This window comes from Ferrimonas kyonanensis DSM 18153 (assembly GCF_000425405.1).
GTDB classification, from domain to species: Bacteria; Pseudomonadota; Gammaproteobacteria; order Enterobacterales; family Shewanellaceae; genus Ferrimonas; species Ferrimonas kyonanensis.
Map to the genome: position 1 here is coordinate 56,787 of NZ_AUDJ01000024.1, position 55,759 is coordinate 112,545.

At 59.8% G+C, this 55,759-nt stretch carries 56 protein-coding genes and 1 pseudogene (2 of these 57 only partly in view); 32 read left to right on the forward strand and 25 right to left on the reverse strand.

Annotated elements, in window-relative coordinates; genetic code table 11:
- The 3 genes in view from H598_RS0109575 to H598_RS0109585 are tightly spaced (each overlapping or abutting the next) and all read right to left on the reverse strand, a layout consistent with a single transcriptional unit that may run on beyond the window.
- Positions 1-227, reverse strand: partial view of a COG3014 family protein gene (locus tag H598_RS0109575; protein ID WP_028112831.1) — the 5' end (the start) only. 1,120 nt of this gene lie to the left of the window's left edge; only the first 227 of its 1,347 coding nucleotides appear in the window; its start codon is at positions 225-227; its stop codon lies beyond the left edge, outside the window.
- Positions 227-772 carry a peptide deformylase gene (gene def, locus H598_RS0109580; protein ID WP_245595582.1) on the reverse strand — a complete coding sequence of 182 codons (546 nt, stop codon included), beginning with the start codon at positions 770-772 and terminating at the stop codon, positions 227-229. Before def ends, H598_RS0109575 begins: the two co-directional genes overlap by 1 nt.
- A complete protein-coding gene (locus H598_RS0109585; RefSeq protein ID WP_028112833.1) occupies positions 772-984 on the reverse strand; it encodes a SlyX family protein in 213 nt (70 codons plus the stop codon). The genes def and H598_RS0109585 overlap by 1 nt, the downstream gene beginning before the upstream one ends.
- Before the next feature lie 141 nt (positions 985-1,125).
- Here H598_RS0109585 and H598_RS0109590 point away from each other — a divergent pair, with 141 nt between their 5' ends.
- The gene (locus H598_RS0109590) at positions 1,126-1,506 is read left to right on the forward strand and encodes a YacL family protein (RefSeq protein ID WP_028112834.1); all 381 of its coding nucleotides are present in this window, start codon (positions 1,126-1,128) and stop codon (positions 1,504-1,506) included.
- Here H598_RS0109590 and H598_RS0109595 read toward each other — a convergent pair.
- Complete coding sequence (locus tag H598_RS0109595) at positions 1,497-2,120, reverse strand: response regulator (protein ID WP_028112835.1); 624 nt, start codon at positions 2,118-2,120, stop codon at positions 1,497-1,499. The genes H598_RS0109590 and H598_RS0109595 overlap by 10 nt on opposite strands.
- The gene (gene narQ, locus H598_RS0109600; RefSeq protein WP_028112836.1) at positions 2,113-3,813 is read right to left on the reverse strand and encodes a nitrate/nitrite two-component system sensor histidine kinase NarQ; all 1,701 of its coding nucleotides are present in this window, start codon (positions 3,811-3,813) and stop codon (positions 2,113-2,115) included. The genes H598_RS0109595 and narQ overlap by 8 nt, the downstream gene beginning before the upstream one ends.
- A 203-nt stretch (positions 3,814-4,016) precedes the next feature.
- Between narQ and nrfA the strand changes: the two genes are divergently transcribed.
- From nrfA to H598_RS0109620, 4 genes are all read left to right on the forward strand, one after another.
- Positions 4,017-5,324 (forward strand): ammonia-forming cytochrome c nitrite reductase, encoded by a 1,308-nt coding sequence (gene nrfA / locus H598_RS0109605; RefSeq protein ID WP_245595585.1) that lies wholly within the window; start codon positions 4,017-4,019, stop codon positions 5,322-5,324.
- A 217-nt stretch (positions 5,325-5,541) separates the two neighbouring features.
- Complete coding sequence (gene glnK, locus H598_RS0109610) at positions 5,542-5,880, forward strand: P-II family nitrogen regulator (protein WP_028112838.1); 339 nt, start codon at positions 5,542-5,544, stop codon at positions 5,878-5,880.
- Positions 5,881-5,894: 14 nt separating this feature from the next.
- Positions 5,895-7,145: an ammonium transporter gene (locus tag H598_RS0109615; protein ID WP_028112839.1), complete on the forward strand. Its 1,251-nt coding sequence runs from the start codon at positions 5,895-5,897 to the stop codon at positions 7,143-7,145.
- 266 nt (positions 7,146-7,411) lie between these two features.
- Complete coding sequence (locus H598_RS0109620) at positions 7,412-8,356, forward strand: Dyp-type peroxidase (protein WP_035415770.1); 945 nt, start codon at positions 7,412-7,414, stop codon at positions 8,354-8,356.
- 65 nt (positions 8,357-8,421) lie between these two features.
- On the opposite strand, the gene argR is transcribed toward H598_RS0109620, so the two are convergent.
- Complete coding sequence (argR, locus tag H598_RS0109625) at positions 8,422-8,892, reverse strand: transcriptional regulator ArgR (protein ID WP_028112841.1); 471 nt, start codon at positions 8,890-8,892, stop codon at positions 8,422-8,424.
- A gap of 209 nt (positions 8,893-9,101) precedes the next feature.
- Here argR and mdh point away from each other — a divergent pair, with 209 nt between their 5' ends.
- Positions 9,102-10,040, forward strand: a complete 939-nt coding sequence (mdh, locus tag H598_RS0109630; protein ID WP_028112842.1) for a malate dehydrogenase — start codon at positions 9,102-9,104, stop codon at positions 10,038-10,040.
- Positions 10,041-10,104: 64 nt separating this feature from the next.
- On the opposite strand, the gene ispB is transcribed toward mdh, so the two are convergent.
- Entirely contained in the window at positions 10,105-11,073 is a 969-nt protein-coding gene (ispB, locus tag H598_RS0109635) for an octaprenyl diphosphate synthase (RefSeq protein WP_028112843.1), read from the reverse strand.
- A gap of 274 nt (positions 11,074-11,347) precedes the next feature.
- Here ispB and rplU point away from each other — a divergent pair, with 274 nt between their 5' ends.
- The 7 genes from rplU (at position 11,348) to H598_RS0109670 (ending at position 15,565) form a co-directional block, all read left to right on the forward strand.
- Positions 11,348-11,659, forward strand: a complete 312-nt coding sequence (rplU, locus tag H598_RS0109640) for a 50S ribosomal protein L21 (RefSeq protein WP_028112844.1) — start codon at positions 11,348-11,350, stop codon at positions 11,657-11,659.
- Positions 11,660-11,675: 16 nt separating this feature from the next.
- Positions 11,676-11,933 (forward strand): 50S ribosomal protein L27, encoded by a 258-nt coding sequence (rpmA, locus tag H598_RS0109645; RefSeq protein ID WP_028112845.1) that lies wholly within the window; start codon positions 11,676-11,678, stop codon positions 11,931-11,933.
- A gap of 148 nt (positions 11,934-12,081) precedes the next feature.
- Positions 12,082-13,245, forward strand: coding sequence for an Obg family GTPase CgtA (cgtA, locus tag H598_RS0109650; protein ID WP_028112846.1), 1,164 nt, complete (start codon positions 12,082-12,084; stop codon positions 13,243-13,245).
- A 135-nt stretch (positions 13,246-13,380) separates the two neighbouring features.
- The gene (locus H598_RS0109655; RefSeq protein ID WP_051252633.1) at positions 13,381-14,088 is read left to right on the forward strand and encodes a threonine/serine exporter family protein; all 708 of its coding nucleotides are present in this window, start codon (positions 13,381-13,383) and stop codon (positions 14,086-14,088) included.
- Positions 14,085-14,546 carry a threonine/serine exporter family protein gene (locus tag H598_RS0109660; RefSeq protein ID WP_028112848.1) on the forward strand — a complete coding sequence of 154 codons (462 nt, stop codon included), beginning with the start codon at positions 14,085-14,087 and terminating at the stop codon, positions 14,544-14,546. The genes H598_RS0109655 and H598_RS0109660 overlap by 4 nt, the downstream gene beginning before the upstream one ends.
- A 9-nt stretch (positions 14,547-14,555) precedes the next feature.
- Positions 14,556-15,053 (forward strand): type 3 dihydrofolate reductase, encoded by a 498-nt coding sequence (gene folA / locus H598_RS0109665; RefSeq protein ID WP_028112849.1) that lies wholly within the window; start codon positions 14,556-14,558, stop codon positions 15,051-15,053.
- 122 nt (positions 15,054-15,175) lie between these two features.
- On the forward strand, positions 15,176-15,565 hold the full coding sequence (locus H598_RS0109670; protein ID WP_028112850.1) for a DUF3718 domain-containing protein: 390 nt from the start codon (positions 15,176-15,178) through the stop codon (positions 15,563-15,565).
- A gap of 108 nt (positions 15,566-15,673) precedes the next feature.
- Here the strand turns inward: H598_RS0109670 and H598_RS0109675 are convergent, their stop codons facing one another.
- The 7 genes from H598_RS0109675 to lptD form a co-directional block, all read right to left on the reverse strand.
- Positions 15,674-17,698 (reverse strand): methyl-accepting chemotaxis protein, encoded by a 2,025-nt coding sequence (locus tag H598_RS0109675; RefSeq protein WP_028112851.1) that lies wholly within the window; start codon positions 17,696-17,698, stop codon positions 15,674-15,676.
- Between the two features lie 143 nt (positions 17,699-17,841).
- Entirely contained in the window at positions 17,842-18,663 is an 822-nt protein-coding gene (locus H598_RS0109680) for a symmetrical bis(5'-nucleosyl)-tetraphosphatase (RefSeq protein ID WP_028112852.1), read from the reverse strand.
- Positions 18,664-18,665: 2 nt separating this feature from the next.
- Entirely contained in the window at positions 18,666-19,046 is a 381-nt protein-coding gene (apaG, locus tag H598_RS0109685; RefSeq protein ID WP_028112853.1) for a Co2+/Mg2+ efflux protein ApaG, read from the reverse strand.
- A 4-nt stretch (positions 19,047-19,050) separates the two neighbouring features.
- Entirely contained in the window at positions 19,051-19,851 is an 801-nt protein-coding gene (gene rsmA / locus H598_RS0109690) for a 16S rRNA (adenine(1518)-N(6)/adenine(1519)-N(6))-dimethyltransferase RsmA (RefSeq protein WP_028112854.1), read from the reverse strand.
- Positions 19,848-20,834, reverse strand: coding sequence for a 4-hydroxythreonine-4-phosphate dehydrogenase PdxA (gene pdxA, locus H598_RS0109695; RefSeq protein WP_028112855.1), 987 nt, complete (start codon positions 20,832-20,834; stop codon positions 19,848-19,850). Before pdxA ends, rsmA begins: the two co-directional genes overlap by 4 nt.
- The gene (surA, locus tag H598_RS0109700) at positions 20,831-22,120 is read right to left on the reverse strand and encodes a peptidylprolyl isomerase SurA (protein WP_028112856.1); all 1,290 of its coding nucleotides are present in this window, start codon (positions 22,118-22,120) and stop codon (positions 20,831-20,833) included. Before surA ends, pdxA begins: the two co-directional genes overlap by 4 nt.
- 83 nt (positions 22,121-22,203) lie before the next feature.
- Complete coding sequence (lptD, locus tag H598_RS0109705) at positions 22,204-24,531, reverse strand: LPS assembly protein LptD (RefSeq protein ID WP_028112857.1); 2,328 nt, start codon at positions 24,529-24,531, stop codon at positions 22,204-22,206.
- A gap of 281 nt (positions 24,532-24,812) precedes the next feature.
- Between lptD and H598_RS0109710 the strand changes: the two genes are divergently transcribed.
- The 8 genes from H598_RS0109710 to H598_RS0109745 all read left to right on the forward strand — a co-directional run bounded on the left by H598_RS0109710 (position 24,813) and on the right by H598_RS0109745 (position 32,465).
- Complete coding sequence (locus tag H598_RS0109710) at positions 24,813-25,808, forward strand: aminoglycoside phosphotransferase family protein (protein WP_051252634.1); 996 nt, start codon at positions 24,813-24,815, stop codon at positions 25,806-25,808.
- Entirely contained in the window at positions 25,805-26,476 is a 672-nt protein-coding gene (murU, locus tag H598_RS0109715; RefSeq protein ID WP_028112859.1) for an N-acetylmuramate alpha-1-phosphate uridylyltransferase MurU, read from the forward strand. Before H598_RS0109710 ends, murU begins: the two co-directional genes overlap by 4 nt.
- Complete coding sequence (djlA, locus tag H598_RS0109720; protein ID WP_028112860.1) at positions 26,460-27,221, forward strand: co-chaperone DjlA; 762 nt, start codon at positions 26,460-26,462, stop codon at positions 27,219-27,221. Before murU ends, djlA begins: the two co-directional genes overlap by 17 nt.
- Positions 27,222-27,242: 21 nt before the next feature.
- A complete protein-coding gene (locus H598_RS23905) occupies positions 27,243-28,295 on the forward strand; it encodes a hypothetical protein (RefSeq protein ID WP_051252635.1) in 1,053 nt (350 codons plus the stop codon).
- A 51-nt stretch (positions 28,296-28,346) separates the two neighbouring features.
- The gene (locus H598_RS0109730) at positions 28,347-28,673 is read left to right on the forward strand and encodes a hypothetical protein (protein WP_028112861.1); all 327 of its coding nucleotides are present in this window, start codon (positions 28,347-28,349) and stop codon (positions 28,671-28,673) included.
- A gap of 355 nt (positions 28,674-29,028) precedes the next feature.
- Positions 29,029-29,409 (forward strand): hypothetical protein, encoded by a 381-nt coding sequence (locus H598_RS0109735; protein ID WP_028112862.1) that lies wholly within the window; start codon positions 29,029-29,031, stop codon positions 29,407-29,409.
- Positions 29,410-29,449: 40 nt separating this feature from the next.
- Positions 29,450-30,403, forward strand: coding sequence for a D-2-hydroxyacid dehydrogenase (locus H598_RS0109740; protein ID WP_028112863.1), 954 nt, complete (start codon positions 29,450-29,452; stop codon positions 30,401-30,403).
- Positions 30,404-30,515: 112 nt separating this feature from the next.
- Positions 30,516-32,465, forward strand: a complete 1,950-nt coding sequence (locus H598_RS0109745) for an exoribonuclease II (RefSeq protein ID WP_028112864.1) — start codon at positions 30,516-30,518, stop codon at positions 32,463-32,465.
- A gap of 56 nt (positions 32,466-32,521) precedes the next feature.
- On the opposite strand, the gene H598_RS0109750 is transcribed toward H598_RS0109745, so the two are convergent.
- Positions 32,522-34,852: a zinc-dependent metalloprotease gene (locus H598_RS0109750; RefSeq protein ID WP_028112865.1), complete on the reverse strand. Its 2,331-nt coding sequence runs from the start codon at positions 34,850-34,852 to the stop codon at positions 32,522-32,524.
- Between the two features lie 47 nt (positions 34,853-34,899).
- On the reverse strand, positions 34,900-35,373 hold the full coding sequence (locus H598_RS0109755) for a YbaN family protein (protein WP_051252636.1): 474 nt from the start codon (positions 35,371-35,373) through the stop codon (positions 34,900-34,902).
- A gap of 92 nt (positions 35,374-35,465) precedes the next feature.
- Between H598_RS0109755 and H598_RS25960 the strand changes: the two genes are divergently transcribed.
- Positions 35,466-35,600, forward strand: a complete 135-nt coding sequence (locus H598_RS25960; protein WP_084144406.1) for a DUF3149 domain-containing protein — start codon at positions 35,466-35,468, stop codon at positions 35,598-35,600.
- Positions 35,601-35,687: 87 nt separating this feature from the next.
- On the opposite strand, the gene H598_RS0109765 is transcribed toward H598_RS25960, so the two are convergent.
- The 3 genes from H598_RS0109765 to H598_RS0109775 form a co-directional block, all read right to left on the reverse strand.
- On the reverse strand, positions 35,688-36,107 hold the full coding sequence (locus H598_RS0109765; protein ID WP_084144407.1) for a YbaN family protein: 420 nt from the start codon (positions 36,105-36,107) through the stop codon (positions 35,688-35,690).
- Positions 36,104-39,775, reverse strand: coding sequence for a response regulator (locus H598_RS0109770; protein ID WP_245595583.1), 3,672 nt, complete (start codon positions 39,773-39,775; stop codon positions 36,104-36,106). Before H598_RS0109770 ends, H598_RS0109765 begins: the two co-directional genes overlap by 4 nt.
- Positions 39,776-39,890: 115 nt before the next feature.
- Positions 39,891-41,282, reverse strand: coding sequence for a PhoH family protein (locus H598_RS0109775; RefSeq protein ID WP_028112869.1), 1,392 nt, complete (start codon positions 41,280-41,282; stop codon positions 39,891-39,893).
- A gap of 191 nt (positions 41,283-41,473) precedes the next feature.
- Between H598_RS0109775 and rapA the strand changes: the two genes are divergently transcribed.
- Positions 41,474-44,383, forward strand: coding sequence for an RNA polymerase-associated protein RapA (gene rapA / locus H598_RS0109780; RefSeq protein WP_028112870.1), 2,910 nt, complete (start codon positions 41,474-41,476; stop codon positions 44,381-44,383).
- Between the two features lie 62 nt (positions 44,384-44,445).
- Here rapA and H598_RS0109785 read toward each other — a convergent pair whose 3' ends face one another.
- Complete coding sequence (locus H598_RS0109785; protein WP_028112871.1) at positions 44,446-44,718, reverse strand: hypothetical protein; 273 nt, start codon at positions 44,716-44,718, stop codon at positions 44,446-44,448.
- A gap of 254 nt (positions 44,719-44,972) precedes the next feature.
- Here H598_RS0109785 and H598_RS0109790 point away from each other — a divergent pair, with 254 nt between their 5' ends.
- On the forward strand, positions 44,973-45,569 hold the full coding sequence (locus H598_RS0109790) for a DUF3530 family protein (RefSeq protein ID WP_028112872.1): 597 nt from the start codon (positions 44,973-44,975) through the stop codon (positions 45,567-45,569).
- Positions 45,570-45,785: 216 nt separating this feature from the next.
- Positions 45,786-47,129: a magnesium transporter gene (gene mgtE / locus H598_RS0109795; RefSeq protein WP_028112873.1), complete on the forward strand. Its 1,344-nt coding sequence runs from the start codon at positions 45,786-45,788 to the stop codon at positions 47,127-47,129.
- Positions 47,130-47,174: 45 nt separating this feature from the next.
- Here mgtE and H598_RS0109800 read toward each other — a convergent pair whose 3' ends face one another.
- Positions 47,175-49,007: a serine/threonine protein kinase gene (locus tag H598_RS0109800; RefSeq protein WP_028112874.1), complete on the reverse strand. Its 1,833-nt coding sequence runs from the start codon at positions 49,005-49,007 to the stop codon at positions 47,175-47,177.
- Between the two features lie 175 nt (positions 49,008-49,182).
- On the opposite strand from H598_RS0109800, the gene H598_RS0109805 reads away from it, so the two are divergent.
- Both H598_RS0109805 and H598_RS0109810 read left to right on the forward strand, forming a co-directional pair.
- On the forward strand, positions 49,183-49,542 hold the full coding sequence (locus H598_RS0109805) for a hypothetical protein (RefSeq protein WP_028112875.1): 360 nt from the start codon (positions 49,183-49,185) through the stop codon (positions 49,540-49,542).
- Between the two features lie 62 nt (positions 49,543-49,604).
- Positions 49,605-50,258: a thiopurine S-methyltransferase gene (locus H598_RS0109810; RefSeq protein WP_028112876.1), complete on the forward strand. Its 654-nt coding sequence runs from the start codon at positions 49,605-49,607 to the stop codon at positions 50,256-50,258.
- A 23-nt stretch (positions 50,259-50,281) separates the two neighbouring features.
- On the opposite strand, the gene H598_RS0109815 is transcribed toward H598_RS0109810, so the two are convergent.
- Entirely contained in the window at positions 50,282-51,184 is a 903-nt protein-coding gene (locus H598_RS0109815; RefSeq protein ID WP_028112877.1) for a LysO family transporter, read from the reverse strand.
- A 218-nt stretch (positions 51,185-51,402) separates the two neighbouring features.
- On the opposite strand from H598_RS0109815, the gene H598_RS0109820 reads away from it, so the two are divergent.
- Complete coding sequence (locus H598_RS0109820) at positions 51,403-52,725, forward strand: DEAD/DEAH box helicase (protein ID WP_028112878.1); 1,323 nt, start codon at positions 51,403-51,405, stop codon at positions 52,723-52,725.
- Positions 52,726-52,783: 58 nt separating this feature from the next.
- Here the strand turns inward: H598_RS0109820 and H598_RS0109825 are convergent, their stop codons facing one another.
- The 3 genes and pseudogenes from H598_RS0109825 to H598_RS27100 all read right to left on the reverse strand — a co-directional run bounded on the left by H598_RS0109825 (position 52,784) and on the right by H598_RS27100 (position 53,700).
- Entirely contained in the window at positions 52,784-53,140 is a 357-nt protein-coding gene (locus tag H598_RS0109825; RefSeq protein ID WP_028112879.1) for a ribonuclease E inhibitor RraB, read from the reverse strand.
- A gap of 95 nt (positions 53,141-53,235) precedes the next feature.
- A pseudogene (locus H598_RS23910) lies at positions 53,236-53,454 on the reverse strand (RNA-binding S4 domain-containing protein); the annotation flags it as partial.
- A gap of 111 nt (positions 53,455-53,565) precedes the next feature.
- A complete protein-coding gene (locus tag H598_RS27100) occupies positions 53,566-53,700 on the reverse strand; it encodes a hypothetical protein (protein ID WP_281171307.1) in 135 nt (44 codons plus the stop codon).
- A 338-nt stretch (positions 53,701-54,038) separates the two neighbouring features.
- On the opposite strand from H598_RS27100, the gene H598_RS0109840 reads away from it, so the two are divergent.
- The 4 genes from H598_RS0109840 to H598_RS23925 form a co-directional block, all read left to right on the forward strand.
- A complete protein-coding gene (locus H598_RS0109840) occupies positions 54,039-54,647 on the forward strand; it encodes a hypothetical protein (protein ID WP_028112880.1) in 609 nt (202 codons plus the stop codon).
- A complete protein-coding gene (locus tag H598_RS25520; RefSeq protein WP_051252637.1) occupies positions 54,647-55,030 on the forward strand; it encodes a hypothetical protein in 384 nt (127 codons plus the stop codon). Before H598_RS0109840 ends, H598_RS25520 begins: the two co-directional genes overlap by 1 nt.
- Positions 55,023-55,682: a hypothetical protein gene (locus H598_RS23920; protein ID WP_051252638.1), complete on the forward strand. Its 660-nt coding sequence runs from the start codon at positions 55,023-55,025 to the stop codon at positions 55,680-55,682. The genes H598_RS25520 and H598_RS23920 overlap by 8 nt, the downstream gene beginning before the upstream one ends.
- A 74-nt stretch (positions 55,683-55,756) precedes the next feature.
- Positions 55,757-55,759: the start of a viperin family antiviral radical SAM protein gene (locus H598_RS23925; protein ID WP_035415771.1), read on the forward strand. The gene runs 903 nt beyond the window's last position; 3 of the gene's 906 nt are visible here — the first part of the coding sequence; its start codon is at positions 55,757-55,759; its stop codon lies off the right edge, out of view.

The window sequence follows — 55,759 nt, forward strand, 5'->3', positions numbered from 1 at the left end:
TGGTCAAAATCGCCCTGCAGCAGGGCCACCCGTCCCGCCTCTTGGGCGTACAGCAGCCCATCCTGGCTGTCGAGGCCGTTTTGCAGGGGCACCAGTGGCTGACCGTTGTCACGGCTGAGCTGGGTTTTGACCTCATCCAGTTGATGAGGGTAGGACTCCAGCAGGCCGCGAGAGGCGCAACCGGCCAGCAGCAGTGGGGTCATCAGCAGCAAAATAAGGGATCGCATTAAGGCTGCTCCATCTGTCTGGCCAGCACCTCGGTGGCCATCAGGTTGCGGTTGTTGTCGACCCGATCCAGGAAAGTCAGTCCCTGCAGGTGGTCGTACTCATGGCAGAAGATGCGCGCCACGAACCCTTCCAGTCGGCGTTGATGCAGGCCGCCGTCGAGATCCTGGTAGGCCACCTCAACCCAATCGGGACGACTGACCAGGCCGCGGATGCCGGGCACCGACAGGCACCCCTCCCAATCCTGGTTGCAGGCCTGGGCCTGGTTCAGCAACCTGGGATTGACCATCACCAGTGGCGCCATCACTGGAGCCTGGGGATAACGGACATTGGGTCGGGAGGCGATGATCATCAGGGCCAGGCTGTGGTGTACCTGGGGGGCGGCGATGCCGACGCCGCTGCGGCTCAGCATCAGTTGCAGCATACGCTCACTGAGGGATCTGGCCTCGTCGCTGGGGAGACTCAGCTGACGAACCGGCTGGCGCAGCACCGCCTCGCCCAGCAGGGCGATGGTCAGAGGGGGTGGCGTGGTGGCGTCTGTCATCATCAATAATGGGGTGGTGGGGTCTCTTCCGACGCCGACGCAATCTGGCTATGGCCGGCGTTCAGCAGTTTTTCCGCCAGCTGTTTGAGCTGTCGCTGCTGCCGTTCCAGTTGCTGGCTGAGATCAACCACGGTCTGGTTCAAGCTGTCGATGGTCATCTCCTGGAAGGCCAGTTTGGACTCCAGCTCGCTAATGCGGTGTTCTAAATCGGACATGGGATACTGCTCAATTCAATTTGGCTAACTATGATAGTGGAATGTGGTGTCGGTTTCATGTCCAAGCGTTCAGCCAGTGGACAGCCTTATGGGCCACTGTAGGTTACACTTTCGAATTCAATCTATTTTTAAGACCCTGATATGGAATACGAGTTCAAATCCGGATTGACCGGTGAGCGTCTTGCTCAGATGTCCATGGGACACGAAGCCTTCGGCCGGCTGTTGACCGAGGAACTGAATCGGCCCGAAGCGGTGGAGCAGTTACTGCAACAACTGCAGGCGCCGCTCAGCGACCCGTTTGAAGTGCGACAGCTGTTGCTGGGGGAGTGGGCACTGGTGCTGGAGCAGGGGGAGGTGGATCTGAAGGCCACCGCCCTGGGCATGGAGCAGGATCACGACCTGGAGCCGGACATCGAGTATTACGATGCCGAAAGCGCGGCCTGCTGTGGCCTGGAAGACCTGTGCCAACTGCTGAGCAGCTGGCACACCTTTCTCGGCACCGGCCGCCGTCGTCAGCCCTGAAGGACTTTAACCGCCAGTTCCACCCGTGAACGGCAATCGGTTTTGCGCAGCAGGTTTTTGACGTGCACCTTGACGGTGCCTTCACTGATGAACAGCTTCTCGGCCAGAATCTTGTTGCTCATCCCTTCGGCGATCAGGCGGGCGATCTCCTGTTCCCTTGGGGTCAACTCCTGCCACCAGCCGTCGCTCTCTTCGTTGCTGGACAACAGGTAGGCCTGCAGTCGTTCGGTAATCACCTGTTGGCCGTTCAGCACCAGCTCCACCTGGTCCAGGATCTGTTCCGGCTCGCTGTCCTTGAGCAGGTAGCCGTCGGCGCCGGACTGAATCAGGGTGCGTACGTCTTCGGCGGCGTCGGAGACGGTCAGAATGACGATGTGACTGGTGACCTGCTCCTGGCGCAGGGCCTTGAGGGTGTCGAGGCCGGACATGCCTTTCATGTTCAGATCCAACAGAATCAGGTCGGGCTCGTCGTCGCTGACGGCCGCCAACGCGTCGACCCCGGACCCCACTTCGGCAAACAGGGTAAAGCGGTCATCCAGAGTCAATAATTGGCAGATGCCTCGGCGCAACAGCGGGTGGTCATCGACGACCATGACGCTCCTGGTCTCACTCATGGGTGGTTTCCTCTTGTGGTCGGAAGGTCACTTTTACACACAGGCCTCCGCCTGTGTTGGGGATAAACTGTAAGTCGCCTCCCAGTTTGCGGGCGCGCTCATGCATGATACCAATTCCGAAGTGATTTTCCCTCTCCTTCAGATTCTCAATGCCGACGCCGGTGTCGCACACGCTCAGTTCAATCTGCTGATCCAGGGCGGCGCAGGCGCGCAGGGTAATGGTATCGGCACCGGAGTGCTTGATGGCGTTCAGCACCGCCTCACGGCTTAACTGCAGAATATGGACATGCTGCTGGGCCGACAGCGACGGTGAGTTGAGCTCGTAGTTGAGGGTCAGCTTAGACTCGGTGCGAGACTCCAGTTGCGCCAGCATCTGTTCCAGGCTGGCTTGCAGATCGTGTTCGGAGATGGTCAGGCGGAAGGTACTGAGCAGCTCTCGCAGTTGCTGGTAGGCCTGATTGGTGCTGGAGGTAATCTCGCTTAAGGTTTGCTCCATCAGCTCATCATTGCCGCTGGAGATGGCGCGTTTCAGCAACGAGGTCTGAATTTTCATGTAGGCCAGCACCTGGCCCATGGAATCGTGCAGCTCCCGGGCAATGGTGCCGCGCTCCTCCATCAGGTACAGGCGCTCGCGCTGCTGTGAGGCCCGGTCCAGCAATACGGCCCGGGCAACGATGATGGTGAAGTTGTGCAGCAGCTGCGGCGGCAGTGGCTGGTGGCCGAACAGCGACAGGGTGCCCAGGCGCTCCTGCTCGAAAATCAGTGGTTCGCGGGTGGAGATGGGGCCGTTCTGGCCGGTGTCACCCAGGGCCACGTCCAGATCCGGGCGTTCGTCGATCATCAGTTGAATGCCGTGGGCGCCGCTGTGCTTGCGTAACCGGTCCAGGGCCTGGGTCAGGGTGTCGCTGCCGAGGCGGTCACGGTGGAACCACAGTGAGGTCTGGTACAGGAACAGCAGACCGGCGTTGGCCTGTTCCAGCTCCTGGGTTTTTTCCTCCACCTGCTGTTCCAGGTTGCTGTACAGGCTTTCCAGTTCCCGGGCTGTCTGTTCAAAGGTGTCACTGAGGGTCTGCAGCTCATGGAAATCACTGCTGGGCAGGTCCAGATTGAACTTGCGCCGGCTGATGGACAGGGCGGCATTTTCCAGCTGTTGCAGCGGGTGCAACACCCGCCGGCTGATGCCCCGCATCAACCAGAACCCCATGCCCATTACCGTAAACAGTCCCATCAGCTGGCTGGCCAGCAGCAGCATGATCTTGTTTTCCGCCTGTTGCTCCAGCATCGCCACCAAGCCATCGATCTGGTCAACAAACTGGCGCACCTCGTTGACGTAGGAGCGGGAATTGCCGTTGACCGCATAGCGCTTCATCTGTTGCCAGCTGGCCATCACCTGATCGTATTGCTGATGCAGTCTTTGCGGGTTGTACCAGCTGCGGGCCTTGCCCAGTTCGTCGGAGTAGAGGATCTGTTCAAACTCCTGAATCTTCTTATCCAGGGTGCCACTTTCGCTGTTGGCCAGAAAGATCAGCTGGTAGGAGCGCATGCGCAGGGAGCCGGAGGCGTTGATCGCCTTGGCGTCATCGACGCTGTACATCAGGGTGATCAGGGAAAACGCCGCCAGACCACCAAAGATAAAGATGACGGTGACGATCAGCGACAGCACGGTGGCCGACAGGCTTTTGGTTCGGGTCATGGAGCGGCAACAATTAGAGACTGTGCGCCAAGCCTATCGCCTTCGTCGCTGGAATTACAAGCCACCGCCGTCCGGGGAGGCGAAATAATTCAGGTTATCTATTCTTAGTGGGCAGTAATTGGATTCAAACAAACAACCAATAGTGGAGCGCAATCGTGAACAGGATGAAACGAATGGCCATTTTGGTCGGCTTGTGTGTCCCGATGGGGGCGTGGGCGGTCACTGAGGCGGACAGCAGCAAGTTTGCCAAGTTTAAGAATCAGTATGCCAGTTGGCAGCAGACGGAGCAGAGCAAAGAGATCGTGGATGTGCTGGGTGAAGACCCCAGGCTGGTGGTGTTGTGGGCCGGCTATGGCTTCGCCAAGGACTACAACAAGGCCCGGGGCCATCACTACACCATTACCGACCTGCGCAATACCCTGCGTACCGGGGCACCCAAGACCAAAGAGGATGGGCCGATGCCCATGGCTTGTTGGTCCTGCAAGAGTCCGGATGTGCCACGCTTGATTGAAACCGAGGGGGAAAAGGAATACTTCCACGGTAAGTGGGCCAAGGGCGGCGATCAGATCACCAATGCCATCGGCTGTGGCAACTGCCACGACAACAAGATTAAGTTGAGGCTGTCGGTGCCCTTTGCCGAACGGGCCCTGAAGACCGCCGGACTGGAGTGGAAGACCGCCTCCAAGTCAGACAAGCAGACCATGGTCTGCAGCCAATGCCATGTGGAGTACTACTTTACCAAGCCCGACGTGATGGTGAAGTTCCCTTGGGATAACGGCACCTCGGTGGAGCAGATGGAGGCCTATTACGACGCCATTCAGTTTAAGGACTGGACCCACAAACTGTCTAAGGCGCCCATGCTCAAGGCTCAGCACCCCGGCTTCGAGACTTCACGCAACGGGCCTCACGGCCGCAATGACGTTTCCTGTACCGATTGCCACATGCCCAAGGTCACCAATGCCGACGGGCGCAAATTTACCGATCACAACGTCGGCAACCCGTTCGATCAGTTCGAGTTCACCTGTAAGCGTTGTCATGACCAGGATAAAGAGACCCTGGAGAAGGTGATCGCCGGTTACAAGAAGCAGGTCAATGATCTGAAGCTGCAGGCGGAAGACCAGTTGGTCAAGGCCCATTTCGAGGCCAAAGCGGCCTGGGATGCCGGTGCGACCGAGGCGCAGATGAAGGACGCGCTGACCGCCATCCGCCATGCCCAGTGGCGTTGGGATTACGCCATTGCGTCACACGGGGTGCATGCCCACAACCCGGCGGAAGCGATGCGGGTACTGGGTACCTCGTTGGAGCGCAGTGCCGAGGCCCGGGCGATGCTGGCGCGGGTGCTGGCAATGAACGGCGTCATGGCCGAGGTACAGGTGCCGGACATCTCCACCAAGGCCAAGGCCCAGGCGGTGGTCGGGCTGGACATGGAGAAACTGCGGGCCGAAAAGGCCGAGTTTAAGAAAACCGTGCTGCCCCAGTGGGACGCCAATTACCCGGGCAAAACCGACTGAGTTTGTGGTGTGACTGCCAGCCCCGCTTCGGCGGGGCTTTTTTGTGGCTGTGGCTGCACTAATTTGGGGCACTTACTGAATGACCATGCTTATTTTGGTGCATAACCATGCTGCTCGTTTTTGTCGTTTAATCCATATCGTTGAAATATAAAGAAATAAATTTTTGGCACGGGAGTTGTAAAGGATTGGTTAACTGATTTTGGTTGAGGGATTGGACATGAAACTGGTTAGCGTAATCATCAAACCGTTCAAGCTGGACGACGTTCGGGAAGCCATCGCCGGCATCGGCGTCGAAGGGCTGACGGTCACCGAAGTAAAAGGCTTTGGGCGTCAGAAGGGCCATACCGAGCTGTATCGCGGTGCGGAATATCAGGTGGATTTTCTGCCAAAGGTGAAGCTGGAGATCGCCACCTCTGCCGACAACGTGGATCACCTGATCGAGGTGATCAGCGAGGCCGCTCACACCGGCAAAATCGGTGACGGCAAGATCTTTGTGTATGACCTGGAGCGGGCGGTGCGGATTCGTACCGGCGAGCACGACGCAGAAGCGATTTAACGGAGGGGGAAACCATGGAAGAGTTATCAAAACTGGGTACCACGGTAACCGAATTACGATTTGCACTGGATACGTTTTACTTCCTGATGTCCGGCGCCCTGGTGATGTGGATGGCGGCGGGGTTCGCCATGTTGGAAGCGGGCCTGGTCCGCTCCAAGAACACCACCGAAATTCTGACTAAGAACATCTGTCTGTATGCCATTGCCTGCGTTATGTATCTGCTGGTGGGGTACAACATCATGTACGTCGATAACGCCGAAGCGGGCTGGTTGCCGAGTCTGGGCAGCCTGATTGGCACTCAGGCCGAGGGGGCGGATCATGCCCTGGAGTCGGACTTCTTCTTCCAGGTGGTGTTTGTGGCCACCGCCATGTCCATCGTGTCCGGGGCCGTGGCAGAGCGTATGAAATTGTGGGCATTCCTGGTGTTTGCTGTTGTCCTTACCGGTTTTATCTATCCAGTTGAGGGATATTGGACCTGGGGGGGTGGCTTTGTTTCTGAATTGGGCTTCGTGGATTTCGCCGGTTCCGGCATTGTTCACATGGCCGGTGCGGCAGCGGCAATCGCAGGAGTGCTCCTCTTAGGCGCCCGTAAGGGCAAATACGGTGCCGATGGCAGCGTGCACCCCATCCCCGGTTCCAACATGCCGATGGCAACCCTGGGAACCTTCATTCTGTGGTTGGGGTGGTTTGGCTTCAACGGTGGCTCCCAGCTGCTGGTGTCCGATGCGGAAAATGCCTCGGCGGTAGCCAAGATCTTCGTCAACACCAACTCGGCAGCGGCCTTTGGCGCGGTAGCGGCATTGATTGTGTGTAAGCTGATGTGGGGCAAGGCGGATTTGACCATGATTCTCAACGGTGCCCTGGCCGGGCTGGTGGCCATCACCGCCGACCCGCTGTCGCCGTCGCTGATGCTGGCAGGGGTCATTGGCTTGTCGGCCGGTGGTCTGGTGGTGTTCTCCATCGTCGCCATGGACAAAGTCAAGCTGGATGACCCGGTGGGCGCCATCTCGGTACACGGTGTCTGCGGCCTGTTTGGCCTGATGGCGGTGCCGCTGTCCAACGCCGATGCCGGTTTTGGCACTCAGGCCCTGGGGGCATTGATCATCTTTGCCTGGGTGTTCGGCGCCAGCCTGCTGGTGTGGCTGGCTCTGAAGCTGACCATGGGCATTCGAGTCACCGAAGAGGAGGAATATCGGGGCATGGACATCGCCGACTGTGGCATCGATGCCTATCCGGAGTTCGTGACGGTCAAAGGCAGCAACTAAGCCCGAACCCTGTCGATACCCTGACAACGCCTTCTTCGGAAGGCGTTTTTGTGTTTCGGCCGCCAGTGGCGGCGGCGGGGACGGAAAAAGGGACGGTTTTTCATTTTGTTCACCCCAGTTCATGCGTTGGAGCAAAGTCAGGGCGCGATCCATCAGGCACACTGGGTGGATGCCGGCGGGATAAAGTACTGGCTTCCTAACAGGATGACGATTATATCTTTATGTTGTTCGGTATTATTTTGTATTCTAGGTAATCAGGAGCAACGATGACCACAAACACAGGGAGCGATATGCCTCGCGAACAGGGAGGGGTGTGTGCAGAGGGCAACCTTCATGGGTTGTATCTGCTGTTTAATGCGGAAGATCAGGCCGAGCCGACCCTGCGTAAGGTGTTGGCCGAGATTGCTGTGTGGCTGCAGGCCTCGGTGGATCAAAATGCCGATTCCGCCTTTAATGGATTTGTGGCCATTGGGGCCAACTATTGGGATACCCTCTACCCCGAGGCGCGTCCACAGCAGCTGCGGCCGTTTCCCTCTTTCGAGCAAGACGACCGCAAAGCCCCGGTGCAACCGGTAGACATCTTCGTTCATATCCGTTCCGATCGTCTCGATATCAACCACATCGCCGCCATGGAGGTGTGTCACCGTCTCAAGGGACTGGTGCAGTTGGTGGAGGAGGTGCGCAGTTTCCGCTACCTGGATAACCGCGACCTGACTGGCTTCGTCGATGGCACCGAGAACCCTCAGGGTAGCCATCGCCGCACTGTGGCGTTGGTGGGCGACGAAGACGCCGGTTTTGTCGGCGGCAGCTACATCCATACCCAGAGGTATCAGCACCAGATGGCGCGCTGGAACAGCATCAGCCAGAAACAGCAGGAAGACACCATTGGCCGTACCAAGGTGGAGAATGAGGAATACGCCAGTCAGGATAAGCCGCTGACCTGTCACATCAAGCGTACTAACCTCAAAGACGCCGATGGCAACTCCATGGAGATTCTGCGCCAGAGCATGCCTTACGGCGACATGATGGAGCAGGGGCTGTTCTTCATCAGCTGCTGCCGCACGCCGGCTCACTTCGAAGCTCAGCTGAAGTCGATGATCCACGGCGATGGCCACGGCCATTACGATCACCTGCTTAACTTTACCCAGGCGGTCACCGGATCGGCGTTTTTCGCACCGTCGCTGGACTTTATGGAGCAGGCGGCTGGCTAAGCTTCCGCACTAACAGCAAAAGGCCCGCATTGAGCGGGCCTTTTTTAATTCTTGGGTTGTTTGGCTTAGCCCTTGTAGTTGAACAGGTCTTTGACCGTTTCCAGGGCGTGGTTGATGTTGTCGGCATTGGTGGGGGCGATAAAGATGGTGTCGTCGCCGGCGATGGTGCCAAGAATGCCTTCCGGCTTGCCGATGGAGTCCAGCAGGCGAGCAATCAGTTGCGCGGCACCGGGGCTGGCCTTCACCACGATCATGGCACCGTTGTGATCCACGTCCAGCACCAGGTTCTTCAGCGGGCTGGTGGCGGTGGGCACGCCCAGCTCGGCCGGCAGGCAGTACACCATCTCCTGTTTGGCATTGCGGGTGCGTACCGCTCCAAACTTGCTCAACATCCGAGAGACTTTGGACTGATTGATGGTGCTGAAACCGGCGGCTTGCAGCGCGGTCACAATTTCGCCCTGGGAGCCAAATCGTTCCTCTTTCAGCAGAGATTTAAACACGCGGATGAGCTCATCCTGGTTTCGGGTAGACTTCATGTGTCAGCTCGTTGTTTCTTGGTTGTTATTCACATTTTGCCTAACTGCCTGAAGATAGGCAACCGGCGGCGGATGTTTGACCTCACCACGTCGGCGGGACCGGGTCAATAAGAGATTGGTAAAATTGCCTTTAAACGCCTGTTTGGGTATGGTGGGCGCAGAAATAGAAACGCGATCCATGTCACATCAAAGGATAGATGGAGAACACCATGAAAGTAGCAGTACTCGGTGCGGCCGGGGGAATCGGACAGGCCCTGGCATTATTGTTGAAATTGAACCTGCCAAAGGGCACAGACCTGGCCCTGTACGACATCGCTCCCGTCACTCCAGGGGTTGCCGTTGATATCAGCCACATCCCTACCGCCGTCAATGCTCAGGGCTTTGCCGGAGAAGACCCGACCCCGGCCCTGCAAGGCGCCGATGTGGTGCTGATCTCCGCCGGTGTTGCCCGTAAGCCCGGCATGGATCGTTCCGATCTGTTTAACATCAACGCCGGCATCATTCGCAACCTGGTGGGCAAGTGTGCCGAGGTTTGTCCCGGTGCCTGCATCGGGGTGATCACCAACCCGGTGAACACCACTGTGGCCATCGCCGCCGAAGTGCTGAAAAACGCCGGTGTGTATGACAAGCGCCGCCTGTTCGGGGTCACCACTCTGGACGTGATTCGCTCCGAAACTTTCATTGCCGAGGCCAAAGGGCTGCAGCCGGATGAGGTCAAGATCAACGTCATTGGCGGCCACAGTGGCGTCACCATTTTGCCACTGCTGTCCCAGGTTGAGGGCGTCAGCTTCAGTGACGATGAAATCGCCAGCCTGACCGACCGCATTCAGAATGCCGGCACCGAGGTGGTGGAAGCCAAGGCCGGTGGCGGCAGCGCCACCCTGTCCATGGCCCAGGCAGCCTGTCGTTTCGGTACCGCCCTGGTGCGTGCCTTGCAGGGTGAGCAAGGGGTGGTCGAGTGTGCCTATGTCGAAGGCAATGGCGAGCACAGCCGCTTCTTCGCTCAACCGGTGCTGCTGGGCAGTAACGGCGTTGAAGAGGTGCAGGCTTACGGTGAGCTGAGTGCGTTTGAGCAGCAGGCCGTGGCCGAGATGATGGATACCCTGATTGGGGACATCAGCAAGGGCGAGGCCTTTGTGAACGGCTAAAGCCGGCGTTGAATCCGCAATAAAAAAGGCCTCCCATCGGAGGCCTTTTTTGATTGACGATCTCTTAGCTGCGGCGGTCCACGGCGATGCGGGCCAGGGATTCCAGTGCGGTTTTGGCCGGGCTGTCCTTGAGGGCCGCCAGGGCGGCAATGGCCTTGTCGGCTTCCTCGTTGGCGCGCTGCATGGTGTACTCCAGGGCACCACAGTGGTGCAGGGCCTTGAGAATCGGATCGATCTCTTCGGTGCCGCCGTTCTCGATGGCGGCGCGGATCATCTGCTTCTCGGTGTCGTTGCCCTTCTCCATGGTGTAGATCAGCGGCAGCGTCGGTTTGCCTTCGGCCAGATCGTCACCGATGTTCTTACCCAGCTCGTCGGCTTCGGCGGTGTAATCCAGCACGTCGTCCACCAACTGGAAGGCGGTGCCCAGATAGCGGCCATAATCGGCCAGGGCGTCGCAGATGGCCGGATCCTGCTCCGCCACCACGGCGGCAAGGCCGGTGGCGGCCTCAAACAGCTTGGCGGTTTTGCAGTAGATCACCTGCATGTAATTTTCTTCGGTGGTGTCGGGATCGTTGCAGTTCATCAACTGCATCACTTCCCCTTCTGCCAGTACGTTGGTGGCCTCGGCCAGCCCTTCCAGCACCTTCTGGCTCTTCATCTCGGTCATCATCTGGAATGAACGGGTGTAGAGGAAGTCACCTACCAGCACACTGGCCTGGTTGCCGAACAGGGCGTTGGCGGTTTCACGGCCGCGGCGCATGGTGGACTCGTCCACCACGTCATCGTGCAGCAGCGTCGAAGTGTGGATAAATTCGATGATGGCCGCCAGGCGAATGTGGTTGTCGCCTTGGTAATCTACCGATTGGGCTGCCAGCAGGGTCAACAGTGGCCGCATGCGTTTGCCGCCCCCGTTGATGATGTAGAAGGACAACTGGTTAATCAGTACTACGTCAGAGTGCAACTGGTCGTAGATCATCTGGTTGACCAACTTCATGTCGTTGTCGGCCAATTGGCGGATGGCGTTCAGGTCCATAATTTATCCGGCTTTGGGCTGCCAAAATCGGCAGCTGTAAGTATAATGTGCTCAGTATGGAAGCGAATTCTACCCAAATTCCGCAATCATAACAGCAGCATTTAGCGATTCATTGCGGTGATCCTCAAAATGGTCGGATCCTTTTGCGATCTTTTTCATCGTAGTGCTTGCCTGTTTTGTGTCCTTGGCGTAGAATGCCCGCCCATTGTCAACAAGTTTTAAGCCACACCCTGACCCCATAAGGCGCGGTCGGCGTGTGAAGCGGAGTTTTACTATGTACGCGGTTTTCCAAAGTGGTGGTAAGCAACACCGTGTTAGCGAAGGCCAGACTCTTCGTCTGGAGAAGCTAGACGTTGAAACCGGCAGCACCATTGAATTTGATAAAGTTCTTCTGGTTGCTAACGGTGAAGACGTAAAGGTTGGTGTTCCTTATGTTGATGGCAGCAAGATTGTTGCTGAAGTTGTGACTCACGGTCGTGGCGATAAAGTTAAGATCGTTAAGTTCCGTCGTCGTAAGCATCATCGTAAGCAGATGGGCCACCGTCAGTGGTTCACTGAAGTTAAGATCACTGGCATCAACGCTTAATCGGAGTTACTGAGAAATGGCACACAAAAAAGCTGGCGGTTCTACTCGTAACGGCCGCGATTCAGAAAGCAAACGCCTTGGTGTAAAGCGTTTCGGTGGTGAGTCTGTACTGGCTGGTAACATCATCGTTCGTCAACGTGGTACTAAATTCCACGCGGGTACCAACGTAGGCATCGGTAAAGATCACACTCTGTTTGCAACTGCAGACGGTAAAGTGAAATTCGAAGTGAAAGGCAAGCAGAACCGCAAGTTCGTAAGCATCGAAGCCGAGTAAGTCGAAAACCGACCGAATACGAAGCCCCGCCAATGGCGGGGCTTTTTGCGTAATACAGATACCTTCTGAGCCACCGCAGGGCTGTTGCCTTCGCGGGCTGGGCGATCCCAAGGTATACTAGAAACAGATTTTCTAACGGGTTAAAGCGATGAAATTTGTAGATGAGGTGCTGATCCGGGTTGAAGCCGGAGACGGCGGTAGCGGCATTGTGAGTTTTCGCCGTGAAAAGTACATCCCTAAAGGCGGCCCTGATGGTGGTGACGGTGGCGATGGCGGTGACGTCTTTCTGATCGCCGATGAGAACCTGAACACCCTCATCGACTATCGCTTTGAACGTTGTCACCGGGCGCTGCGCGGCACCAACGGCAAGAGTGCCGATTGCACCGGCAAGCGCGGTGAAGACAAGATTCTGCCTGTGCCTGTGGGCACTCGGGCGCTGGATTCAGAAACCGGCGAACTGGTGGGGGATCTGACCACCCACGGCCAGAAACTGCTGGTGGCCAAAGGCGGTTATCACGGCCTGGGGAACACGCGCTTCAAGAGCTCGGTTAACCGCACGCCGCGGCAGAAGACCCTGGGCACCCCGGGTGAGCACCGTGAACTGAAGCTGGAGCTGTTGCTGCTGGCGGACGTGGGCATGCTGGGGCTGCCAAACGCCGGTAAGTCCACCTTCATTCGGGCGGTGTCTGCCGCCAAGCCGAAAGTGGCCGACTACCCCTTCACCACCTTGATCCCGAACCTGGGTGTGGTGCGGGCCAACATGTCCGAAAGTTTCGTGATTGCCGACATTCCCGGTCTGATCGAAGGCGCCTCCGATGGCGCCGGCCTTGGGGTGCGCTTCCTTAAGCACCTGGAACGCTGCCGGGTGCTGGTGCACCTGATCGACGTTGCCCCTATTGATGAAAGCGATCCTGTGGAGGGCGCCAAGGCGATCATCAACGAGCTGCAAAGCTACTCACCGAAACTGGCGGATAAGCCGCGGGTGCTGGTGCTGAACAAGCTTGACCTGGTGTTGGAAGAGGAGCGTGACGCCCTGGTGGCCAGCATCGTTGACGGCCTCGGCTGGGAAGGCGAGGTACGCACCATCAGTGCCATCTCCCGCACCGGCACCGATTCTCTGGTAAAAGAGTTGATGGAGATCATTAACGCGTTGCCGAAAGAGGAAGAGAATCAGGTGGACGACGCCGAAGTGGAATTCAAGTGGGAACAACACCACAAGGATCAGATGCAGCAGCCGGTCGTGGAAGACGACGACTGGGACGATGACTGGGACGACGACGATTACGATGTCGAAGTGGTATACCAGCGCTGATCGTTGATGATTCACAATTAAGGGGCCCCGTTGCCCCTTTTTGCTGCCTGTAACAGACGTTTTTGGGGAGAAACGAGTTTGGAGATAGCACAGCAAAATGAGGTCACCCGCCTGGCGGTGCGGGCGGCTCAGTTAATGCTGGCCTGGGGGGCGGAGAGTGAGCTGGTGGAAGACATCGGCCAGCGACTGGGGATTGCCCTGGGGGCGGAGAGCGTGGAGCTGTCCATCTCCTCCAATTCGCTGGTGATGACCACCCTGTTTCGTCAGCGTTGTGTCACCACCACCCGGCGGCTGCGGGATCATGGCCTCAACATGGCCATGGTGTGCGAGGTGCAGCGCATCTGCGTCATGGCCGAGAAGGGACTGCTGGACATCGAGCAGGTGGGCAGCAAGCTGCGTAACCTGACTCCCTGGAGCTGGAACCCCTGGTTGGTGGTGGCCATCATCGGCCCCTCCTGCGGCAGTTTTGCCCATCTGTTTGGTGCCGACGATACCGCGGTGCTGTTGACCGTGCTGGCCTCTTGCATCGGCATGGTGGTGCGCCAGCAACTGGCCAAACGCCATTTCAACCTGTTGATCAACTGGGCGTCGACCGCCTTTGTTACCACCCTGGTGGCCAGGCTGGCGGCCATGGTGTGGCCAACCCCGGACGCCGAAGTGGCGATGGCGGCGGCGGTGTTGATGCTGGTGCCCGGCTTTCCGCTGCTCAATGCCATCAGTGACATGGTCAAGGGCCATTACAACGTCGGCCTGGCGCGCTGGGGCCAGGCGACGTTGATGACCGCCTCGGCGGCCATCGGCATTACCCTGGCGATGCAACTCACCGGGATGGGCTGGCTATGAATCTGATCCAGTTACTGATTAACGGTGCCTACGCCGCCGTTCCCGCCGTAGGCTTTGCCATGGTGTTTAATGTCCCCGGTCGTTTCCTGTGGCGCTGCGCCCTGGCCGGTGCGGTCGGCCATATGTTGCGGGCGGTGTGCATGCACTGGGGGGCGCCCATTGAGTGGGCCACGTTTGCGGCGGCCGTTGCGGTCGGCGGCCTGTCTACCTTATGGTCGCGACAGACATTGGCGCCGATGCAGCTGTTCGGCGTGGCGGCGATCATTCCGATGATTCCCGGCACCTTTGCCTTTAACACCGTCATCGGCCTGGTGGAGATGAGTGCCATCGGCGTGACCGATGCGACTCTGATGCCGGTGGTGTACAACGCCTTGAAAACCATCTTTATACTGGGGGCGCTGAGCGTTGGCCTGGCGATGCCGAGCCTGTTGCTGTTTCGCACCAAATCAATCATTTAGGGACTCATGATGCGTATCTCAATGATCGCCTGTATGGCGGCCGATCGGGTGATCGGCAAGGACAACCAGATGCCCTGGCACCTGCCGGCGGATCTGAAGCATTTCAAAGCGGTGACCATGGGTAAGCCGGTAGTGATGGGACGGCGCACCTATGAGTCCATTGGCCGGCCATTGCCCGGCCGCCACAACGTGGTGATCAGTCGTCGCCCGGACTATCGACCCGAGGGCGTCAGCGTGGTGACCAGCATCGAGGCGGCGCTGGCCCTGCTTGAGTCTGAGGAGGAGCTGATGATCATCGGCGGCGGCCAGCTGTATTCGAGCCTGATGGCGCGGGCGGATCGCTTGTACCTGACTCTGGCGCAGATGCAGGTAGAGGGCGACACTCGTTTTCCCGATTATAATTCAGAGGCCTGGCGGGAGGTTGAGCGACAGATCCACCCCGCCGATGAGCGCAATTGCTGTGATCTGCATTTCGTTACCTTAGAGCGAATTGTGAGCGACGTTTAATCCATCGATTTTTGTTATGACATCTCCCTTGTTCAATTTGAATCGTTCAGGTCTTACGGTATCCTGTCGCTGTTAGCTAAAGGTAACCGGATATAACGATAAGTAACAAGGAGTGGCAAAAAATGAAAACAAGATTGAGTCTGGTGGCAACAGGTGCCCTGGCGTTGAGCCTGGCATGGGTAGCCCCGGTTCAAGCTAACGACCAGCTGATTGCCAATATTTGTCAGTACGTTCAAGCCGACAATAAAAGCCGTTTGCGCAAGAAACTGAAAGAGTCCCGCATCAAGGTGCGCACCATCTACGACGGCATTAAGTGCAATGGCGAAAGCATGATTCGCAGTGCCATGACCAACAATGCCGATGGCGTAGGGGTGTTTCTGGTGAAGAAACTGTCGGCGGCCCAATTGAAGGCCAAAGAGCAGGATGGCCAGAGCGTGTTGGAGTGGGCCAGTGCCCACGGCCATGGTGACAGCACCATCGTCAGCGCCATCAACGATCGCATCGGCGGCTGATCCTTTCCCTCTGTACTTTGAAAGGGCGACTTCGGTCGCTCTTTTTTGATCCGGAACCGCGAACAAAAAAGGCGGCCAGTGGCCGCCTGATTGTGTGTTGAGCGTGGATCAGGACACCTTGAACTCCCGTACCTGCTGCTGCAACTCTTCCGCCAACTGGGCCACCTGCTGGCTTGAGGAGGCGGTTTGTACCGCCCCGGACGAGGTCTGTTCGGAGATGGTGGCGATCTGTTCCAGTTTCTCGGAGATGGTTTGCGACACCGTGTTCTGCTCACTGGCCGCCTGGGAGATCTGATTGCCGGCGTTGACCACTCGACCCATGGAGTCGCTGATGGCTTCCAGGGCGGCGTTGGCCTCTTCGGTGGTGGTCACACTGCGCTGAGCCTGCTCCTGGCTCTGTTGCATCACTCGCTCCGCTTCCTTGGCGCCAGCCTGAACCACCTCGATCATCTGTTGAATCTCGGTGGTGGACTCCTGAGTCCGTGAAGCCAGCGAGCGCACCTCGTCGGCCACCACGGCAAAGCCACGGCCCTGTTCGCCGGCCCGGGCTGCCTCGATGGCGGCATTCAATGCCAGCAGGTTAGTCTGCTCGGCGATGCCGCGAATCACGTCCAGGATGCTGCCGATGGCGGCGGTGTCGCTGTTGAGTTTGTTGATGACGCCGGCGGCCTGCTCTACCTCATTGGCCAGGGTCTGAATCAGCTGGCCGTTGGTTTCCGACAGTGTCCGGGCCTGACGGGTTTCGTCGTCGGCTTGCTGGGTTTCACCCAGGGCGTCGTTGGCGTTGGTGGCCACCTGATTGGCGGAGCTGGACAGTTCATTGGTGGCACTGGCCACCTGATCGATCTGACTGGATTGCTCCTGAATGCCCGAGGTGGTCTGGGCGGTTACTGCGGAGGTTTCCTCGGCGGCGGCGGCCAGTTGGTCGGCCCGCTCCAGAATCGAGCGAATCAGTTCTCTGAGGCTGTCGGACAGGGCATTGATGTTGCGGGCCAGGCGGCCAAACTCATCCTGGCTGTCGATCTCGATCCGCTTGGTCAGGTCGCCACCGGCCAATACCGCCAACGCCTCGTTGACGTGGGCCAGAGGCCGGGTGATGGAGCGGACGGTAACCACGCTGATGAAGGTGGCGACCACGATGGACAGCAGCATCACCGCCAGGGTCTCGGTGCGGGTAGATTGCAGCGAATCGATGGCCAAGTCACCGGTTTCGGTGTTGATGGTCGCCAGCCGCTGTTGCAGGTCCTGGCTGATGGCCATCAGTGCCTGATAGTGACGCTGGCTGCTGGCCAGTTGGGCATCGATGGACTGAATCAGGCGCAGGTTTTCCGCCTGCAGCTGGATCAGGCTTTGTTCGGAGGTGAGCTGGTCGGTCATCAGCGTCAGGTAGTCGGTCAGTTCGGTCACCAGTTCCTGCTGACCGACCTCGGCGGCGTCTTTCTTGAGGGATTCGATGCGGTAGTCGACACTGCGCAGCAGGAATTCGGTTTCTTGCCTCAGGGTGTCGAGATCGGCACTGGTGCTGATCTTGTCCATCTCCAGGGCGATGGACACCATGCTGGCCACGGCGGTATCCAGGTTGTTGGCTTCGCCGGCCATCTGCTGTTCGATGCGATTGTCAGAGGCTTCCAGATCCATGATGTCCAGCAGAATCGAGCTGGCATCATCGCCGGCGGTTTCCATCTCTTCCACCAGTTCGGCCAGGTTGGCCCGTTGGGTGACCAGGCTGCGCTTGTCGGTCAGCATCTGCTGCCAGCTGCGCTGGAACTGCTGGTACTGCTGCTCACTGTCGCCGGTGTTGAGGGCGAAGCTTTGGCGACTGCTCAGCAGAGTCACCAGCTCCTGGTAACGGCGCTGAAACTCGGAGTCCAGGGTGTTGAGGCCAGATTCTGCCTGAGTCAGGCGGCTGGTGTCGGTGGTGTTGTAGGCCGACTGGATGTCGATGTACTGGTTATTGAGGTTCTGAGTAATTTCGTTGACCTTATCCTTGGCCGGTACCGAGAAGCTCTGGAACACACGGGTGTGTTCTTCGACGTTGTTGATGCTGGCCAGAGACAGGCCGCCCAGTATCAGCAACAGCAGGGTGACGAACGTGAAGCCGCCAATAACGCGCAGCGAGACCGTTAGTTTCATTGTTAGTATTGTCCTTAGCTTAATTTTCCCCCATTCGAAATCATGGTATCAAGCTGAAGGCGGGTTTGCAGTAAATAGTTACGGTTCTGAGGTCGGGAAAACCGAACCGATATTCGATTGACCTTTGACCAAATTTTGACGATTTAACCCCAGCTGCGATGGGCGTGTTCGATGTAACGGGTGTCGTTTTCCAGGCACCAGAATGTCAGCCAGTGGCCCCAACAGGCGCCGGTATCCAGGCTGATGGCGTTGGCATGGCGGGTGCGTCCCATCAGGGCGGCCCAGTGGCCGAACACGATGCGATAGCGATCCAGCAGCGGGTGGGGGTGGCTGAACCAGGGCAGCAGCTCGCCTTCACCGTCGGGGCCGCTGGCCTTGCTGTAGAAATCCAGTCGGCCATCGGGGTGGAGCAGCCGCATCCGGGTCAGGCAGTTGATGGTGTAGGTCAGGCGCTGATAGTCATCGCCGTTGGGATCCCAGTGGTCCGGCTTATCGCCGTACATCTGGGCGATGAAGTCCAGGTAGTTGTCCGACTGCAGGGTACGGCTGACCTCGGCGGACTGGTGCAGCACGGTGTCCAGATCCCACTGAGGCGGCACCCCGGCGTGGGTCATCAACAGTCGGTGCTCCGGCAGGTGGCAGTGCAGCGGTTGCTGGCGCAGCCATTGAATCAACTGGTCGCACTCGGCGGAGTCCAGCAACTCCTGTTGGCGATCCTTGGGTTTGGGTCGTTTGAGGCCGGCGTGGACCGCAAACAGGTGCAGATCGTGGTTGCCCAGCACGGTGCGACCGGCATCGCCGAGTTGGCGAAACAACTGCAGCACCTGCAGCGACCCCGGCCCGCGGGCCACCAGGTCACCGGTAGACCAGAGCACGTCGTGGTCCGGGTCAAAGCTGACCTTGTCCATTAGCCGACGCAACTCGTCGTAGCAACCCTGAATGTCACCGACAAAGTAGTTGGCCATGCTTAATGCAGACTCCGGGGTTTACGCAGTGGAAAGCGGTCGATGGGGCTCTGCAGCACTTCGCCGTTATCACTGAGCAGGGTGTAGAAGCCGGTCATGCTGCCTACCGGTGTCGCCAGGGCCACCGAACTGCTGTACTCAAAGCGCTCCCCCGGCGCCAGGGTCGGTGTCTGTCCCACCACCCCTTCGCCGCTGACCTTATTCAGACTGCCGTTGCCGTCGGTGATCTGCCAATGGCGGTGGGTCAGGGTCAGCGCCTGTTCGTGGCGATTTTCCAGGGTCACTGTGTATTGAAACAGGTAGTGCTGCTGGTCCGGATCGGATTGAGATTCAATGTACTGACACTGAACCTCAACCTTGAGGGGGGCGAGTCGGCTGGGCATCAGCTTATTTGCGGCACAGGTAGTTGGCGATGGCCACGAATCCGGAAACCGGCAACTGTTCAGGCCGCAGGGTCGGGTCGATGCCAATGGCGGCAAAGGCGTCGTCGTCCAGCTGGCCCTTGAAGCTGTTTCTCAAGGTCTTGCGGCGTTGGTTGAAGGCGGTCAGGCACACCTTGCTGAGCACCTCGACCTTGTCCACCGGGTAGGGCTTGACGGTGTGTGGTACCAGGCGCACCACGGCGGAATCCACCTTCGGCGGCGGGGTAAAGGCGCCAGGGCCCACTTCCAGTACCGGGACAGCCTTGCAGTAGTATTGGGCCATGACCGTCAGGCGGCCATAGTTCTTGTGACCCGGGCCGGCACACAGTCGCTGCACCACCTCTTTCTGCAACATGAAGTGCATGTTTTCCAGATGCTCGGCGTACTCGAACAGGTGGAACATCAGCGGCGTCGAGATGTTGTACGGCAGGTTGCCGAAGATCTTCATCTTCTTGCCCGGTTCAATCAGGCTGGAGAAATCGAACTTCAGGGCATCGCCCTGGTTGATCTTCAGCTTCTTGCCCCAGCCGGGTTGCTCGGTCAGGCGGGCAGCCAGATCCCGGTCCAGTTCGACCACGTTCAGGCAGTCCACCTGTTCGGCGACCGGTTGGGTGAGGGCGCCCAGACCCGGACCAATCTCGACCAGAGTGTGGTCGTTGGTGGGGTGAATGGCAGCGACGATGCGGTCGATGACCGTCATGTCGTGGAGGAAGTTTTGGCCGAAGCGCTTACGGGCGCGGTGGCCCATATGAACATTGTTGCTCATCGATTGTGGTTACTTGTCAGTTCAATTGCTTTATTCAGGGCGACGACGAAACTGCCGGAATCGGCCTGGCCAGTGCCAGCCAGATCCAGGGCGGTGCCGTGGTCGACGGAGGTGCGGATAAAGGGCAATCCCAAGGTAATGTTGAGGGATTTTCCAAATCCTTTGTATTTTAGCACTGGCAGGCCCTGATCGTGATACATCGACAGCACCACATCGCAGTTTTCCAGGTATTTGGGTTGGAACAGGGTGTCTGCGGGCAGGGGACCGATCAGGTTCATGCCTTCGGCTCGGAGTAGATTCAGAGTCGGTTCAATGACTTCGATCTCCTCTTTGCCCAGATGGCCGCCTTCGCCGGCATGGGGGTTGAGGCCACACACCAGGATGCGCGGATCCGCCAGGCCGAACTTGTCCTGCAGATCCCGGTGCAGAATCCGGGTGACCTGCTCCAGTCGCTGCGGGGTGATCGCCTTGGACACGTACGCCAGCGGAATGTGGGTGGTCACCAGCGCCACCTGCAGGCCTTCGGTGGCCAGCACCATGACCACGTCCTGACAGTTGGCCTGCTGGGCAAAGTACTCGGTGTGACCGGAGAAGGGGATGCCCGCCTGGTTGATGATGCCTTTATGGACCGGGCCGGTGACCACGGCGGCGAAATCGCCGCTCATGTTCTTCTCGCTGGAAAACTTGAGGGTGTCCACCACGTAGCTGCTGTTCTTGTCGTTCAGCTCGCCACATTTAACCGGTGCATTGACTGAAAATGGCGCGATGGTCAGGGTGCCCGCCTGCTGTGGCTGGGCGGCCTTACCGGGCTGATAGGGCTGCAGCTTGATCGGCAGCCCCAGCATTTTTGCCCGCTCAATAATCAGGTCAGGGTCGGCGCAGACCACCAGTTCAACCGGCCAGTCCTGCTGAGCCAGTTGCACCACCAGGTCCGGGCCGATGCCGGCGGGTTCCCCCGGGGTTACCGCGATACGTACGGTCATTTAGTCTCCACAACTTCGATGTAGGCTTTGGCCCGCATCTCCTGAGACCAGGCGTTGGCCTGTTCATTGAATTTACGACGGAACAGCAACTGATAGGCGCGGTCGCTGTTCATCTTGGCGGTGGTATCGGTGGTGCGGCGCTCCAGCAGTTGCACCACGTGCCAGCCGTGGGTCGAGCGGAAGGGCTGGCTGTATTCGCCTTGCTTCAGCGACGCCAGAGTGTCTTTGAACGCCGGCACGTACATGCTGGGATCGGCCCAGCCCAGGTCACCGCCTTTGACGGCGCTGCCTGGATCTTCCGAGTACTGCTTGGCCAGATCGGCAAAGTCGGCGTCGCCATCGCGCACCTGCTTGAGGAAGTCATCCAGCATCTGCTTGGCCATGTCTTCGCTCAGGATCGGTGACGGCTTCAGCAGGATGTGACGGGAGTGAACCTCGTCCACTTCCTGAATCTGCTGACCGCGGGTGTCCAGAATCTTGATGATGTGGAAACCGGCGCCGCTTTTTACCGGGCCGATGATGTCGCCGGCTTTGCGGCCGCGCACCAGCTCGGCAAACAGGGTTGGCATCTCGTTGACGTTCATCCAGCCCCAGTTACCGCCTTCCAGGGCCTTAGGGCCGGAGGATGCGGAGATGGCGGTCTTGGCAAAATCGGCGTCATCGTTCAGCAGTGCCAGTACCTTATCGGCACGGGTACGGGCTTCTTCCACCGCCTTGGGAGTGTCATTGGCGACACTGATCAGGATGTGGCCCATGTTGAATTCGGTGCTTTGCAGGCCCTGGTCTTCAATCATCTTCACCAGTGCGTCGATCTCCTGTGGAGACACCTGCACACGGCGCTGAACCTGTACCCGCTGCACCTGGCCGAGAATGATCTCGCGACGGATGTTTTCCCGGTACTGGGCGTAGTTGTCGCCGCCGGCTTCCACTTCCGCTTTCATCTGCTCCAGAGTCAGATCCTGATCCTTGGCCATGTTTTCCAGGGTCTGATCCAGCTGAATGTCGCTGATGACCATGCCCATGCGATCCGCCATCTGCATCTGCAGGCTCTCATTGATCAGGCGATCGATCACCTGAGTGCGTAAGGCGGTGTCGGAGGGAAGGGCTTGTCCGCTTTGCAGCGCCGAGCGTTTGATGTTCTCGACCCGTTCGTCGATCTCACTTTCCAGAATAATGCCGTCGTTAACCAATACGGCGACGCGATCCAAGAGCTGTGGCTGTGCCAGCGCGGATCCTGCCATGGCGAACGCCGCCACGGCACTAATAATCAAATTGCGAACCTTCATCCTTCATCCATTTTTTTCGGTGCAGTTATCGCTTAGAGCCTCGACTTCAGCGACGGTTCCTGCACTGTAACACATTTGTTTTGTCAGTTTTTGAGGTAGTAGGGGCGCCGGTAGTTGAACAAGCCCTCATCCAACATGTCGCTGACGCCCAGTGGACCGGAGGATCCCAGCCCTTTCAACTCAAAGGTCAGGGACCAACTGGTGTCGTAGTCGTCCCTCTGACTGATGGTGGTAAAGCCACTGTCACTGTAGTTGGTGTTCAGGTGACGATCGTAGGTCAGGCGCACGGCCCAGCAGCACGATTCCCACTGAACGCCGGCATAGCTTTCGACGGTCCGGTTAAGGTTGCCGTCGTAGTAATAGTTGCCTACGAAGTAGGTGTCTTTGGCGATCGGCCAGGTGGTACGGAAGCCAAACTGGTTGATGTCGATGAACTCACCGGTGTCCTCGTCGATGGCCAGTTCCGGCACATAACGATGGGAAAATTGCACCAGCTTGTTGTTGCCGGGACGGTAGTCCAGGGTCACTTCCGACTTGTTGGTGGCGCCGGCGTTGGTGTCCAGTTGCAGTGAGCCGGCCAGGAACCAGTGGGTAGCGGCCTGCATGTCCAACTCCATGGCCAGAGCCGAGCTGGATTGCTGAATCTGGTTGGACTCGTTGGGCAGGCTGACTTCGCTGTCGGACAGGTAGAAAATCTGGCCGAGGGCGAAACGCATCTTCTCCTGGTTGTCGCCGTCGAAGAAGCGGGTGGCGACACCCAGAGTCAGCTGGTTGGCGTCGGCGATACGATCCAGGCCGGAGAAGCGACGATCGCGAAACAGACCGTTGTAGTCGTCCTGCAGCTGAGCGGTATCGTAGACGCCGATGTCAGACTGATCCTGATGGGGAATGAACAGGTACTGGGCCTGGGGTTCCAGGGTCTGCCGGTAGGGGCTGCCGGAGAACGTCAGCTGACGCTCGAAGTTGGCCTGACCGTGCACCCGGAACTGGGGCAGAGTCCGGCTGACAAACTGGTCCAGGTCCTGATACAAGGGGTCGTTGTTGTTGCTGGGCACGTCCTGCTGATAGAAGGTCTGCATCAGCTTCATTTCGGTGGTCAGGCTGCCTGCCGGCGTCTGGTAGGGCAGGGTCAGCGTCGGCTCCATGTGCCAGCGAAGGGCACTGAGCTGTTGATTGTCCTGGTGGGTAAAGTTGGTCAGCTCGGTATCGAAGTTGAAGTCCAACCCCTGATAGAAGGCCGGCATCCGGTATTGGAAGGCCAGCTGCGGCATCACCTGAAACGGGTCCTGATCGTCGCCCAGTACCTTGATGTCCTGCACCTTGATGCCCAGGTTCCAGTTTTCCTGGAAGTAGGACGCTTCGCCCACCCGGCTCAGCTGGTTGTCGGTACTGGCACTGATGGCCGAGTCGAAATCGTTGAAATAGTTGTCGTCACTGATGGTGGCGTAGTCGGCGTGCAGGCGCCAGCCATTGTCCAGTCGGGCACTGTGTTCCCAGGAATAGGCGTAGCGATCCGGGCTGCCGGTGAGGCTGCTGAGCCGGTCGTTGCCGATGTACTCCAGGTTGACGATGCCGGCGTTTTGCTCGGTCAGGTAGCGGCCTTCGGTGGCCAGCCAGACGCCGCGGGAGCTCATCACCTGGGGGGTGATGGTCATGTCGAAGTTGGGGGCGATGTTCCAGTAGAACGGGGCCTTAACGTCGACGCCATTTTTGGTGCTGGTACTGAACGAGGGAAACAGGAAGCCGGTCTTGCGCTTGTCCGACACCGGTACCGTCATGTAAGGCACGTAGAACACCGGGGTATCAAACAACCGCACCTGGGCACTGTAGATCTCACCCCACTCTTCGTTGCTGTCGATGATGATCTTGTCGGCCTTCAGCTCCCAGTCGGGCACCTCGGCGGGACAGGTGGTGAACGAACCGCCCTGGAGGACGATGTTGTTGTCGTCGGTGATCTGCAGTTCATTGGCATCACCATGGACCTGCTGGCCGTGCAACCAGTATTTAGCCTGACTCAGGGTGGCGTTGTATTTGTCGGTGTCGGCGGTCAGATCGTCAGCGGTGATGGTGACCTGAGGGTCCTGATACACCAGATCGCCACTGGCCAGCACTTTCTGTTCCAGCTGCAGCACTTCGGCGTTGTCGGCGTTGATGGCCCGGTTACCCTGGCGCAGCTTGACGTCACCCTGAAACTTGGCTGAGACGCCGGCGATGGCCTGGCTCGAATCGGCGCGCACGGTCACCGGCGCGGATGAGGCTTGTTCATCATTAGTGGCGTTGGGGTCGACCATCATGGGTACGGGAAGGGTAATGGTGCACTGGGTGTCCGGGACCAGCACCTGTCCTTCCTGGCTCCACGCCGCAAAGGGCAGGCAACAACATGCAACTGCGAGTTGATAGCGCATTTTTATCCTTTTGGAGTGTTTGCAATTGGCAGGGGCGCTCTGCTCCCTATACCATTGCAAAAGAGTCCCCGTCCGTTGGCCGGGACACCGCTCCCCAAAGGGCGTTAAACCGACCGATTCTCCCGACGCCACACTGGCCATAGAGGAGTTTAGTATGCTGGACAGAGACTTAATAAAATTGGTTAAAACAACCTAATTATTTTACCGGCAAACGAAAACCATTTTTCGCCCGCGCAAAAGACGTATGATAAAGCAATTTTCAACTTTGGGCTATTCAAGGGGCAGAGATGCAAGATAGCCGTCGAGATCAGCTACAAGGCTGGCTTAATCAATGCTTTAGTCCATCGATTCAGGATTTGGTTCTGATCTTCGGAGACGCCAGTTATCGGCGTTATTTCCGCTTTTCCCATCAGGGTCACAGTTACATCGCGGTGGATGCACCACCGGACAAGGAAAACAGTGCCCCCTTTGTGGCCATGACCCGGGCCTACCACCAGGCCGGTTTACCGGCTCCAGAGATAGTGCATTCGAATCTTAAGCTGGGCTTCATGTGCCAGAGCGATCTCGGTGATGACCACCTGCAGCGCTACTTGTCGGCCTCGACGCTGGCGAACTGGTACTCTGAGGCGCTGTCGCTGTTGCCGCAGATTGGTGCCATTACCGCCACCGAAGACGGCCCCTTGCCGGCCTACGACGAGGCCCTGCTGCGGCAGGAGTTGTCGCTGTTGCCACAGTGGTTCCTCAAGATTCACCTGGGTCAGGAGCCGAACCGCGACTTCGACGCCCTGTGGTCGCCACTGTGTGATCTGTTGGTGGATAACGCCCTGTCTCAGCCTCAAGTGGGGGTCCACCGGGATTACCACTGCCGTAACTTGATGGTGGTGGATCAGCACCTGGCGATCATCGATTATCAGGGCGCAGTGCTGGGGCCGGTGACCTATGACCCGGTATCGTTGCTGAAAGACTGTTACGTCCGCTGGGCGCCGGAACAGTTGACGCCGCTGCTGGACGGTCACTATCAGCGCTTGTCGGCCCTGGGCTGGCTTGGCGGTGCCGATCGGGCCCAGTTCCAGCGTTGGTATGATCTGACCGGCCTGCAGCGGCACCTGAAAGTGCTGGGGATCTTTGCCCGCCTGTGCCATCGCGACGGCAAACCCGGTTACCTGGCGGATCTGCCGCGGGTGCTGGAGTACGTCATCGAGGCCGCCGACGGCTATGCTGACACCCGGCCGCTGGCGCAACTGGCCCGCCAGTGGCGCCAGCAACTGGAGGTGCCGGCGTGAAAGCGATGATTCTGGCCGCCGGCCGCGGCGAACGGATGCGGCCGTTGACCGACACCACGCCAAAGCCGTTGCTGCCGCTGGCGCAGACGCCGCTGATTGAATACCACCTGCGGCGACTGGCGGCGGCGGGCATTCGCGAAGTGTTGATCAATACCGCCTGGCTGGGGCAGCAGTTTCCCGAGCAGCTGGGCGACGGTGGCCGTTGGGGGATGAAGATTACCTACCAGCATGAACAGCAGGCGCTGGAAACCGGTGGCGGCATCCTCAAGGCGCTGGATTGGCTCGGGGCGGCGCCGTTTCTGGTGGTCAACGGCGACGTCTATTGTGAGCTGGAGTTCGACCGGCTGCCGATGCTGTCCGAAACCGACCTGGCTCACCTTTGGCTTGTGCCCAATCCGGCTCACAACCCCGGCGGCGACTTTGTGCTGCAGGGGGGGCGGGTCAGTGATCAGGGTCAACCCAGGCTGACCTTTTCCGGTATCGGCCTGTACCGGCCGGCGCTGTTTGATGGCTGCCAGCCCGGCCGATTTGGCCTGGCGCCGCTGCTGCGGCGGGCGATGGCACAGCAGCGCATCAGCGGGACAATCTATTCAGGGCGGTGGTGTGACGTAGGCACGCCACAGCGGTTACAACAGTTGGAGCAGGGTTTAAATGCAGATTTGGGGTAAGGTATTCGGCGGTTTGCTGGGGTTCTTTTTTGGCCGCATTGCCGGACTGATTTTTGGTGTCTGGTTGGGGCACATTTTGGTGGACAAACGACGTACCCCGACCTCGGGTCCACGCCAGAACCTGTTTTTCCACACTACGTTCGCGGTGATGGGCCACGTCGCCAAGGCGTCGGGGCAGGTGACCTCGGCAGACATCGCCCTGGCTTCGGCGGTGATGGACCAGTTGCGGCTGTCTGGCGACGCTCGCCGTGAGGCTCAGGCGGCGTTCCGGGAAGGCAAGGCCGCCGATTATCCGCTGCAGGAGCGGCTCAAGCAGTTGAAACTGGTGATGGCGTTTCGTCGGGATCTGGCGCGGATGTTTCTTGAGATTCAGATTCAGATCGCCCTGTCCGATGGCAGCATCGACGACAAGGAGCGCGCCATCCTGGCGGAGATTGCCCGTCAGCTCGGGTTCTCGCCCCAGGAGCTGGAACAGATGCTGTCGATGTGGCAAGGGGAGCATCATTATCGTGCCAGCGGCTCACAGGGACCGAGCCTGGACGACGCCTACCGCCTGCTGGGGGTGACGGCCGACGATGACGACCGTCAGATCAAGCGCGCCTACCGCAAACTGATGGCGCAGCACCATCCGGACAAGCTGGCCAGCCAGGGCCTGCCCGAGGAGATGATGACCCTGGCCCGGCAGAAGAGCCAGGACATTCAGGCCGCCTGGGAGGTGGTTCGCAGCGAACGCAAACTGAGATAAGTCAGCCACAGGGGAGCGGCCATGAGCTGGGATAACCGGGAAGCGGATGCCCTTAAGCGGGCGCTGAAGCAATGGCAGCAACAGGGATTGCTGGATGCCGACACCGTGCGGCGGTTAACGGCCACCATCGAGGTGCGGCGTTTCGACTGGCGGCGGCTGGCCCGTTACAGTTTCCTGGTGGCCCTGGTTTCTTTGGTGGTGTCGGTGGCCAGTGTGCTGCTGGATCAACGGGTGATCGACTGGATCGCCAGCGTGTTTCAGGCGCCGGTGCTGGTGCGCGCCATTGGACTGGCGCTGCTGGCGTTGGGGCTGTTGATTCAGGGGCAGCGATTACGGCGGCGGGACCACCGCCGCCGCTACCAGGTTGAAGCCCTGTTCCTGGGGGCGGTGGCGGCCATCGCTGGGGCACTGATCTATCTGGCAGACTACCTGTCGGTGGATGAGTCGGTGTGGCGCTGGTGGCTGCTGTCGGCGGTCATGGTGTATGCCTGGCTCGGGGCGTGGCTGAGGTCGTCGCTGATCTGGGCGGTGGCCCTGCTGACTCTGGCGACCTGGCTACTGGTGCATTCGGTGCAGCAGGTGGGTTGGGAGGCGCTGTGGTATGGCATGAACCCCCCGGCGCGCCTGGCCCTGTTGGGGGCGGCGCTGGCGCTGTCGGCTAGCGCCATGTCGCGTCCGGCCTGGCGGCCGTTGCGTGCACCTACCTGGCACATCGGCCTGAGCCTGATGTTCATCAACCTGTGGTTGTTGAGCCTGTTTGGCAACCACCATGATCCCCAGTTGTGGTCGGCTCAGCCCCAGTGGCAACTGTGGCCCTGGGCGTTGCTGGCGGTGCTGGTGAGTGTGGCGGCCATGCTTTGGGGCCTGAGGCGAGAGGATGTCGGTTTGCGTCTGTATGGGTTGGGGTTTCTGATACTCAACCTCTACAGCCGCTTCTTCGAGCAGTTCTGGGACAGCCTGCACAAGGGACTGTTGTTTGCCATTGCCGGGGCGGGCTTCTGGCTGCTGGGGCGCCAAGCTGAACGAATCTGGAACCGCAGTCACTCTCAAGATGATTCGCCGCCACCGCAGTGATATTATCGCCACTCAACTCATTGTTTAGTGGTGCTTATGAATATCTCCTCCATGACAGTCAGTTATGCCTCCGTTCGCCCAGCGGTTACGGGTACGCCGCCGGTGGAAAAGCTGCAGCAGAATAAAGAGGTGATACTGGCGGCCAGTGCCCGCCAGCAGCAGCAGGCCACCGTGGACGCCTACCTGACCGCGGCCGGTGCCTCTGCCGACGACGGTGGTGAGGTCAAGCAGGCGATGGCGTTTGCCGACAGCGTTCGTCGAGCCGAGACCCTGGCGCAGATCGATCAGCATTACACGCCCAGGCCCTCCGATCCGGTGGCAGAGCACTACTATCCGTCTGAGCCCGTCTCGGGTCAGTACCTGAACGAGAAGGTTTAAATAAGAATTGTTTGCATTCAGTGCCGGTTCGTCGTACAGTGACCACGTCGGCTGGCAATTCCAAACCGACTCTCATCATCTCCTGCACGATCTGTCTTTTCGAAGACCCGACGCCCTCTGACGCACCATCAGGGGGCGTTTGTGTTTTTGCTGTATCCATACTCTCTGTGCTTCCACGGCTTTTTTGGGTTAACGACCTGGGCGCGATTGGCGGTGGCCAGGCCAAGCGTACTGACACTTCATTTGTAAAAACAACGCACTGTGGAAATGCCGCAGCGAGGTTCGGTTTTTCGGCATTGACCCGAGGGTCGCCACTCCTACAATGAGCCGCCCTTTTCCAGTGGAGACAAACGAGATGAAACAGTGGTTGATGATGGCGTTGGGGTTGACCCTGGCTGCGCCGGTCTGGGCGTCGCCGCGAGTGGGGATTCAACTGGGCAGCGATAACGGCGTTACCGTGCACGCTCAAGGCTGGGATGTGGGGGTCAGCGTCGAGCGCTTCGCGGTCAGTGTCGACCGCCGCATTCCGTCTAACATCAATCCGGCGTTGTATTTTGGTGTCGGTGGCATGATCAGCGACACCGACGATGAGGAGATTGGCCTGCGACTCAAAGCCGGCCTGGCGACGCAGATCGACCAGGTGGAGCTGTTTGCCGAGCTGGTGCCGGTGTTTTATCCCGGCAAGGATCTGGAGATGGATCTCGACTATGGCGTTGGCCTGCGGATTCGTTTCTAATGAGCGCTGACCCCAAGCATTAACTGGCTGAGGAGCGGCAATGAAGCAATTGGTGGTATTGGACGGACACACCTTGAACCCCGGTGATTTGAGCTGGGGGCCGCTGCGGGCACTGGCCTCGACTCAGGTGCATGAACGAACGCCGGCGTCACAGGTTGTGGCCCGGGCGTCCGCGGCCGAGCTGCTGATGACCAATAAGACGCCGCTGACGGCCTCGACCCTGGCACAGCTGCCGAAGCTCAAATACATCGGCGTGCTGGCCACCGGCGTCAACGTGGTGGATGTGGCGGCTGCCCGCGAGCGCGGCATCGTGGTCACCAATGTGCCTGCCTACGGCCCCGCGTCGGTGGCGCAGATGGCGATGGCGCACCTGCTGCATCACAGCAGCCGGGTCGCCTGGCACCATCAGCGAGTGGCCCGGGGGGACTGGAGCGCTAGCGACGACTTCTGTTTCTACGACGGGCCACTGCAGTCGCTGCAGGGACAGATTCTGGGGCTGGTGGGCTACGGCGAGATCGCCCGCCGGCTGGCCGCCATGGCGGAGGGCTTTGGCATGCGGGTGGTGTTGACCACCCCCAGCCGCAAAACCGATCTGCCCGAAGGGCGCCGCTGGATGCCGCTGGAGGCGTTATTGCAGTGCGCCGACGTGGTCAGCTTGCACTGTCCGCTGACCGACGACAATCAAGGCATGATCGATGCCCGTCGTCTGGCGCTGATGAAACCCACCGCGATGCTGCTCAACACCGCCCGTGGGCCGCTGGTGAATGAGGCGGATCTGGCCCGGGCCCTGCATCAGGGCACCATCGCCGCTGCCGGCCTGGATGTGCTCAGCAGCGAACCGCCCCGGCCCGACAACCCGTTGCTGTCGGCGCCCAACTGCAGTATTACTCCCCATAATGCCTGGGCCACCCTGCAGGCGCGGCAGAACCTGCTCAATATTGCGGTGGCGAACCTGGCCGCGTTTCTCGAAGGCAAGCCGCAAAACCGGGTCTGAATCCGGGGGGAAAGGCGTGGTGATTGACTCGTTTATCCCTTAAACTTGCCTCTCTTTGGGTCACCCGGCTGGGGTGGCTTAATTTCCTTTTGGCAACCACGGAATTCTTTGGATGTTCCAGGACAACCCGCTGCTGCAGCAGCTCAAAGCACAGATTAAAGAGACCCTGCCCACGGTCGAAGGCCAGGTCAAGGCCACCGAGCGTGGCTTCGGTTTTTTGGAAACTGACAAGGGCGACAGCCACTTTATTCCGCCGGCCTACATGAAGAAAGTGGTCCACGGCGATCGGGTCTCGGCGGTACTGAGAACCGAAAAAGACAAGCCCGTCGCCGAACCGGATCAGTTGCTGGAAGTGGGGTTAGACCGGTTTATCGCTCGAGTGAAATTCGTCAAAGAGCGGCTCAACGTGGTGCCGGATCACCCATTGATGCGCGAGCCGATGCGGGCCAAGTGCAAGGGCCTCAAGGGCTCTGAGTTGTCCAACGGCGACTACGTGGTGGCCCACCTGGTGAAGCATCCGCTGCGTCCGGATGAGCCCCATTTTCAGGTGGAGATCACCGAGTTGGTGGCGGCACACAACGATCCCCATGTGCCCTGGTGGGTGGTGTTGGCCAAACACGACCTGGCCAAGGCCGAGCCGGCCGATCCTCAGGGGTGGCAAACCCCGGGCGACAGCCAGCGTCAGGATTTGACCCAGCTGCCGTTTGTGACCATTGATGCCGAGTCCACCAAGGACATGGATGACGCCTTGTATGTGGAGGCTCGGGAGCAGGGCGGCTGGTGGCTGCACGTGGCCATTGCCGATCCGACCGCGTACGTGCAAGCCGGCGACGAAGTCGATGTGGAAGCGCGTAAACGCGGTTTTACCCAATACCTGCCGGGCTTTAATGTGCCGATGCTGCCGCGGCAGCTGGCAGATGAGCTGTGCTCTCTGGTGGAAGGCCAGCAGCGCTACGCGGTGGTGGCGCGGATTCCTGTGGCCAGCGACGGCAGTGCCGGTGACGCCGAGTTCTCACTGGCGACCATCGCTTCCCACGCTAAGCTCGCCTACGACAAGGTCTCGGATCGTCTCGAGGGACAGGAGGGGGCCTGGCAGCCACAGGATGCGGTGATCGCCGAGCAGATCGATTTGTTGCATCAATTGGCTCAGGCACGCATCGGTTGGCGCGAACAGCACGCACTGGTGTTCCCGGATCGCCCGGATTACCGCTTCGAGGTGGACGATCAGGGTAACGTGGTCACCATTCATGTGGAGCCACGCCGAATCGCCAACCGCATCGTGGAGGAGACCATGATTCTGGCCAACTCGGCGGCGGCGGCACTGCTGGCGGAACGGGTCGGCGGCGGCGTGTTTAACGTTCACGCCGGTCTGGACAGCGAGCGGGTAGACGCAGCCCGGCAGATGCTGGCGGACAATGGCCTCGAATTCGATGGCGAGCGACTGCAGACTCTGGCTGGCTATTGCGAGTTGCGCCGGGCCCTGGACGCTCAGCCCGACGGCTACCTGGACGCCCGCTTGCGGCGGATGCAGGCGTTCTCCGAGATGGCGGCCACGCCGGGTGCCCACTACGGCATGGGCTTGCAAGGCTACGCCACCTGGACCTCGCCGATCCGCAAGTACGGCGACATGGTTAATCACCGTCTGCTCAAGGCGGTGATTCAGGGCGGCACGCCAGAGTCTCTTCCGGATGCGGCGCTGATTGACCACCTGACGGCGATGCGTAAGTTGCACCGCTTGTGCGAGCGGGACGTGGGTGACTGGCTGTTCGCCCGTTACCTGGCACCGAAGGCCGGCACCGATGAGGTGTTTGTGGGTGAGATCATCGACATCAATCGTGGCGGCGTGCGGCTACGGTTGCAGGAGAACGGCGCGGTGGTGTTCCTGCCGGCGCCCCTGCTGACCGACGACAAGTCCAGGCTGACTCTGGTCGGGGATCAGGGGCTGGCCCAGTTCGACGGTGAGCAGGTGTTCCGCTTGTCCCAGAGCCTTGAGGTGGTGATCCACGAAGTGCGGGTCGCCAATCGCAACATCGTGGTGGCACCGCGGCATAAGCTGGTCTAAGCCGTCGAGACAAAGAAAAACGGGTCGCTGCGGCGACCCGTTTTTGTTGGCGGCGGTTAAATCGGTGACCCCGGCGGCAGCGGCAGCGGCGCCGGGATGGCGCGAATACTGTCGTCGCCGAGTCCGCGCTTAATCACCTCGGCCAGTTGCCGGTAATGGGCGGCGGCGGTGCTGTCGGAGCGGCGCGCTTTTCGCTGCAGACGATCGCCAATGTCGGTCAGGGTCGCACTCAGCAGCGCTTGCACCTCCGGGGCGCTGTCGTCGTCGTGGCGGGCGCTCAGCAGGGCATCGACGGTAACGGCGTTGACCCGCATCTGCAGGGCGCCACGGCGGCCTTCGTCAATCCCCTCGAGCAGCGTTGCCTCGGCGAGCGGCTCCAGCAGTTGTGCCAATCCGGGCAGTTCATCGTCGTCGAGGTGCTGTTGCATCAGTCGGTTGAGGCGTGCGGGGGCCAACATCAGCTTCAGGCAATGGCGGGCAGCCACCTCGGCCATCCCCAGGGGATCGCTGATGGGGCCCAGACGCGAGCCGAAGTGCTCGCGGCTGCTTTGGTAGCCGGCGGGGTGGGGCTGAAGGTAGTGGCGCGCCGATTCCGGCAAGGCCAGAGTCGACGGCATCAGGGTAGTGATCAGGGCATCGATGGCCTGTTGCTGACGCTCAGGGCTGACCCAACGGGGACTCGACGTGCCGTAATCGTAATCCACCCCGGCTATCAGCCTTGCCACAGCCTCGGTCTGGTAGCGATGCAGCAGGTAGGTGGGCACCAGCAGGGTGGTCAGTTCGCTGACGGGCTCGCCGCTCAGCAGCGCTGCGGGATTCAGTTGGGTCAGCGCCAGTTGCCGAATTCGAAGTAACCGTGACAGCTCGGCGATGGGGTCCTGGCCGTTGTCCCACAGATTGGCGGCCGGATGGGCGCTGCCCGGGGCCCGGGCATCGGCGTCACTGAGGTACAGCAGCCCCTGCTCGGTGGCCTGGGCGGCCAGGCTGTGCTGACGGCTGGGGTTGCCGTAACCAAAACGGATGGCGTGGTAGTCCCACTCCCCCAGCCCGGTATCGTAGGCGCCGGCCAGTTGCACCCGATCGTTTTCCAGTCTCAGCTTCGGATGGGGGTAATCCATCACCGAACCGTGGCCGCTGGCAGAGCCGGCGAAGTTGTGGGCCAGTCCCAGGGTGTGGCCGACCTCGTGGGCCGCCAGTTGCCGAAGCCTGGCCAGGGCAAACTGCTGGGCATCGGCGAACGCTTGTTGCCGGTCTGGCCAGCCGGCACTGAGGGCGCGGGCGATGCGATCGTCCTGGCGCACCCGCAGCGATCCCAGGGTCACATGGCCTTTGAGGATTTCACCGCTGCGGGGATCGAGGATGGCGTCACCAAAGGACCAGCCGCGACTGGCGCGATGAACCCACTGAATGACGTTGTAGCGCATGTCCTGGGGATCGGCATCCTCGGGCAGCATCCGCACTTCGAAGGCATCCAGGAAGCCCGCTTGCTCGAACGCCTTGCGCCACCATCCCGCGCCGTCCAACAGGGCGGTGCGCATCGGCTCGGGCACGGCATTGTCCAGGTAGTAGACGATGGGGCTGGCGACCGCCGACGGCGCCGCGCCAGGTGTCAGTTTCTGCAACCGGTGCCTGGGCTGCCAGCGCACCTGCAGCGGTTGCGACAGTGGTTGGCTGTAATCATTGAACTGGTAAGCAAAAAAGCCGGACTGCGGGTGGAACGGCACCGGGGTCATCGGTGTTTCGGGCAGACGGATAAAGGAGAACCGCACCTTCAGAGACAACCGGGAAGGATCGGCGGCAACCCGCTGCAGCTCTGGTCCGCCCTGATCTCCGGCGAAGCTGACCTGAATGTCGATGTCGCTGTTATCGACAAACCCCTTGATGCCCTGATCGGCGACGAAACTCAGTGACGGTTGCAGTTGAAATTGGCCCTGCTCGGTGGCTCTCAGGCGCTCGGCGATGCCGTGCAGATCCTGTTGCAGCAACGGGTCTAGCGATGCTTGGCCGTTTTGGTCCAGGCGGCCCCGCCACAGAATGGTTTCGGCAAAGGCGTGTGTGACCGCTTGAGTTTCGGCGGCCGAATTCGAGTCGGCGCGAAATCCACTGTTGAGCTGACGCAGCACCAGGGCGGCGCCGTGGCGCTCAAACTGCACCAGCCGTTGGCTGCCCAGTTGGCCCCGATCCAGGCCGACGTCGTTGGAGCCCAGCCCGCCAGGCAAACTGGTGACCAGCAGCAGCGGCGTGTCCAGGGGCGGCTCGGTCAGCATCACTTCGCCGTTGTCGCTCAGGCTCAGAGTCAGGAAGGTCGGGGCCGGCTCGGCGTGAACCGGCCACAGTAACAGCAGCGCCACCACAGAAAGCAGGCGGCGCACCAGCAGGGAGGGCATGGCGCATCCTTGTCGCAATGGGGGTAAGCCCCGGAGTTTTCTCCAGTCTATGTGTCTTTGCCGGTGGGCTCAACCTGTGGCAGCACTGGCCCGACTCGTCGCCACAGATGCACAGAGACGCCGAGGCCGATGCTCAGCAACAGCAACTGCACCGGCAGCAGCGGTGCCAGGGTGATCGCCAGTCCCATGCCCAACCACAGGCTGATCAGGGTCAGGGTTAACTGCCTGGGGCTTACCGGACGCCGATTGAGGTAGGCGTCCAAAGGCGGACCGAGCCAGGGGTGGGTCAGCAACCAGCGTTGACAGCCAGGGTGAGCTTTGCCCAGGCACAGGCTGGCGAGCAGCAGAAACGGCACCGTCGGCAGCAACGGCAGCACCATGCCGATGACGCCAGCCACTACCGACAGGGCGCCGGGGATCAGCCACCAGACGTTGAGGCGGACGGGCTCCAGCGCCTGGGACAGGGCGGGGTTGATGGTCCCGTCGAGCTCGGCAACCTGCTGATTACTCCTGTGCATCATTTGCGCAACACTCCTTGATCCGGATCATGGGGAGGCGGTCAGGCATGGGGTAGGGTAGAAGCCGTATTCACACGTATTACAAGGAGTTTCCCATGTCTCATTGGTTTAACTTGATCATGGACAGCCCCATCGGCTGGATGTCGATGTTGGTGATACTGGCGACCTGTGGCATCGTCGGCTACATCGGTTGGATGTTTTGGAAGAAGTCGGCCCTACCTGGCCAATGACCGGTTAATGATAATTATTCTCATTTTTGGCCGGGCTTCAAGCCGGTGATTGAGGGTAAGTGGGGGAGTGTGAACCGGGTCACATTGTTAGTCGTGCAGACGGGGCAGCCTGGCCAGATGCACCGATACCGCTAAGCCGATGCCGGCCAGCAGCAGTTTTACCGCCAGCACCGGGGCCAGATAGATGGCGATCCCCATGCCAAACCAGATGCTGGCGATGCTGCCCCACAATTGACGCCGGGTCATCCCTTTACGTTCCAGGTAGTTACGCAGCACCGGCCCCAGCAGCCGGTGATTGAACAGCCACGCCTGCATTCGGGCCGATGAGCGGCTGAAACAGGCGGCGGCTAACAGCAGGAAGGGCACCGTTGGCAGCAGCGGCAAAAACATCCCCGCCAACCCCAGGGCGGCACAGAGGCTGCCCAGCCCGATCAGCAGGTAACGGGTCAGCGGGCGGCGCCGGTAGGTTTTGACCTTGGCCGGCGGCTCGATGGGGGCATTACTCATGTCTCGACGCCCTCACCCAGCCAGTGTTTCACGGTGGCGAACAGTTCCGGCAGGATAATGGGCTTGGTAATGTGGTCGTTCATGCCGGCGGCCAGACTCTTTTCGCGATCGCCACTCATGGCGTGGGCGGTCATGGCGATGATCGGCAACTGCTGCTCGTTGGCAAATTCGCGAATGGTGCGACAGGCGGTCAGGCCATCCATCACCGGCATCTGAATGTCCATCAGCACCAGATCGAACTCCTGCTCCTTGACCAGATCCACCGCGACCTGGCCATTTTCCGCGACGCTGACCTGATAGCCGGCGCTCTTGAGCAGTTCGGTGGCCACTTGCTGGTTGATGAGGTTGTCCTCCACCAGCAGGATGTGGGCCTGCTGAGCCGGGGCATCCTGCTCTGGGGTGATGTCCGGAGTCGACTCGATGTTGTCGTTGGAGAAGTTGCTGATCAGCACATCAAACAGCTTCGAGGCGTTGAATGGCTTTTGCATCACCGCCTGAATCTTTCCTTGCTGCACCTGATCCGACAGCGAGCTGCCGGTAAAGGCGGTCATGATCAGAATCACCGGTCGCCGCTCCAGGGTGCCGTCGGCCACCAGTCGGTCGATCTGGTTCACCACTTCGATGCCATCCATGTCCGGCATCATCCAATCCAGCAGCACCAGTTCCGGTTTGGATTGCTTGATGGCGGTGACCGCTTCCTGGCCGTTCTGGGCCAGATCGACGTGGAACTGGAAGTCCCGTAGGTAGGTGGAGTATATCTGCAGTGCGGTGCTGTTGTCGTCCACTACCAGCGCGGTGAGCTGATTGCCGTGGGGGGAGATCAGCTGGGTCTTCTGCGGTGGTTGCTCGACCCGCTTGGCGTCGATGGTAAAGCTGAAGGTGGAGCCCTCGCCGGGAACGCTGTGCACACTCAGATCGCCGCCCATCAGGTTGACCAGGTGCTTGCTGATGGACAGCCCCAGGCCGGTGCCGCCAAAGCGGCGGGTGGTGGAGCCATCGGCCTGGTTGAAGGCATCGAACAGGAACTTCTGTTTGTCCTCGTCGATGCCGATGCCGGTATCGCGGACCCAGAACTTGAGGCGGATGCGGCCGTTGTGCTCCTTGAGATCTTCACACCCCAGCTCCACTTCGCCGTGGTCGGTGAATTTGACGGCGTTGGACAGCAGGTTGATCAGCACCTGCCCCAGACGCAGGGGGTCGCCAATCAGGTGCAGGTTGGCACTGACCGAGGAGTACAGCTGCAGATCGACCTGTTTCTCCTGTGCCTTGAGCGAGTTGAGGCTGACGGCATGTTCCAGCACCTTATCGAGGCTGAAGCGGGTTTGTTCCAGCTCCAGCTTACCGGCTTCGATCTTGGAGAAATCGAGGATGTCATTGATGATCCGCAGCAGCGACTCGGCGCTGTAACGGGCCTTCTCCAGGTAGTCTTTCTGTTTGGCGGTCAGCTCGGTGCGCAGGGCCAGGTGCATCATGCCGATGATGGCGTTCATTGGCGTGCGGATCTCGTGGCTCATGTTGGCCAGGAATTCGCTCTTGGTGACGTTGGCCAGCTCGGCGTCCTGTTTGGCCTCCAGCAGGATTACTTCGTTGTCTTTCTGCTGGGTAATGTCTTTGTGGGTGCCGAGCAGTCGAATTGGCTCGCCTTCGTCGTCACGCTCCACCAGTCGACCCCGGGACAGAATCCAGCGGTAGTGGCCGTCTTTGCCCTTCATGCGGAACTCGATGTTGAACGGGGTGCTGGAGTCATCCAGGTAGGCGTCGATGTAGCTCTCCACCCGCTGCCGGTCGTCCGGGTGCATCAGCCGGTAGTAGGTTTCGATCAGCAGCGGGAATTCGCCGGACTCGTAGCCCAGCATGGTGTAGTAGGCCGGGTTACAGATCAGCTGGTTGGCATCCAGGTACCAATCCCAGACGCCGTCCTCCACCGAGTCCATGGCCAGGTGGTAGCGTTCTTCCGACTGTTTCAGCTTCTCCTGCTGTTCCGATTCACGGGTGATGTCGCGCCACACCCCAATCAGCCCCAGCAGTTCGCCGCGGCCGTTGTAGAACGGCAGTTTCAGGGTGTCGTACAGCACTGCCCGGCCGTTGTATTCGTTCTTCTCCCGGTAGCGCAGCGGCACTCGGTCGCGCAGTACCTGGGCGTCCTCCTCCGCCAGTTGCCGGCCTTTCTCGCCGTCGAGGATGTCGGTGACCGACAGCCCCAGCAATTCGCTCTCCTGGTGGCCGAACAGGGTCTCGGCAGAGCGGTTGCAGCCGAGGAAGCGGCCGTCCACGTCCTTGAACATGATCGCTTCCGGCATGGCGTCGATGAGCGAGCGCATCAGCGAGAAGTCGCGTTCACGGCGTTCATTGGCTTCGCGCAGGCGGGCGGTGCGCTTGGCCACCAGTTTGTCCAGGCGCCGATTCTGGGCCGCCAGATGCTGGGTGTATTGCTGATTCTCTTCAAAGGTGCGGGAGATCAGCTGGAACCAGGGCTCCCAGCCTTCGAGGATCCGCTTCGGCGGCGGTGTCGGTTGGTTGGCGCAGTCTTCCAGGTGGTTGAGCAGCTTGGAGGCCGGGCTGACGAAGGCGCGGCGGGTCAGCCAGTGGACCACGGTCACCAGCAGCGACAGGGCGATGATCACCATCAGGAAGGTGGATTCCAGTTTCTCCCAGGCGTCGGCCACCACCTCCTGCTCTGGCTGCAGATACAGCAGCGACCAGGGGGCGTTGGTGAGCTTGATGGCGCGCACGTAGTAGCCGTTGATCAGCTTGGCGTCGGTGTCGTCCAGCAGCCGCTCCAACGGCACGTTGTGAAGTTGCGCCGGAATGCGCTGGCTCAGGTGATAGGTGCGCGGCAATTCATCCAGGTGCATGTCCGGGTAGGACAACACGTTGTTGGCCCGGTCCAGCAGCAGCACCGTGCCCGGAAGATCGAAATAGCGCTCAATCTGCTCGGTCAGGGTCGACAGCCTCAGCTCCATGTAGATGGCGGCCAGGAAGGTGTCACCCACGTACACCGGAATGCCGACGGTGGTGGCCAGTTTGTCTTCGGCGTTGCGGTGGGCGTCGGACCAGAACACTTTGCGCTCCGGGTTGTTCTCCGGCTTGGCCATGTCAAACAGCGGGCTCTGCAACATCTGCGGCTCGAACTGATGCTCGGGGCCGGGCCAGGGGTAGATGGACATCATCTGTTGAGTCGACAGGTAGTAGATGCTGGCGCTCTTGGGGGCCATCTGTTTGGTCACCGGCAGGCTCAGGGACATCTGGTACAGGGTGTCGAGTTCGCGGTAGAACAGTTCCGAGCGCCCCTCCAATTGGCCCTTACCGGAGATGAAGCCTTTTTCGGCAAAGGTGTTGCGAGCGTTGCGGTAATCCGGGCGCAGCGAGAAGCGGTCGCCTTCGCTGACAAACTGGTGCCGAACCTGCAGCTGGGTCATGGAGGCGGCGTCGCTGTTGCGCATGTGGATGGCGGTAAACTCCTGCAGCGCTTGCACCGCCCGTATGCTGGCGTCCAGCAGCAACTCCACCTGATGGGAGTGCTGGGTGACCTGCTCCACTTTTTCGATCAACAGCTGCTGTTTCTGCTTGGTGAACACCATAGCGGCCACCACCAGCGACAGGATCACCACCCCGAGGTAGGTATAGAAAACCGCTTTGTTGTAGTTGTTGAGAATGGGTGTTTTCACAGTGTGCAACTCATGCCCGGCGCCAGAATCGAACGGTCAGTGTACCAAAGCTTTGGTCCAGTTGGGATTCTGTGGTGAGATTAGCGCCTGTCCCGTTCAGGAACAGGCGCGGGGATCAGAGTTCGTTTTCGGCGAACTTGGCCAGACGGGAGCGCACCACGCCATTGAGGTAGACGTTGGCACTGCCTTCGAAGTTCTTAAAGCGCTCCACCACGTAGGTGAGGCCGGAGGTGACGGCGGTGAGGTAGTTGGAATCGATCTGCGCCAGGTTACCGGAGCAGACCAGCTTGGTGCCTTCGCCCATGCGGGTAATGATGGTTTTCAGTTGCGAAGGCGTTAGGTTCTGGCACTCGTCCAGCAGCACAAAGGCATTCTGAATCGAGCGGCCGCGCATAAAGTTGATGGACTTAAACTGGATATTGGCCTTGTCCATGATGTACTGCAGGCTGCCGGCGGGACTTTCGTCCTGCTTGTGCAACACCTCCAGAGTGTCGGTGACCGCCGCCAGCCAGGGGGCCATCTTCTCCTCCTCGGTGCCGGGCAGGAAGCCGATGGACTCGGCGATCTCCGGCGTATTGCGGGTGACGATGACCTTATCGTAACGGCGTTGTTCCACCACCTGCTCCAGGGCGGCCGCCAGCGACAGCAGGGTCTTGCCCGATCCCGCCGGGCCGGTGAGAATCACCATGTCGATGCTGGGGTCCAGCAACGCCTGCAGCGCCATGCCCTGATAGACGTTCTTAGGGTTGATGCCCCAGGCGTGGTAGCCCATCAGCCGTTCCTGGCCCAGGTCCCGCAGCAGCACCTGCTGGTCATTGACCTCCTTGACCTGACCGCAGAACAGCTTGCTGTCGTCGATCAGGTACTGGTTGATGTACAGCGACTCCTCCGCCAACTCGTTGCGGGCCAGGGTGTGGTAGACCTCGCGGCCGCGCTGTTCGCTGCTGACCTCCTTAACCTGATCCCATAGGTTGCCCTCCAGTTCGGCAAAGCCCTTGGCCAGAAACTGGATGTCGTCCACCAGTTGATCGGTGCGGTAGTCCTCCACCTTTTTTAACCCGGCGCCCTTGGCCTTGAGGCGCATGTTGATGTCTTTGGTGACCAGCACAATCTCATCGTCGCTCTGCTGCTGCAGGTACAGGGCCGAGTTGATGATCAGGTTGTCGTTGTTGTCACCGGGCAGGGCCACCGGATTGGCAAACTGAATCTGGTGGTCGGGAAAAATCGACAGGGTGCCCAACTCGTCGTCGGGGGCGTTGGGGTGATTGAGCAGGACCCCTTGAAGGATCTCCTCCGGTGAGGCATCCACCAGGCAGTCTTCGAGGGTGCGGATGGCAACGCGGGCGTCGCGGCTGACGTCTTTACGGCGGTCTTTTATCTGGTCGAGTTCTTCAAGGACGGTCATGGGAATGACCACATCGTGCTCCTGAAAGGAGTAGATGGCGAGAGGTTCGTGCAGTAACACGTTGGTATCCAGCACAAAGCGTTTTTTCTTATCCCTAACCATGGCACCTCCACTATGCTTTATGGATTTAAGGCAAGGTTCTATAGCGATTAAGCGTTGCGCGTGCTTCAGTTCTACCATGGCAGAAGGCGGCGACTTTGGCTAGCACAAATTGAGGATGAATCACTGCCGCAGTTCCGGTAACATACGCCACCTTTTCAGCCTTCTAGCCCATATTAGGAGTCGTTTAGTCGATGTCATTTTCTCTCGGACAACGTTGGATCAGCGATGCTGAATCCGACCTGGGACTGGGTACCGTAGTCGCCGTCGAAGGACGGATGGTATCCGTACTGTTTCCCGCCACCGGAGACAACCGGATGTTTGCGCGGGAAGATGCCCCGCTGACTCGAGTGATTTTCAACCAGGGAGACACCATCACCAGCCACGAGGGCTGGACCCTGGAAGTGGACGCGATACACGAACAGGACGGACTGGTCAGTTACGAAGGCGTCCGCAGTGATACCAATGAGGTGGGGCTGCTGCGGGAAACCATGCTCGACCACCAGATTCGTTTCAATAAGCCGCAGGATCGCCTGTTTGCCGGTCAGATCGATCGCATGGAGTACTTCGTTACCCGTTACCTGTGCCAGCGACAGCGCTTCGGCATGCTGAAAAACCCGTTGCGCGCCCTGCAGGGCCCGCGGGCCGGCCTGATCCCTCACCAGTTGTTCATTGCCAATGAAGTGGGCAACCGCCACGCGCCACGGGTGCTGCTGGCGGATGAAGTGGGCCTGGGTAAGACCATCGAGGCCGGCCACATCATTCATCAGCAATTGCTGTCCGGCAAGGCGGAGCGGATTCTGATCCTGGTGCCGGAAACGCTGCAGCACCAATGGCTGGTGGAGATGCTGCGCCGTTTCAACCTGCGTTTCTCGCTGTTCGATGAGGAGCGCTGCATCGAGGCGCTGGCCGACTGCGACAACCCGTTTGAAACCGAACAACTGGTGATCTGCTCCCTGGACCTGCTGCGCAAGAAAAAGCGCCTGGATCAGGCCAAGGACGCCCCCTGGGATCTGCTGGTGGTGGACGAAGCCCATCACCTGGAGTGGAGTGAAGCGGCCCCGAGCCGCGCCTATCAGGTGGTGGAGACTCTGGCGCAGGAGATCGCCGGGGTGCTGCTGCTGACCGCAACCCCGGATCAGCTCGGCCACCAGAGCCACTTCGCCCGCCTGCGTTTGCTGGATCCGGACCGATTCTACGATTATGACGCCTTCCTCGAGGAGGAGACCAGTTACCAGCAGGTGGCGACCGCCGCCGATGCGCTGCTGGCCCAGCGGCCGTTGAGCGATGACGAACAGCAGGCGCTGGTGGCGCTGCTGGCGGAAAGCGACATCAGCGATGCCCTGGGTCGAATTCAGTCTGGCGACGAGGACCAGCGCCAGCTGGCCTGTCAGGAACTGGTGCGGGAACTGCTGGATCGCCACGGCACCAGCCGAGTGCTGTTCCGCAACACCCGCAGCGGCGTCAGTGGCTTCTGCGGCCGTGAGCTGCACACCTACCCGATGCCCCTGCCCAAGCAATACGCCACCGCCATGCGGGTCAACAGCATGCTCGGCGGCACTCAGAGCACCGACATCAAGCTGATGAACCAGCTGTACCCTGAAAAGCTGTACCAGGAGTTTGAAGGTGAGAGCGGCAACGCCAGTTGGTGGCAGTTTGATCCCCGGGTCGACTGGATGATGGAGTTCCTGAAAGCCAACCGCAGCAAGAAGGTGCTGGTGATCGCCTCCAAGGCCCACACCGCGCTGCAGCTGGAAGAGGCCCTGCGTACCCGTGAAGGGATTCTGGCGTCGGTGTTCCACGAAGGGATGTCGATCCTGGAGCGGGACAAGGCGGCGGCGTTCTTCGCCCAGCAGGAGGGCGGTGCCCAGGTGCTGATCTGTTCCGAGATCGGTTCCGAAGGCCGTAACTTCCAGTTTGCCCACCACCTGGTGATGTTCGATCTGCCGCTGAACCCGGACCTGCTGGAGCAGCGCATCGGCCGCCTGGATCGCATCGGCCAGACCCAAACGGTGCAGATTCATGTGCCGCTGCTGGAGGGCACGGCGCAGCAGCCGCTGCTGCGTTGGTACCACGAAGGGATGAACGCCTTTACCCACACCTGCCCGTCTGGCCACCTGATCCACAGTGAATTTGCCGACCAGGTGCGCAGTGAGCTGGCGGGGGAAACCGATGCCGGTGCCCTGGAGACGCTGATCGAGGCCACCGCGGCCCGCAATGCCGAACACCAGGCCAAGGCGGAAGCCGGTCGGGATAAGTTGCTGGAGCTCAACTCCAACGGCGGTCAGCAGGCGGCGCAGTTGGTGACGGCCCTGGAGCAGGCCGATGACGACACCGATTTCATCAGCTTTATGCTGAAGCTGTGGGACGTGATTGGGGTGTCTCAAGAGGACAAGGGGGAAAACGCGGTGGTGCTCAAGCCCACCGAGCACATGCTGTTCCCCAGCTACCCGGGACTGTCGGAAGAGGGCGCCTCGGTGACCTTCGATCGTGACACCGCCCTGTCGCGGGAAGACTTCCAGTTCCTGACGCCGGCGCACCCCTTGGTGGCGTCCGGCATCGACCTGGTGACCAGCGGCGATACCGGCAGTACCTCGGTGGCACTGCTGAAGAACAAGGCGCTGCCGGCAGGCACCCTGTTCCTGGAGATGATCTTCAAGGTCGAAGCCATCGCCCCGTCCGAGGTGCAAATCGGTCGCTTCCTGCCACCGACGCCGGTGCGGGTATTGATGGATAAGAGCGGCAAGGACCTGGCGCCCAACGTCACCTTCGACAGCTTCAACCGCCAGTTGATGCCGGTGAACCGCCATACCGCCAGCAAGCTGGTCAATGCCAGCCAGCCGGTGTTGCATCCGCTGCTCAAGCAGGGCGATGACTACGCCCAGGCGCAGATGACCGAACTGGTGGCCCAGGCTCAGAGTGAGATGGAGCAGCAACTGGGGGCCGAACTGGCCCGCCTGGAAGCGTTGAAAGCGGTCAACCCCAACATTCGTTCGTCGGAGCTGGATGCGGTGCGTGAGCAGATCAGCATGGTGACCGCCCATCTGCAGCGGGCGCAGCTGGAGTTGGATGCGGTACGGATGATCGTGGTGACGCCGGAATAGGCAATTTGGCTCAGCAAAAAGGCGACCCTCGGGTCGCCTTTTTTATGGCTCGGCGTTTAGGGTCAGTCCTGGCGGGAGTTGACCACTTCTCCTTCGATGATCACTCCTGAGGCATGGTCGACATCGGTATCCCGGGCACTCTGAGTGCGGCCCGGGCGGCGGTAACGCCAGGCGGTGTTCATGGCCCAGAACGCCAGGCTGCTCAGCAGCACCAGCGGCAGCATCAACAGCAGCAGCGGCACCATTAACAGCAGCAGAATCAGACCGGCACCAGAAGGTTTAATGATCCGGAATCGATGCTGCCAACCTGCAATGCCACTGGAAAACTGATTCATAATTGGCCCTTAAGTTACCTAGTCGATGGGGGAATGCGGCGCCGCTAAAGTCACGGGTATCACCGTCCATTTTATCTCTACTTAGGGCTTTGACAAGGAAAGAACGATTAAGTTTGCAACACTTTACCTCCAACAGGGGCGTCGGTCAGCCCGGGTTCAGCGAGGCCATGGTGGTGGAAAATTGGCGATAGCAACTTGGGTCAGGCCCCGGGGCAGTGATACATTGGCGCCACCGACGCTGCCGATGCCTGAATATGATTGCCCGTTTACTGTTGTCCCTGTTGTTGTTTTGTGGCCTGACTCAGGCCGGTGAGCCCAATCTGTACCCCAGCAACCTGGCGGGGGTGCGGGCCGAAGTGGTGTTGGTGGAGCCCCAGCGAGGCAGCCCCTACCCGGGTCTGGCTCAGGCGCTGATCGCCCAGTTGCCGGATCTGGGTTGGCAGGTGCGGCTGGTGCCGACCCTGCCCGAGGATCCCAGTGAGGTGCTGGGTGGCGACACCGTCTGGCTGGCCCAGGGGGAGGTGGTGGGCACCCTGGCAGCCAAATTGGCGGACGGCAAACTGGAGCCGCCATTGGCGCTGGTCAGCATTGGCGGGTTTCAGTGGCCGCAGCAGGACGTTCCCACCCTGGCGGCCCGACTGGTGATGCAGCCGTCGCCGGTGCTGGACGTGATCTCGGACTGGGATCATCCGCTATCCTTAGCGGGGCAGAAACAGCGTGCCATCGAAGCCAGTCGCAGCAACAAACGCAACTATCGGCAGTGGCGCAACTACCTGGATTACCAGCAGGTGGACGACCATCAGGAGCTGATCACCCGCATCCATGGCTGGCTGAGTCGACAATTGCGTTAACCGGGCCTCTATTGTCTTGATGTGGCTGATGAATGCGCCTACAATCGGCGCGCCTAATTATTTGAGTAAATCAAAAATGGACCCAAGCCCGAGTAGTCCCAGTTGGGACGAAACGAAAACCATAACTTACAATCTGTTTGACGGCCACGAAGTCCACTTCTCATAGGGATACTCTCCCTCCCTGCCTGCTTCGTAGCCCGCCTTTGGAGACGAAGCATGCAAAAAGACACCCTTTTTGCCACCTTAGAGCACGCCATGATTGCCGGCGACAAGCAGTCCGCCCGGGCGACGCTGGAACTGGCTCATGCCGCCGACATTGCGGCGGCGATCTGCGAATTTACCGCCGAACAGGCGGCCCGGTTCCTGTCGATGCTGTCGCTGCCGGATCACGCCAACCTATTTGGCTATCTGGAGCCACTGGCTCAGGCGGAGATCGCCCGCACCATGAACCGCAACGATCTGGCGGCGCTGTTTTCGCAGATGGAAGCGGACGAACGGGCGGATCTGTTCAACCGCCTGTCTGAAGAAGACCAGCACACCCTGTTGCCCGGCCTGGCCCAGGCGGAGCGGGAGGACGTTCGCCGTCTTGCCAGCTACCCGGAAGAGACCGCTGGCGCCCTGATGACCTCGGATTACGCCACCCTCAAGGGCCACTGGCCGGTGCGTAAGGCTTTGAAACGACTGCGACTGGAAGCGCCGGACAAGGAAACCATCTACCAGACTTACGTTATCGATGCCGATCGCAAACTGCTGGGCACGGTGTCGCTGCGGGAGTTGATCCTGGCCAACCCGGATCGCCTCATCGATGATCTGATGCGTACCGGCGTGGTGCACGCCCGGGTGGATGAAGACCAGGAAGAGGTGACCCAGAAGATTCGTCACTATGACCTGCTGGCCCTGCCGGTACTGGACGGTGATGATCGGCTGGTGGGCATCGTGACCTACGATGACGCCATGGACGCGGCGGTGGAAGAAGCCACCGAGGATGCGCAGAAGAGTGCATCGGTGGCCAAGCTGGACGCCCCCATGAACCAGGTCACCGGCTGGGAGTTGTACCGTAAGCGGGTGTTCTGGCTGGTACTGCTGGTGTTCGGTAGCCTGTTGTCCGGGGCCGGCATCGCCTATTTCGAAGACACCATCGCCAAGTACGTGGCGCTGGTGTTCTTTATGCCGCTGCTGGTGGGCAGTGGCGGTAACGCCGGTTCGCAGTCGGCGGCCCTGATGGTGCGAGCCCTGGCCACCGGTGAGGTGGACATGAAGGACTGGGCCAAGGTACTGGGGCGGGAGTTCCTGGTGGCCGGTGCCCTGGGGCTGACTATGGCGGTGGCGGTGTTCGCCCTCGGCTGGTTCCGCGGCGGCGCCGAGATTGCGCTGGTGGTGGCGTTTGCCATGGTGTCGGTGGTGATGGCCGGCTCCCTCATCGGCCTGTGTCTGCCGTTTATCCTCAGCCGGGTAAAACTGGACCCGGCCACCGCCTCCGGGCCGCTGGTAACCACCATTGTCGATGCCACCGGGGTGCTGATCTACTTCAGTTTTGCCACCATGATTCTCGATCTCTAAGCCGGCTTGCCCCGCACAGAAGAACGCGCCCGATGGCGCGTTTTTTTATGTCTTGGGCTGTCGCAGCCGAGCCAGGGTGGTGCGCGGCGGCGTCAGGTAGTGCACCGGATGACGTGGCCGGGGCACGAAGTGGCGGGTGTTCTTATAGGGCAGCTTCATAAAGCCGGAGATCCCCTGCTCCTGAATCTGGCTGACTTGGGCCAGGATCCGCTGCAGGCACTGGCTGAACTCCTGCTGCCGCTGCGGATCCAGCAGTTTCAGGTAGCTGTGCAGTTTCAGGTGAGTGGGCAGCACTTCGAAGATGATGCAGCCGGTGTGGTGAATGTCGTTGAGGCGGCCCAGTTCGGCCATGATGCCGGCGGGCAGGGACAGGTTTTCGTCCGGGTCGCGGCCATCTTCGAAGTAGCTGTGCAGCCGGGTTTTGTCCTCCAGCTCCGGCACCTCGGCCACCTCAAACGGGATCGCCTGCTCCGGCGCTGGCTGAAACGGCAGGCGGTCGTTGTCCCGCTCGATGTGCAGGGTATCGCGGGCGTTAAAGAAGCAGGCTTTGAACACCCCATGATGGGGAATCGACTGGGCCAGCCGCACCAGGTTGTTGACCGCATGGGCAAAGGGTGCCCTTAAGGTTGGGTCAAACAGGTTGAGGCTGGAGTCGATGGCGACCCCGCCGCCGTGCCAGTGCAGCGCCAGCCCGCCCAGGATTGGAAACTCGCCCAGGCGCCCTACGGCGGTGACAAACGCCTTTTCGCAGTCGCCCATGCCCACCAGGTAATCGCGGTAGTAGCGGTCGATCTGCAGATCGCCGCTGGGGGCCCGGCTGCCGGGGCTCAGGTGTTGCTGCAGAAACGATTTGCGCGAACTGTAGGCGACGGTATCGATGGCGTGACCGAACTGGTGTACCCACACCGGCAGTTGCGCAGTGATGGCAGGCTCGGCCTGCGACGGCGGCTGCCAGGCCGGGCCCCGGGTCAGGCGGTCGATGAAATGGTCGCCGCCCTGGCGCTGGCGAATGGGGTCGTCGCTGAGCATGGCATCCAGGGTGTCTGCCAGGGCCTTGGGCAACCCCAGGCTGGCGGCGGGCAACACGCTGTTGCCGAAGCGGGCCGGCAGTCCCGAGGCCAGCGAGTAGAGGGTGCCGGCCACCCCCTGTTCATCGAACCGCGGCGACGAGCTGTTGCCCGCCAACTGCTCGGCACCGATGAAGTAGAGATCGCCCATGCGAGCGTTGCTGCGCAGCGGCTCGCCGCCCACCCCCAGGCCGGTCTGAGCGATGGGCTCACCGCTGGCGTCCTGTTGGGCAAACACCGCCGAGCCCCAGTCGATCAGCGACAGGTGATGGTTGCTGGGATCAAACACCAGGTTGGAGGGCTTGATGTCGCCATGGACGATGGGGCGGGGCAGATCCTGCCTCAGGTAGCGCAGCAGTTGCGCCAGTTGCTGGGCGATGGGGGCCAGCCAGCTCAGGGGCAGGGGGCCACAGCGCAGGGCCAGCTGGGCCAGATCCCGGCCCGGGGCCAGGGTCATCACCATGATCCCCTGCAGTTTCAGCTGCTGGTAGCGGATCAGCTTGGGAATGTTGGGGTGGTCGACCTGCTCCAGCATCCAGGCTTCCTCCTCCAGCCGCGCCTGCAGATGGGCGGGTAGGGTGATGCGAGAGAATTTAAACACCTGTTCCTGGCCATTGGGGTGGCGACCGGCAAAGACGAAGCCATACACCCCCTTGCCGACGAAGCGGATGTGGCGGTAGCCGAGTCGGGCCAGCTGCTTTTCACACAGCCGTAACCACTGCTTCAGCTTCTGGGCATCGTGGTGACCAAGAAGATAAATCGACTGTTCTTCGGCGATGTAAAATTGCTGTAACGGCGCCGTGTCTGCCATGGAACTCCCTGTTTTACTGGCCATCGTGACGATTTGTCCGATTAAGTTACGCTTTTCTTCCCTGTTCAGCTTTGTAACCGCCACATAGAAGCGTTCACTTCTTTGATCGAAATCAATGGATTCGAGTTCGATTGTGTGATGATTGGATCCGCATTGTAACACGGGAGGGCTAGAGATGGCCGACGTTGCAGCCGCGCCCAAAGTCGCCGAGCTGATTGAATTGTTAAAATATCCGCGCAACAAAATGCGGGATAATATGGATGTGCGTTTTTGTCCTCACGCGGTGTTTTATAACCCGGTGGACGAACGCTGCATCTACTGTCACCAGGGTATGGAATGCAAATGGCTGAACCATAACGACGAGCTGGTGGCCAACGAAACCAAACCCCTGAAAGCGTTCCGCCGTGAACTGACTCAGGCCTGTGACTATGTCGAAGCCCAGTTGACCCCGGCACACCTGTCTCGCCGAGCCTGCAGTTGCGACAACTGCAAGTGGCTGGAGAAGGTTCGCATCGTATTGGATCAGGAGTGGTAGTGTACAACCGCTGACAGAGCCGTTAAGGTGCCAGGCTTGTTTCTAGCAGGATTGGCAAAAAAATGGACGCAGCATTTTGGCACGATAAGTGGGACCGCCAGCTTATCGGCTTTCATCAGGACGACATAAATCCCTTTCTAAAACGCCACTGGCCCGCGATTTCTCATTCGCCGGGCCGGGTTTTGGTGCCCCTGTGCGGCAAGTCGCTGGACATGGTCTGGCTGGCGTCGCTGGGCGACGACATCGTCGGCAGCGAACTCAGTGAATCGGCGGTGCGCAGCTTCTTTAACGAACAACAGCTCGAGCCCGTCTCCGACACTCACGGCGAGCTGACTCGTTTCTGCGACGGCCCGTTCGAGCTGTGGCGGGGCGACCTGTTTGCCCTCAGCCCTGAGCACATCAAACCGGTGACCGCCTTCTACGATCGCGCCGCCCTCATCGCCTTGCCGGAACCGATGCGGCAGCGTTACTGGCAGCACCTGGCCAGCCTGCTGCCCGCCGGCACCCCCGGATTGCTGATCACCCTGGATTACCCGCAGCAGCAGTTGTCCGGCCCGCCGTTCAGCGTGACCGAGTCCTGGGTGCGACAGCACAGCGAGGGCCTGTTTGAGGTGGAGTTGCTGGAGCGCAGCGACGTGCTGGCGGACAACCCCAGGTTCGTGAAAAAGCAGGTGGCGAGTCTGGACGAGTTGGTGTTCAAGCTGACCCGGTTGTAAGCCGGGTCAGTATGCTGTCGTGGCTACGCCAGCGACAGCAGGAACGGGATCAGTACCGGGCTGGCCAGGCTCAGCAGGAAGCCGGACACAATGGCCACCGGCACCACCGGGGCGCCGCCGGTCTGCTGCAGCACCGGCAGGGTGAAGTCCATGGCGGTGGCACCGCCGTAGCCGATGGCCGACGCCGGCGAGCGGCGCATCAGCATCGGAATGATCACGATGGCGATCAGTTCACGGCTGAGATCGAACAGGAAGGCCACCGACCCCATCACCGGTCCCAGGCCGTCGGTGATCAGGATGCCGCTGAGAGAATACCAGCCAAAGCCGGCGGCCAGGGTGACGCCGTGAATCACCGGCAGCCCGGCGATCAGCGCGGTCAGGGCGCCGGCCAGCAGCGAGGTGCCGGCGACGATGGCGGCAATGGCCAACCCCCTGGGGTTGAGTAAAATGGCTCGCAGTCCCAGGTTGGAGGCCCGCAGCTGAATGCCGATCAACCCCAGCAGTAGCATCAACGCGGCGTTGGCCCCGGACTCAATGGCATGATGGCCGATGGGCAGCACCAGCCCCAGCGCCACCCCGCCGATCACCACCGCCGCCAGTTTCAGCGATTCCAGCATCATCTTAGCCAGCGGCTGCTGGCCGTTGCTCAGGGTCAGGGCCATGGGCCAGCGCCGATCCACCAGCGGCAACAGCGCCAGGTTCAGCACCAGGCTCAGGCCAATCAGCAGCGCCACCAATTGCAGGATGCTGCTCAGCTCGCCAGCCAGGTTGTCCACCTGGGCCAGCGACAGGCCCATTAACGCCAGAATCAGATAGACGATGGCACTCAGCAGCTTATCGATGCCGGTCAGCAGGGCCGGGCGGGTTACCGGGACCAGATAGCCGGCAAACAGAGGTAGAAGAATAACCAGAGATTCGAAGGACATGGCGCTGTTGGTTGTGAATACGAAGGCTGGCAGAGTAGCAGCCAGACTCAGGCACCACAACCATGGTGACCAGGGTCATAACCAGCGCCCATGGCGCCCATAGTCGCGGCTTCTGTCCGCTGGCGGGTTCGGGGCCACAATGGCGGTGCCGATGGCCTACTTCCGCCCGGGTTTGGTGTATACTGGGCGCTTTATGACATCCCGCAGGAGACACCCCTTTGCAATTTAAAGAACTGGGCTTGGATAAGCGCTTAGTGGAACGTATGGATCATCAGGGCTTTCAAGGTGCCACTGAGATTCAGCAACAAGCCATTCCGGTGGTGATCGCCGGAAAAGATCTGCTGGCCTCCTCCAAAACCGGGTCCGGTAAAACGCTGGCCTACCTGTTGCCGGCGATGCAAAGGGTGATCAAGCAAAAGGCGCTCAGCAAGCGCGATCCCAGGGTGGTGGTCTTGGCCCCGACCCGGGAACTGGCCAAACAGGTCTACGGTCAACTGCGCGGCCTCACCGCCGGCAGCAACGTCAAAGGGGTGCTGATCCTCGGCGGTGAAGACTTCAACCAGCAGAGCAAGGCGCTGGCCAAGGATCCGCAGTTTGTGATTGCCACCCCGGGGCGGCTGGCGGATCACCTGGAGCACGGTCACCTGGAGCTCAAGGGGCTGGAGATGCTGATTCTGGATGAAGCGGATCGGATGCTGGATCTGGGTTTCTCCAAGCAGCTGACTGCCATCCATAAGGCCGCCGACCACCGTCGTCGGCAGACGCTGATGTTCTCCGCCACCCTGGATAACGCCGTGGTTAACGAGTTTGGCGCCGATCTGTTGTCGGCCCCGGCCCGAGTGCGTATCGATGCCGAGCAGCAGATGCATGACAACATCAGCCACAGCTTCCTGCTGTCGGATCACCTGGATCACAAGCAGGCGCAGCTGATGGCGCTGCTCAAGCAGCGAGACTACAAGCAGGCGATGCTGTTTACCGCCACCCGCGGCGATACCGAGCGGCTGGCCAACTGGCTGGCGGAGCAGGGTTTTTCCACTCTGGCCCTGTCCGGCGATCTCAACCAGGCGGCGCGCAACCGCATCATGGACGAGTTTGCCGCCGGTAAGGCGCAGTTGCTGATCACCACCGACGTGGCCAGCCGCGGCCTCGACATCAGCCAGGTGCAGCTGGTGATCAATTTCGACCTGCCCAAACACTCGGAAGAGTACATTCACCGGGTCGGCCGTACCGGCCGTGCCGGAGCCAGCGGCGCGGCGGTGTCTCTGGTGGGACCGAAAGACTGGGCGGCAGCCATGGCGCTGCAGAGCTTCCTCGGTCACAGCTTGAGCTTTGACGCCTTGGAAGGGCTGGAGGCCAAGTTTACTGGTCTGAAGCCGAAAAAAGCCCCGGCCAAGGCCAGCGATAAGGCGACCAGGACTAAGGCTAAACCGGCTCGTGCCCGCAAATCGGCGGCGCCGAAGAAGGTCAAGAAGACCGCCTTTGTGCTCAAAGACGTCGGTGATGTGCCGTTCGGCAAGAAGAAGGCGCCCCAGGGCGACTAAGGCCATTGGTCAGGCACAAAAAAACGCGCTCAAGGGCGCGTTTTTTTGTGGAGTGGTCTTAATCCAGACCGTCGTCGCTGTCGTCGTCTTCCGGCTCCAGCATGCCCCAGCCGTCCACCTTGCCTTTGTACTGCTTGCACAGGGCCTGCAGGGTGGTTTCGATGTCGTTGATGGGGCCATGCTCAGGCACCATCTCTTTGATCAGCCGCAGCTCCCAGTCACCACTTTGTTCGTTGTGGTTCAGAAACAGGCCACAGCCCTCAAACTCTTTTTGGACCCGCTCGGCGGCACGTTGGCCCTTGGCTTCGTCGGCAAACAGCACGTAGAAGTCCAGCATGTAGGGCTGGCTGAGATCGATGCCTTCGTCTTGCATCAGTTGCAGCAGTTCGCCGGTGGGGTCATTGGGAAAAGACATGGATACCTACTCGATGGTTAAAACTGAATAGAGGGGCGAGGTTTCTTCCTGGCCACCTTGGGTTTGTCGTTGCTGGCGGGGCGGGCCTCGGCACTGGCGGCGCCGATGCTGACCTGTTCGCCATTGAAGGCCACCACGTCGCCTTCAACCAGCTTGCAGCGCTTGCGGGTTTCCACCTGGCCATTGACCTCCACCAGGCCTTCGGCGATCACCAGCTTGGCGTCGCTTCCGGAGCCGACCCAGGCCTGAATCTTAAGTACTTTGTACAGTTCGACAAAGTCGCAGCCGGGCATCAGTGGCAGTTGTTCGCTCATTGTGGCGTGTCCTCACAGTGTAATGGCCTCATTATAACGGCAAACACCGGTGAACTGGGAGCGACAGGAGTAAGAAAAAAAAGGTGCAGCCTGGGGTTTGTGGTCTGCACCTCAAGGTAACGCTCTGGGTTGGGACAGGTGAGCGTCGATCGGTTCCGGCACAAAGCCACTGATGGCGGTATTGCCCATCAGGATCACCGCAATGCTGTCGACCCCAGGGGTGTTGGTGTTGTCGACCCGATCCAAGCTACGGCGCCAACGGGCCGGGCACAAGGGCGCATGCTTGCCAGGCGCGTAAGTGATTGACCCCAGTAGGAGTGAAAAAAGGCAGATAAATTGGTGGGATACAAAAAAGCCCGCCACGGTTTCCCGGGCGGGCTTTTGAATCAATACTTCAGGGCCATGCCCTTAGCTACGGGACCCCTTTGGTAGAGGTTTACTGCTGAATTGGAGTCGAAGGTGAAAGTATTGGTTTGAAGTGACTATGGTTCTGTGCAAGAGTACGACCCCATTAAAAAAGTTATTAATTTTTAGTGGCTTGTGTCTTTGTTTGGCCGATCCACCCCATTCTTCAAGGATGAAAAATGAAATCGATATTGAATACCCTCGACGTACTTCTGGGCCACCTGGTGGCCGGAGGGATGACGTTAGTCCTTTATTTCTGCCTGGCAGTGGTAGCGATCGTTTCTCTGGTTGCGATACCGGGTACTTTTTTTGAGTATGCCTCTGGAATCAGTGATCTGGACTTGTCTGAAATCGGGGTGCTGTTGTTGCTCGGGTTGGTCACATGGCGATTTTTCAGCAGAGGGAAATCGCAATACTGGACCCCCTGGCAGTTAATATGCCGTTTTGTCCATGTTGTTGCCGTCAGTGTAATGGTCATGGCCTTCATTTTGTTCGGCGTTATGGTTCGGGTGTTGTGGATGCAGGGAACTTTACAGCTGAGTGATTTTGCTCGAGCTCAGGAGTTGGTCACCTTTGCCGCTAACCTGATCATTATCATAACTGTCTATGCTGCGACCCCGCTGCCTCCTGTGTTCAACAAAGGCAAAGGTCGCGATCCCGTCGCCTCCGCAGAGCCTGACATGGTCGATTCGGTCGATGACTTGAATCGCACTGCCGACAATGCGGGAGGCGTGCTTTCTAAACTGAAGAGCCTGAATTTCCCTCAAAACCCATGGAAGAATGCCTGATGACTGACTTTAAACGCGGCCTGTTGGTCGCCTTGATGCTGGTGAGCGGTTCACTTCAGGCGAAAGAGATGCCATTTGGGGCCGATGATGCTCAGCTTTTGCAGCAGTCGTGCCGGGAAGTGTTGGAGATCTTTGAGCGCAAAAACCAGGCGGCATCGTACGCGGCAGTGCACACCTCTCTGGCGGAAGCGATGCGGGCCGGGTACTGCATCGGCGTGGTGGTGCAGTACAGCCAACAGTCTCACGACTGTTATTCGAGTCGCTACGTGCGCAGCAGCTGGTTTGAGATGGCCAAGGCCATTGCCAATGAGTCTATTGGGGAAATGGCGCTGAAACGTACTGATGTGAGCGATTTGTTGCACCGGGCGTACTGCTATGACTAGTCGCCTTACGATTCCTGAAGCTATCAGGCAGCTGTTTGATCTAGACATGGCCGGGCTGAGCCCTCAGTTGAAGAACAAAGCGATGTCATTGGTACGTAATGGCTTGATAAAGGTAGAGAAGGAGTCGAAGGTTCAGCGGAAAACGCTGTATCTGGCGCCCGGGCAGTTGACCGTGCTGTACAACGCCCTGCTGCTTAACGCGGTGTTTCCTGACCCCAAACAGGTCAAGGCCATATTTACCCAGTCCCTTCAACGTCAACACTGCGCCGGCATTGTTCAGTCGATGTTTGAAGGCAGCAACTCCTTGATGGGAATCGCCCTCAGTAGCTCTGCCGCGCGGGAGTTTACTCTGGCCCTGGCGGGAGATTTTGATCTATACAACAATCGCTTGCCTAACCCGTTTTCGGTGCTGCCCCAGTTGGCGCTGGGAGACAACTTGAATTTAATGTATGCACTCCTGGCCCAATCTGCGGCGATAAATCCGGCGGATAATCTGTTGCTGGCTTATCTGCAAGGGGACTTGGATAAGGCCACGACGCTGCTCTCTTCAATGGATAATGATGCTGTCGAACCGCTGCGGCTTCATATAGAGAAAGCGCATAGACAGGCGGTTGAGTTTGATGACCTTTTGGAACAGTTCAGAAATCTGTAGTTTCTTTCATTAATGGCTTGTTAGTGCATTGCACTGAGTGAACCTGCGTTTGTCATCAACAAACGGAGCTTACTATG

Bases quoted from the DNA above. Each gene is read 5' to 3' on its own strand.
- H598_RS0109710 (WP_051252634.1), top strand. From the start codon at position 24,813: ATGCAAGATAGCCGTCGAGATCAGCTACAAGGCTGGCTTAATCAATGC.
- H598_RS0109680 (WP_028112852.1), bottom strand. From the start codon at position 18,663: ATGGCCAACTACTTTGTCGGTGACATTCAGGGTTGCTACGACGAGTTG.
- ispB (WP_028112843.1), bottom strand. From the start codon at position 11,073: ATGGACCTGAACGCCATCCGCCAATTGGCCGACAACGACATGAAGTTG.
- H598_RS0109785 (WP_028112871.1), bottom strand. From the start codon at position 44,718: ATGAATCAGTTTTCCAGTGGCATTGCAGGTTGGCAGCATCGATTCCGG.
- apaG (WP_028112853.1), bottom strand. From the start codon at position 19,046: ATGCCCAGCCGACTCGCCCCCCTCAAGGTTGAGGTTCAGTGTCAGTAC.
- folA (WP_028112849.1), top strand. From the start codon at position 14,556: ATGCGTATCTCAATGATCGCCTGTATGGCGGCCGATCGGGTGATCGGC.
- rapA (WP_028112870.1), top strand. From the start codon at position 41,474: ATGTCATTTTCTCTCGGACAACGTTGGATCAGCGATGCTGAATCCGAC.
- H598_RS0109735 (WP_028112862.1), top strand. From the start codon at position 29,029: ATGAAACAGTGGTTGATGATGGCGTTGGGGTTGACCCTGGCTGCGCCG.
- H598_RS0109615 (WP_028112839.1), top strand. From the start codon at position 5,895: ATGGAAGAGTTATCAAAACTGGGTACCACGGTAACCGAATTACGATTT.
- rplU (WP_028112844.1), top strand. From the start codon at position 11,348: ATGTACGCGGTTTTCCAAAGTGGTGGTAAGCAACACCGTGTTAGCGAA.
- H598_RS0109585 (WP_028112833.1), bottom strand. From the start codon at position 984: ATGTCCGATTTAGAACACCGCATTAGCGAGCTGGAGTCCAAACTGGCC.
- H598_RS0109755 (WP_051252636.1), bottom strand. From the start codon at position 35,373: ATGATGCACAGGAGTAATCAGCAGGTTGCCGAGCTCGACGGGACCATC.
- H598_RS0109675 (WP_028112851.1), bottom strand. From the start codon at position 17,698: ATGAAACTAACGGTCTCGCTGCGCGTTATTGGCGGCTTCACGTTCGTC.
- H598_RS0109840 (WP_028112880.1), top strand. From the start codon at position 54,039: ATGAAATCGATATTGAATACCCTCGACGTACTTCTGGGCCACCTGGTG.
- nrfA (WP_245595585.1), top strand. From the start codon at position 4,017: ATGGGGGCGTGGGCGGTCACTGAGGCGGACAGCAGCAAGTTTGCCAAG.
- H598_RS0109745 (WP_028112864.1), top strand. From the start codon at position 30,516: ATGTTCCAGGACAACCCGCTGCTGCAGCAGCTCAAAGCACAGATTAAA.
- H598_RS0109655 (WP_051252633.1), top strand. From the start codon at position 13,381: ATGCTGGCCTGGGGGGCGGAGAGTGAGCTGGTGGAAGACATCGGCCAG.
- H598_RS0109815 (WP_028112877.1), bottom strand. From the start codon at position 51,184: ATGTCCTTCGAATCTCTGGTTATTCTTCTACCTCTGTTTGCCGGCTAT.
- H598_RS0109740 (WP_028112863.1), top strand. From the start codon at position 29,450: ATGAAGCAATTGGTGGTATTGGACGGACACACCTTGAACCCCGGTGAT.
- H598_RS23920 (WP_051252638.1), top strand. From the start codon at position 55,023: ATGACTAGTCGCCTTACGATTCCTGAAGCTATCAGGCAGCTGTTTGAT.
- H598_RS0109775 (WP_028112869.1), bottom strand. From the start codon at position 41,282: ATGGTTAGGGATAAGAAAAAACGCTTTGTGCTGGATACCAACGTGTTA.
- H598_RS25960 (WP_084144406.1), top strand. From the start codon at position 35,466: ATGTCTCATTGGTTTAACTTGATCATGGACAGCCCCATCGGCTGGATG.
- H598_RS0109825 (WP_028112879.1), bottom strand. From the start codon at position 53,140: ATGTCTTTTCCCAATGACCCCACCGGCGAACTGCTGCAACTGATGCAA.
- H598_RS0109670 (WP_028112850.1), top strand. From the start codon at position 15,176: ATGAAAACAAGATTGAGTCTGGTGGCAACAGGTGCCCTGGCGTTGAGC.
- H598_RS23905 (WP_051252635.1), top strand. From the start codon at position 27,243: ATGAGCTGGGATAACCGGGAAGCGGATGCCCTTAAGCGGGCGCTGAAG.
- H598_RS0109810 (WP_028112876.1), top strand. From the start codon at position 49,605: ATGGACGCAGCATTTTGGCACGATAAGTGGGACCGCCAGCTTATCGGC.
- cgtA (WP_028112846.1), top strand. From the start codon at position 12,082: ATGAAATTTGTAGATGAGGTGCTGATCCGGGTTGAAGCCGGAGACGGC.
- rsmA (WP_028112854.1), bottom strand. From the start codon at position 19,851: ATGAGCAACAATGTTCATATGGGCCACCGCGCCCGTAAGCGCTTCGGC.
- H598_RS0109660 (WP_028112848.1), top strand. From the start codon at position 14,085: ATGAATCTGATCCAGTTACTGATTAACGGTGCCTACGCCGCCGTTCCC.
- H598_RS0109730 (WP_028112861.1), top strand. From the start codon at position 28,347: ATGACAGTCAGTTATGCCTCCGTTCGCCCAGCGGTTACGGGTACGCCG.
- argR (WP_028112841.1), bottom strand. From the start codon at position 8,892: ATGAAGTCTACCCGAAACCAGGATGAGCTCATCCGCGTGTTTAAATCT.
- mgtE (WP_028112873.1), top strand. From the start codon at position 45,786: ATGCAAAAAGACACCCTTTTTGCCACCTTAGAGCACGCCATGATTGCC.
- H598_RS0109765 (WP_084144407.1), bottom strand. From the start codon at position 36,107: ATGAGTAATGCCCCCATCGAGCCGCCGGCCAAGGTCAAAACCTACCGG.
- def (WP_245595582.1), bottom strand. From the start codon at position 772: ATGATGACAGACGCCACCACGCCACCCCCTCTGACCATCGCCCTGCTG.
- H598_RS0109620 (WP_035415770.1), top strand. From the start codon at position 7,412: ATGACCACAAACACAGGGAGCGATATGCCTCGCGAACAGGGAGGGGTG.
- narQ (WP_028112836.1), bottom strand. From the start codon at position 3,813: ATGACCCGAACCAAAAGCCTGTCGGCCACCGTGCTGTCGCTGATCGTC.
- mdh (WP_028112842.1), top strand. From the start codon at position 9,102: ATGAAAGTAGCAGTACTCGGTGCGGCCGGGGGAATCGGACAGGCCCTG.
- rpmA (WP_028112845.1), top strand. From the start codon at position 11,676: ATGGCACACAAAAAAGCTGGCGGTTCTACTCGTAACGGCCGCGATTCA.
- surA (WP_028112856.1), bottom strand. From the start codon at position 22,120: ATGAAGGTTCGCAATTTGATTATTAGTGCCGTGGCGGCGTTCGCCATG.
- H598_RS0109790 (WP_028112872.1), top strand. From the start codon at position 44,973: ATGATTGCCCGTTTACTGTTGTCCCTGTTGTTGTTTTGTGGCCTGACT.
- H598_RS0109595 (WP_028112835.1), bottom strand. From the start codon at position 2,120: ATGAGTGAGACCAGGAGCGTCATGGTCGTCGATGACCACCCGCTGTTG.
- pdxA (WP_028112855.1), bottom strand. From the start codon at position 20,834: ATGACCGTACGTATCGCGGTAACCCCGGGGGAACCCGCCGGCATCGGC.
- H598_RS0109800 (WP_028112874.1), bottom strand. From the start codon at position 49,007: ATGGCAGACACGGCGCCGTTACAGCAATTTTACATCGCCGAAGAACAG.
- djlA (WP_028112860.1), top strand. From the start codon at position 26,460: ATGCAGATTTGGGGTAAGGTATTCGGCGGTTTGCTGGGGTTCTTTTTT.
- H598_RS0109805 (WP_028112875.1), top strand. From the start codon at position 49,183: ATGGCCGACGTTGCAGCCGCGCCCAAAGTCGCCGAGCTGATTGAATTG.
- H598_RS0109750 (WP_028112865.1), bottom strand. From the start codon at position 34,852: ATGCCCTCCCTGCTGGTGCGCCGCCTGCTTTCTGTGGTGGCGCTGCTG.
- glnK (WP_028112838.1), top strand. From the start codon at position 5,542: ATGAAACTGGTTAGCGTAATCATCAAACCGTTCAAGCTGGACGACGTT.
- H598_RS0109590 (WP_028112834.1), top strand. From the start codon at position 1,126: ATGGAATACGAGTTCAAATCCGGATTGACCGGTGAGCGTCTTGCTCAG.
- H598_RS25520 (WP_051252637.1), top strand. From the start codon at position 54,647: ATGACTGACTTTAAACGCGGCCTGTTGGTCGCCTTGATGCTGGTGAGC.